General features: G+C 72.7%; 51 protein-coding genes (1 of these 51 only partly in view). 18 read left to right on the top strand and 33 right to left on the bottom strand.

Annotation, left to right across the window (positions count from 1 at the left end):
• From ACFW3D_RS10010 to ACFW3D_RS10000, 3 genes are all read right to left on the bottom strand, one after another.
• Nucleotides 1-699, bottom strand: the 5' portion of a protein-coding gene (locus ACFW3D_RS10010; protein ID WP_500503357.1) for a pirin family protein. The gene continues 255 nt to the left of window position 1, outside the view; 699 of the gene's 954 nt are visible here — the first part of the coding sequence; the start codon lies at nt 697-699; the stop codon falls past the left edge of the window.
• Nucleotides 700-803: 104 nt separating this feature from the next.
• On the bottom strand, nt 804-1,247 hold the full coding sequence (locus ACFW3D_RS10005; protein WP_018559133.1) for an SseB family protein: 444 nt from the start codon (nt 1,245-1,247) through the stop codon (nt 804-806).
• Between the two features lie 221 nt (nt 1,248-1,468).
• A complete protein-coding gene (locus ACFW3D_RS10000; RefSeq protein WP_500503355.1) occupies nt 1,469-3,574 on the bottom strand; it encodes an ATP-binding SpoIIE family protein phosphatase in 2,106 nt (701 codons plus the stop codon).
• Nucleotides 3,575-3,682: 108 nt separating this feature from the next.
• On the opposite strand from ACFW3D_RS10000, the gene aspS reads away from it, so the two are divergent.
• Nucleotides 3,683-5,452 carry an aspartate--tRNA ligase gene (gene aspS / locus ACFW3D_RS09995; RefSeq protein WP_500503354.1) on the top strand — a complete coding sequence of 590 codons (1,770 nt, stop codon included), beginning with the start codon at nt 3,683-3,685 and terminating at the stop codon, nt 5,450-5,452.
• 95 nt (nt 5,453-5,547) lie between these two features.
• On the opposite strand, the gene ACFW3D_RS09990 is transcribed toward aspS, so the two are convergent.
• The 4 genes from ACFW3D_RS09990 to metG all read right to left on the bottom strand — a co-directional run bounded on the left by ACFW3D_RS09990 (nt 5,548) and on the right by metG (nt 8,544).
• On the bottom strand, nt 5,548-5,943 hold the full coding sequence (locus tag ACFW3D_RS09990; RefSeq protein WP_500503352.1) for a type II toxin-antitoxin system VapC family toxin: 396 nt from the start codon (nt 5,941-5,943) through the stop codon (nt 5,548-5,550).
• Complete coding sequence (locus ACFW3D_RS09985) at nt 5,940-6,206, bottom strand: hypothetical protein (protein WP_500503350.1); 267 nt, start codon at nt 6,204-6,206, stop codon at nt 5,940-5,942. The genes ACFW3D_RS09990 and ACFW3D_RS09985 overlap by 4 nt, the downstream gene beginning before the upstream one ends.
• A gap of 65 nt (nt 6,207-6,271) precedes the next feature.
• Complete coding sequence (locus ACFW3D_RS09980) at nt 6,272-6,817, bottom strand: hypothetical protein (protein ID WP_500503349.1); 546 nt, start codon at nt 6,815-6,817, stop codon at nt 6,272-6,274.
• Nucleotides 6,817-8,544: a methionine--tRNA ligase gene (gene metG, locus ACFW3D_RS09975; RefSeq protein WP_500503347.1), complete on the bottom strand. Its 1,728-nt coding sequence runs from the start codon at nt 8,542-8,544 to the stop codon at nt 6,817-6,819. Before metG ends, ACFW3D_RS09980 begins: the two co-directional genes overlap by 1 nt.
• Before the next feature lie 136 nt (nt 8,545-8,680).
• On the opposite strand from metG, the gene ACFW3D_RS09970 reads away from it, so the two are divergent.
• The 4 genes from ACFW3D_RS09970 (at nt 8,681) to ACFW3D_RS09955 (ending at nt 13,435) form a co-directional block, all read left to right on the top strand.
• On the top strand, nt 8,681-9,757 hold the full coding sequence (locus ACFW3D_RS09970) for an AI-2E family transporter (protein ID WP_500503345.1): 1,077 nt from the start codon (nt 8,681-8,683) through the stop codon (nt 9,755-9,757).
• Nucleotides 9,758-9,866: 109 nt separating this feature from the next.
• The gene (locus tag ACFW3D_RS09965) at nt 9,867-11,696 is read left to right on the top strand and encodes an acyl-CoA dehydrogenase (RefSeq protein WP_500503343.1); all 1,830 of its coding nucleotides are present in this window, start codon (nt 9,867-9,869) and stop codon (nt 11,694-11,696) included.
• Nucleotides 11,697-11,791: 95 nt separating this feature from the next.
• Nucleotides 11,792-13,081, top strand: a complete 1,290-nt coding sequence (locus ACFW3D_RS09960) for a M18 family aminopeptidase (RefSeq protein WP_500503341.1) — start codon at nt 11,792-11,794, stop codon at nt 13,079-13,081.
• Between the two features lie 132 nt (nt 13,082-13,213).
• The gene (locus ACFW3D_RS09955; protein ID WP_018559143.1) at nt 13,214-13,435 is read left to right on the top strand and encodes a hypothetical protein; all 222 of its coding nucleotides are present in this window, start codon (nt 13,214-13,216) and stop codon (nt 13,433-13,435) included.
• 15 nt (nt 13,436-13,450) lie between these two features.
• Here the strand turns inward: ACFW3D_RS09955 and ACFW3D_RS09950 are convergent, their stop codons facing one another.
• From ACFW3D_RS09950 to pdhA (ACFW3D_RS09930), 5 genes are all read right to left on the bottom strand, one after another.
• On the bottom strand, nt 13,451-15,268 hold the full coding sequence (locus tag ACFW3D_RS09950) for an NHL domain-containing thioredoxin family protein (RefSeq protein WP_500503340.1): 1,818 nt from the start codon (nt 15,266-15,268) through the stop codon (nt 13,451-13,453).
• Nucleotides 15,269-15,318: 50 nt separating this feature from the next.
• Nucleotides 15,319-15,513 carry a hypothetical protein gene (locus tag ACFW3D_RS09945; protein ID WP_406266671.1) on the bottom strand — a complete coding sequence of 65 codons (195 nt, stop codon included), beginning with the start codon at nt 15,511-15,513 and terminating at the stop codon, nt 15,319-15,321.
• 104 nt (nt 15,514-15,617) lie between these two features.
• Nucleotides 15,618-17,018 (bottom strand): dihydrolipoamide acetyltransferase family protein, encoded by a 1,401-nt coding sequence (locus ACFW3D_RS09940; RefSeq protein ID WP_500503521.1) that lies wholly within the window; start codon nt 17,016-17,018, stop codon nt 15,618-15,620.
• 52 nt (nt 17,019-17,070) lie between these two features.
• Nucleotides 17,071-18,045 carry an alpha-ketoacid dehydrogenase subunit beta gene (locus tag ACFW3D_RS09935; RefSeq protein WP_500503339.1) on the bottom strand — a complete coding sequence of 325 codons (975 nt, stop codon included), beginning with the start codon at nt 18,043-18,045 and terminating at the stop codon, nt 17,071-17,073.
• A 2-nt stretch (nt 18,046-18,047) separates the two neighbouring features.
• Complete coding sequence (pdhA, locus tag ACFW3D_RS09930; protein WP_500503337.1) at nt 18,048-19,199, bottom strand: pyruvate dehydrogenase (acetyl-transferring) E1 component subunit alpha; 1,152 nt, start codon at nt 19,197-19,199, stop codon at nt 18,048-18,050.
• Between the two features lie 310 nt (nt 19,200-19,509).
• Here pdhA (ACFW3D_RS09930) and ACFW3D_RS09925 point away from each other — a divergent pair, with 310 nt between their 5' ends.
• The 3 genes from ACFW3D_RS09925 (at nt 19,510) to ACFW3D_RS09915 (ending at nt 22,286) form a co-directional block, all read left to right on the top strand.
• Nucleotides 19,510-20,208: a response regulator gene (locus ACFW3D_RS09925; RefSeq protein ID WP_500503335.1), complete on the top strand. Its 699-nt coding sequence runs from the start codon at nt 19,510-19,512 to the stop codon at nt 20,206-20,208.
• A 93-nt stretch (nt 20,209-20,301) separates the two neighbouring features.
• The gene (locus ACFW3D_RS09920; RefSeq protein ID WP_500503333.1) at nt 20,302-20,982 is read left to right on the top strand and encodes a GntR family transcriptional regulator; all 681 of its coding nucleotides are present in this window, start codon (nt 20,302-20,304) and stop codon (nt 20,980-20,982) included.
• Entirely contained in the window at nt 20,982-22,286 is a 1,305-nt protein-coding gene (locus ACFW3D_RS09915; protein WP_500503331.1) for an MFS transporter, read from the top strand. Before ACFW3D_RS09920 ends, ACFW3D_RS09915 begins: the two co-directional genes overlap by 1 nt.
• A 15-nt stretch (nt 22,287-22,301) precedes the next feature.
• Here ACFW3D_RS09915 and ACFW3D_RS09910 read toward each other — a convergent pair whose 3' ends face one another.
• Entirely contained in the window at nt 22,302-23,132 is an 831-nt protein-coding gene (locus ACFW3D_RS09910; RefSeq protein WP_500503329.1) for a maleylpyruvate isomerase family mycothiol-dependent enzyme, read from the bottom strand.
• 132 nt (nt 23,133-23,264) lie between these two features.
• On the opposite strand from ACFW3D_RS09910, the gene ACFW3D_RS09905 reads away from it, so the two are divergent.
• From ACFW3D_RS09905 to ACFW3D_RS09895, 3 genes are all read left to right on the top strand, one after another.
• Complete coding sequence (locus ACFW3D_RS09905; RefSeq protein WP_500503328.1) at nt 23,265-24,065, top strand: carbon-nitrogen family hydrolase; 801 nt, start codon at nt 23,265-23,267, stop codon at nt 24,063-24,065.
• A gap of 91 nt (nt 24,066-24,156) precedes the next feature.
• A complete protein-coding gene (locus ACFW3D_RS09900) occupies nt 24,157-24,525 on the top strand; it encodes a pyridoxamine 5'-phosphate oxidase family protein (protein ID WP_500503326.1) in 369 nt (122 codons plus the stop codon).
• Complete coding sequence (locus ACFW3D_RS09895; RefSeq protein ID WP_500503324.1) at nt 24,522-25,550, top strand: phosphotransferase; 1,029 nt, start codon at nt 24,522-24,524, stop codon at nt 25,548-25,550. The genes ACFW3D_RS09900 and ACFW3D_RS09895 overlap by 4 nt, the downstream gene beginning before the upstream one ends.
• An 8-nt stretch (nt 25,551-25,558) precedes the next feature.
• Here ACFW3D_RS09895 and ACFW3D_RS09890 read toward each other — a convergent pair whose 3' ends face one another.
• On the bottom strand, nt 25,559-27,124 hold the full coding sequence (locus tag ACFW3D_RS09890) for a protein kinase domain-containing protein (RefSeq protein ID WP_500503322.1): 1,566 nt from the start codon (nt 27,122-27,124) through the stop codon (nt 25,559-25,561).
• Between the two features lie 236 nt (nt 27,125-27,360).
• On the opposite strand from ACFW3D_RS09890, the gene ACFW3D_RS09885 reads away from it, so the two are divergent.
• Nucleotides 27,361-29,133: a Stk1 family PASTA domain-containing Ser/Thr kinase gene (locus tag ACFW3D_RS09885; protein ID WP_500503320.1), complete on the top strand. Its 1,773-nt coding sequence runs from the start codon at nt 27,361-27,363 to the stop codon at nt 29,131-29,133.
• 116 nt (nt 29,134-29,249) lie between these two features.
• On the opposite strand, the gene ACFW3D_RS09880 is transcribed toward ACFW3D_RS09885, so the two are convergent.
• The 9 genes from ACFW3D_RS09880 to pdhA (ACFW3D_RS09840) form a co-directional block, all read right to left on the bottom strand.
• On the bottom strand, nt 29,250-29,813 hold the full coding sequence (locus ACFW3D_RS09880; RefSeq protein WP_500503318.1) for a bacterial proteasome activator family protein: 564 nt from the start codon (nt 29,811-29,813) through the stop codon (nt 29,250-29,252).
• A gap of 117 nt (nt 29,814-29,930) precedes the next feature.
• The gene (locus ACFW3D_RS09875) at nt 29,931-30,287 is read right to left on the bottom strand and encodes a hypothetical protein (RefSeq protein ID WP_500503316.1); all 357 of its coding nucleotides are present in this window, start codon (nt 30,285-30,287) and stop codon (nt 29,931-29,933) included.
• Between the two features lie 74 nt (nt 30,288-30,361).
• Nucleotides 30,362-31,333 carry an NAD(P)H-quinone oxidoreductase gene (locus ACFW3D_RS09870; protein ID WP_500503314.1) on the bottom strand — a complete coding sequence of 324 codons (972 nt, stop codon included), beginning with the start codon at nt 31,331-31,333 and terminating at the stop codon, nt 30,362-30,364.
• A 10-nt stretch (nt 31,334-31,343) separates the two neighbouring features.
• Nucleotides 31,344-32,414, bottom strand: a complete 1,071-nt coding sequence (locus tag ACFW3D_RS09865; protein WP_500503312.1) for a potassium channel family protein — start codon at nt 32,412-32,414, stop codon at nt 31,344-31,346.
• Nucleotides 32,411-33,820, bottom strand: coding sequence for a molybdopterin molybdotransferase MoeA (locus tag ACFW3D_RS09860; RefSeq protein WP_500503310.1), 1,410 nt, complete (start codon nt 33,818-33,820; stop codon nt 32,411-32,413). The genes ACFW3D_RS09865 and ACFW3D_RS09860 overlap by 4 nt, the downstream gene beginning before the upstream one ends.
• Complete coding sequence (locus ACFW3D_RS09855) at nt 33,817-34,728, bottom strand: NTP transferase domain-containing protein (protein ID WP_500503308.1); 912 nt, start codon at nt 34,726-34,728, stop codon at nt 33,817-33,819. Before ACFW3D_RS09855 ends, ACFW3D_RS09860 begins: the two co-directional genes overlap by 4 nt.
• 28 nt (nt 34,729-34,756) lie before the next feature.
• Nucleotides 34,757-36,118: a dihydrolipoamide acetyltransferase family protein gene (locus ACFW3D_RS09850; protein WP_500503306.1), complete on the bottom strand. Its 1,362-nt coding sequence runs from the start codon at nt 36,116-36,118 to the stop codon at nt 34,757-34,759.
• Complete coding sequence (locus tag ACFW3D_RS09845; RefSeq protein WP_500503304.1) at nt 36,118-37,143, bottom strand: alpha-ketoacid dehydrogenase subunit beta; 1,026 nt, start codon at nt 37,141-37,143, stop codon at nt 36,118-36,120. Before ACFW3D_RS09845 ends, ACFW3D_RS09850 begins: the two co-directional genes overlap by 1 nt.
• Nucleotides 37,140-38,240, bottom strand: a complete 1,101-nt coding sequence (gene pdhA / locus ACFW3D_RS09840) for a pyruvate dehydrogenase (acetyl-transferring) E1 component subunit alpha (protein ID WP_500503302.1) — start codon at nt 38,238-38,240, stop codon at nt 37,140-37,142. The genes ACFW3D_RS09845 and pdhA (ACFW3D_RS09840) overlap by 4 nt, the downstream gene beginning before the upstream one ends.
• Nucleotides 38,241-38,389: 149 nt before the next feature.
• On the opposite strand from pdhA (ACFW3D_RS09840), the gene ACFW3D_RS09835 reads away from it, so the two are divergent.
• On the top strand, nt 38,390-38,932 hold the full coding sequence (locus ACFW3D_RS09835; RefSeq protein ID WP_078619887.1) for an Lrp/AsnC family transcriptional regulator: 543 nt from the start codon (nt 38,390-38,392) through the stop codon (nt 38,930-38,932).
• Between the two features lie 46 nt (nt 38,933-38,978).
• On the opposite strand, the gene ACFW3D_RS09830 is transcribed toward ACFW3D_RS09835, so the two are convergent.
• Genes ACFW3D_RS09830 through ACFW3D_RS09820 form a run of 3 tightly spaced genes read right to left on the bottom strand, consistent with a single transcriptional unit; the run spans nt 38,979 to nt 41,884 of the window.
• Nucleotides 38,979-39,710, bottom strand: coding sequence for an alpha/beta hydrolase family protein (locus ACFW3D_RS09830; protein WP_500503301.1), 732 nt, complete (start codon nt 39,708-39,710; stop codon nt 38,979-38,981).
• A gap of 33 nt (nt 39,711-39,743) precedes the next feature.
• Nucleotides 39,744-40,361 (bottom strand): TetR/AcrR family transcriptional regulator, encoded by a 618-nt coding sequence (locus ACFW3D_RS09825; RefSeq protein WP_500503299.1) that lies wholly within the window; start codon nt 40,359-40,361, stop codon nt 39,744-39,746.
• A gap of 2 nt (nt 40,362-40,363) precedes the next feature.
• Nucleotides 40,364-41,884, bottom strand: coding sequence for a 3-hydroxyacyl-CoA dehydrogenase (locus ACFW3D_RS09820; RefSeq protein WP_500503297.1), 1,521 nt, complete (start codon nt 41,882-41,884; stop codon nt 40,364-40,366).
• 132 nt (nt 41,885-42,016) lie between these two features.
• Between ACFW3D_RS09820 and paaN the strand changes: the two genes are divergently transcribed.
• A complete protein-coding gene (gene paaN / locus ACFW3D_RS09815) occupies nt 42,017-43,693 on the top strand; it encodes a phenylacetic acid degradation protein PaaN (protein ID WP_500503295.1) in 1,677 nt (558 codons plus the stop codon).
• Between the two features lie 45 nt (nt 43,694-43,738).
• Here paaN and ACFW3D_RS09810 read toward each other — a convergent pair whose 3' ends face one another.
• From ACFW3D_RS09810 to ACFW3D_RS09800, 3 genes are read right to left on the bottom strand one after another with little or no spacing between them, the layout of a single operon-like run.
• Entirely contained in the window at nt 43,739-44,419 is a 681-nt protein-coding gene (locus ACFW3D_RS09810) for a TrmH family RNA methyltransferase (RefSeq protein ID WP_500503293.1), read from the bottom strand.
• Complete coding sequence (locus tag ACFW3D_RS09805; RefSeq protein ID WP_500503519.1) at nt 44,416-45,804, bottom strand: HTTM domain-containing protein; 1,389 nt, start codon at nt 45,802-45,804, stop codon at nt 44,416-44,418. The genes ACFW3D_RS09810 and ACFW3D_RS09805 overlap by 4 nt, the downstream gene beginning before the upstream one ends.
• Nucleotides 45,805-45,860: 56 nt before the next feature.
• The gene (locus ACFW3D_RS09800) at nt 45,861-46,535 is read right to left on the bottom strand and encodes a DUF5819 family protein (protein ID WP_500503291.1); all 675 of its coding nucleotides are present in this window, start codon (nt 46,533-46,535) and stop codon (nt 45,861-45,863) included.
• 203 nt (nt 46,536-46,738) lie between these two features.
• Between ACFW3D_RS09800 and ACFW3D_RS09795 the strand changes: the two genes are divergently transcribed.
• Entirely contained in the window at nt 46,739-47,884 is a 1,146-nt protein-coding gene (locus ACFW3D_RS09795; RefSeq protein ID WP_500503289.1) for an acyl-CoA dehydrogenase family protein, read from the top strand.
• Between the two features lie 99 nt (nt 47,885-47,983).
• Here ACFW3D_RS09795 and ACFW3D_RS09790 read toward each other — a convergent pair whose 3' ends face one another.
• From ACFW3D_RS09790 to ACFW3D_RS09780, 3 genes are all read right to left on the bottom strand, one after another.
• Entirely contained in the window at nt 47,984-48,316 is a 333-nt protein-coding gene (locus tag ACFW3D_RS09790) for a rhodanese-like domain-containing protein (protein ID WP_500503287.1), read from the bottom strand.
• A gap of 49 nt (nt 48,317-48,365) precedes the next feature.
• Nucleotides 48,366-49,193, bottom strand: coding sequence for a hypothetical protein (locus ACFW3D_RS09785; protein WP_500503285.1), 828 nt, complete (start codon nt 49,191-49,193; stop codon nt 48,366-48,368).
• An 82-nt stretch (nt 49,194-49,275) separates the two neighbouring features.
• Nucleotides 49,276-50,670 (bottom strand): DUF2252 domain-containing protein, encoded by a 1,395-nt coding sequence (locus ACFW3D_RS09780; protein WP_500503283.1) that lies wholly within the window; start codon nt 50,668-50,670, stop codon nt 49,276-49,278.
• A gap of 177 nt (nt 50,671-50,847) precedes the next feature.
• Here ACFW3D_RS09780 and ACFW3D_RS09775 point away from each other — a divergent pair, with 177 nt between their 5' ends.
• Together ACFW3D_RS09775 and ACFW3D_RS09770 are read left to right on the top strand one after the other, a co-directional pair.
• On the top strand, nt 50,848-53,316 hold the full coding sequence (locus tag ACFW3D_RS09775; RefSeq protein WP_500503281.1) for an ATP-binding SpoIIE family protein phosphatase: 2,469 nt from the start codon (nt 50,848-50,850) through the stop codon (nt 53,314-53,316).
• A 54-nt stretch (nt 53,317-53,370) separates the two neighbouring features.
• Nucleotides 53,371-53,808 (top strand): MarR family winged helix-turn-helix transcriptional regulator, encoded by a 438-nt coding sequence (locus ACFW3D_RS09770; protein WP_500503279.1) that lies wholly within the window; start codon nt 53,371-53,373, stop codon nt 53,806-53,808.
• 27 nt (nt 53,809-53,835) lie between these two features.
• Here ACFW3D_RS09770 and ACFW3D_RS09765 read toward each other — a convergent pair whose 3' ends face one another.
• Nucleotides 53,836-54,225, bottom strand: coding sequence for a winged helix-turn-helix transcriptional regulator (locus ACFW3D_RS09765; protein WP_500503277.1), 390 nt, complete (start codon nt 54,223-54,225; stop codon nt 53,836-53,838).
• A 114-nt stretch (nt 54,226-54,339) separates the two neighbouring features.
• On the opposite strand from ACFW3D_RS09765, the gene ACFW3D_RS09760 reads away from it, so the two are divergent.
• Nucleotides 54,340-54,954 carry an FMN-dependent NADH-azoreductase gene (locus ACFW3D_RS09760; protein WP_500503275.1) on the top strand — a complete coding sequence of 205 codons (615 nt, stop codon included), beginning with the start codon at nt 54,340-54,342 and terminating at the stop codon, nt 54,952-54,954.
• Nucleotides 54,955-55,096 lie beyond the last annotated feature (142 nt).

Below are 55,096 nucleotides of genomic sequence, written 5' to 3'. Positions count from 1 at the left end.
CGCGGTGCCGCGGCCGGACAGGCCGTACGCCAGGGCGTTGAAGTCCGCGCGCCAGGGCAGCGTGAGCTGGGCGCCCGGGTTCACCGAGACGTGCAGCATGGTGATCGGGGTGTGCGTGGCGCCCGGGCCCTGGTGCCCGTCGATCTCGCCGGCGATGATCCGGATCAGCGCGCCGCCGTCCTCGGAGGCCAGCAGCCTGACGCTGCCGCCGCGGATGTCCTGGTACTTGGGCGCGATCATCTTGTCCTTGGCGGGCAGGTTGACCCACAGCTGCAGACCGTGGAACAGGCCGCCGCTCATGACCAGCGCCTCGGGCGGGGTCTCGATGTGGAGCAGGCCGCTGCCGGCCGTCATCCACTGCGTGTCACCGTCGGTGATGGTGCCGCCGCCGCCGTGCGAGTCCTGGTGGATGAAGGCGCCGTCCATGATGTAGGTGACGGTCTCGAAGCCGCGGTGCGGGTGCCAGGGCGTGCCCTTGGGCTCTCCGGGCGCGTACTCCACCTCACCCATCTGGTCCATCATGATGAACGGGTCGAGGTTCTTGTAGTCGATGCCCGCGAAGGCACGGCGGACGGGGAAGCCCTCCCCCTCGAAGCCGCTGGGGGCGGTGGTCACCTGCAGCGCACGCCGCTGGACCGCGTCGGCGGGGGCGTGGACGCGCGGCAGGGTCAGCGGGTTCTCGACGGTCACTGCGGGCATGGCCAGATCCTCCTCGGATTGTTCAATGTTCAACATAGTTGAACGCTGAACAATCCGCAACCGATCCCCGGCCTTTGTCCGGTTTCCGCGCGGTGAGGGCCGGATCAGCCGTACATGCGGCGCATGGTGAACTCCACCATCTGCTCGACCGCCTTCGCGTCGAACACCATCCGGTGCTCGCCCTCCATGTCCAGCACGAAGCCGTAGCCGGTCGGCAGCAGGTCCAGCACCTCGGCACCCGTGATCACGAAGTACTTGGACTCCTTGCCGGCGTAGCGGCGCAGCTGCTTCAGCGAGGAGAACATCGGGATCACCGGCTGCTGCGTGTCGTGCAGCGCGAGGAAGCCCGGGTTGTCACCGCGCGGGCAGTAGACCTTGGACGTGGCGAAGACGGCCTGGAAGTCCTCGGCCGACATGGAGCCCGTCGTGAAGGCGCGGACCGCGTCCGCCAGCGAGGGCGGCGACGGCTCGGGGTAGCTCGCACCCATCGGCGCCCCGCCCATCGGCGGCGCGGCCCCTGCCATCCCGTTCTGGTCGTAGCCGTACACGGCACACAGCGTATCGGGCCGCTGGGGCCGTGTCGTCAAAGTAGCTCCGGCCGCCCGGAGGGCGGGCCCCGCGGCTCCCCCGGCTTGCGCTGGGAGGTGCCCCCAGTGCGGTGCATCGCAAGGCGGAGAGTCGTCCTCGTAGTGGGCTACTCGGACCATTCGACAACGCAGCGTGGGGGCACCTCCCAGCGGAGCTGGGGGAGCGACGCGGGGCAGGAGGTCTAGCCCGCCACGGGAGCCTCGTGGAGTTCGAACCAGATCGCCTTGCCGTCGCCCAGCGGATTCACGCCCCAGGCGTCCGCCATCTCCTGCAGGAGCAGCAGTCCGCGTCCGGAGGCCGCCAGCTCCCCCGGGGTACGGCGGTGCGGCATGTCGTCGCTCCGGTCGGTCACGTCGACCCGCAGCCGCCGGACGCCGGGCACGCCGAGAAGCTGCGCGCCCAGCACCGCGTCGTCGTCGGTGTGCAGCAGCACGTTGGTGACCAGCTCCGACACCAGCAGCACGGCCGCGTCCACCTGTTCCCCGGAGGTCCAGTCGTGCAGCAGGGCGCGGACCTCCTCCCGGGCCGTCCGCAGCTGCCGGGCGTCGGTCTGGGCGACGGTGAGCACACTGCGCCGCACCGGGACCTCGTCGCGCGTCCCGACGGGGTCCCGGCGCACGAGCAGCAGCGCGACGTCGTCCTCGCGGCGGTCGGCGAGCGGGCCGGTCAGATGGTGCGAGGCCGGACCGTGCACCGCCTCGACCAGCGCGTCGGCGAGCGCCTCCAGCCCGTCGTCCTCCGCGTCCTCCAGCACCGAGCGCAGTCGGCCGAACCCGGTGTCCAGGTCGTGGCCGCCGGTCTCGATCAGGCCGTCCGTGCAGATCAGCATCGTCTCGCCGGGCTCCAGGCCGAGCCGCGTGGTCGGGTAGTCCGAGTCGGGGGCGATCCCCAGCGGTAGGCCGCCGGCCGTCCGCCGGACGATCGTCGTGCCGTCCGCCAGCCGGACGACCGGATCCAGGTGACCGGCCCGCACCACGTCCAGGGTGCCGTTCACCGGATCGACCTCCATGTAGAGGCAGGTGGCGAAGCGCGGGTCGTCGCTCTCGGCGGAGCACTCGGTGAGCCCGGCGAGGAACCGGGAGGTCCGGGACATCACCGCGTCCGGGCGGTGCCCCTCGGCGGCGTACGCGCGCAGCGCGATGCGCAGTTGCCCCATCACCCCCGCCGCGCGGACGTCGTGGCCCTGCACGTCGCCGACGACCAGCGCGGTGCGCCCCGACGGCAGGTCGATCACGTCGTACCAGTCGCCGCCCACCTGCAGCCCGCCACCGGTCGGCACGTACCGGGCGGTCAGCGTCATCCCCTCGACGTCCGGCCGCCGTCCCGGCAGCATCCCCCGCTGCAGCCCGTCGGAGAGCTCCCGCTCCGACTCGTGCAGATGCGCCCTGGACAACGCCTGGGCGAGCATCCGGGCGACCGTGGTCAGCACCGACCGCTCGTCCGCGGTGAACGCCACGCGTTCCCGGAAGGCCGCCATCCACGCGCCGATCGTGCGGCCCGCGACGACCAGCGGCAGGTACGCCCAGGACGACCGCCCGAAGTCCCGCACCAGCGGCCAGGTCGCCGGGAAGCGTTCCTCGTACGCCTGGGGGCTCTGCAGGTACACCGCCCGGCCGGTGCGCACCACGACCGCCGCCGGGTACTCCGTGCCGAGCGGCATGTCCAGGAACGGCGCCTCGTCGCCCGGCCGCTGCCCGTGGAAGCCGATGGCGCGGAGCCGGTCGCCCTGGACGCCGAAGACGGCGAGGCGGTCTGGGGAGAACCCCGGCATGGACAGGTGGGCGGCCACGCGGAGCACCTCCTCGGTGCTGTCCGCCTCCGCCAGCGCCCGGCCCGCGTCCAGCAGGAAGGCCTCGCGGGACCGACGCCAGTCCGCGGGAGCCGAGGGGACCGTGGCGGACCGGGTGCCGGTGCCCGCTCCGGCGATCCCGTGCACCGCGGGCGCCTCCTGCAGCGTGCCGACGATCTCCTCCGGCCGGCCGTTCGCGGAGGGGAGCCCGAAGGTCCGCATCAGCACCGTGCGGACGACCCGTCCGTCCTCCCGGACCACGCGCAGCAGCGACTCCGAGGAGGTGCCCTCGGCCACCGCGAGGGCGACCGCCGCCGACATGTCCACGTAGTCGGAAGCGTGGTAACAGGCCCGGGTCACCCCCGAGTGGACCTTCTGCGGCCGGGGCGGAAGCCCTATCAGCCCGGCGCTCACGGCGTCGAGCTCCACCAGGTCGGTGGCGCCGTCCCAGCGCCAGACGCCCGTGCCGAGCGAGGCCAGCACGTCCTCGATGCGCATTCGCATAGTTTATGGTTTTTCGCGTCTTTCATCCGAATGGGGTCGGGCGCGCGTCCCCCCGTAGACTGGGGAGGCCTCATCCCCGAAATCAGACGACTTGGATGAACGATGCATCGGTACCGGTCCCACACCTGCGGTGAGCTGCGCGCCACCGACGTAGACGCGGAAGTGCGCCTGAGTGGTTGGCTGCACAATCGCCGGGATCTGGGCGGCATCCTGTTCGTCGATCTCCGCGACCACTACGGGGTGGTCCAGCTCGTCGCCCGTCCGGGCTCGCCCGCGTACGAGGCCCTGAGCCACCAGTCCAAGGAGTCGGTGCTCCGCGTCGACGGCCGCGTCGTCGCCCGTTCGGAGGAGAACGTCAACCCCGACCTGCCCACCGGCGCCGTCGAGGTCGAGGTCACCGAACTGGAGGTGCTCGGCGCCGCCGACCAGCTGCCGTTCCCGGTCTTCCCGGAGGACAACGCGAACGAGGAGATGCGGCTCACCAACCGCTTCCTCGACCTGCGCCGTGCCCGCATGCACCGCAACATCATGCTGCGCACCCAGGTCATCAGCTTCCTGCGCCGCGAGATGACGGCGCTCGGCTTCAACGAGCTGGCCACCCCGATCCTGTCCGCCACCTCGCCCGAGGGCGCGCGTGACTTCCTGGTGCCCTCCCGCGTGCACCCCGGCACGTTCTACGCGCTCCCGCAGGCCCCGCAGCAGTTCAAGCAGCTGCTGATGATCGCGGGCTTCGACCGCTACTTCCAGATCGCGCCCTGCTTCCGCGACGAGGACAGCCGCGCCGACCGCTCGCCCGGCGAGTTCTACCAGCTCGACGTCGAGATGAGCTTCGTCGAGCAGGAGGACGTCTTCGGGGTCATCGAGAAGGTCATGACCGACCTCTTCGAGGAGTTCGGCGGCGGCCGCCACGTGACCTCGCCGTTCCCGCGGATCCCGTTCCGCGAGTCGATGGTCAGGTACGGCAACGACAAGCCCGACCTGCGCGCCCGCCTGGAGCTGGTGGACGTCTCGTCGGTCTTCGCCGACTCCGGCTTCAAGGCCTTCGCCGGCAAGCACGTCCGCGCCCTGCCGGTGCCGGACACCGCCGAGCAGCCGCGCAAGTTCTTCGACAACCTCGGCGACTACGCCGTCGAGCAGGGCGCCAAGGGCCTGGCCTGGGTCCGGGTCGGCGACGACCTCACCCTCACCGGCCCGATCGCCAAGTTCCTCACCGAGGACGACGTCAAGGCGCTGCTCTCCGCCGTCGACGCCAAGCCCGGCCACGCGATCTTCTTCGGCGCGGGCGAGTTCGACGAGGTCTCCAAGATCATGGGCGCCGTCCGGGTCGAGGCCGCGAAGCGGGCCGGGCAGTTCGAGGAGGACGTCTTCCGCTTCTGCTGGATCGTCGACTTCCCGATGTTCGAGAAGAACGAGGACACCGGACAGGTCGAGTTCTCCCACAACCCGTTCTCCATGCCGCAGGGCGGCCTGGAGGCGCTGGAGACCAAGGACCCGCTGGACATCCTCGCCTGGCAGTACGACATCGTCTGCAACGGCGTCGAGCTGTCCTCCGGCGCCATCCGGAACCACGAGCCCGCGATCATGTACAAGGCCTTCGAGATCGCCGGCTACGACCGGGACACCGTCGAGCACGAGTTCGGCGGCATGCTCCGCGCCTTCCACTTCGGCGCCCCGCCGCACGGCGGCATCGCCCCGGGTGTCGACCGCATGGTCATGCTCCTCGCGGACGAGCCCAACATCCGCGAGACCATCGCCTTCCCGCTCAACCAGAACGCCCAGGACCTCCTCATGGGCGCGCCGAGCACGGTCGACGAGGCGCGGCTGAAGGAGCTGCACCTCGCGCTGCGGCTCCCCCCGGAGAAGAAGGCCTGACGGCCCGCACCACACCGTGACGCCGAGGGGCCCGGAACCGCATGGTTCCGGGCCCCTCGGCGTCCGCCCGGGTCCCGAACCGTGCGATCCCGCCGTCAGCCGACGACCTCGACCGGGCAGCGAATGCCGCAAGCGCGGGCCATCCGTCCGTCGGTGGTGAGGAGCGGGCAGCCGTACGCCTCCGCGGCAGCCACGTACGCCGCGTCGTAGGCGGTGAGATTGCCCCGGAGTTCCCAGACACGGGGCAGCAGAACGCGGGTCATCGGGACTACGGGGTCGAGCTCGCGGAGCGCCTCCACCGCGTCCGCGGCATGGCCGGCAGTGATCTTGCCACCGAGCAGATTGCCACGGATCACGGACATGACCTCGATCGTCCAGTGCTGCGGCGCGATCCAGCGGTCGTCCGCGGCCAGGGCGCTTCGGCAACGCTCGCCGGTCGTGCCTTCGTCCAGGAGCGAGAAGGCGAAGACGGACGCGTCGACGACGATCACCGATCGCTTCCCGGCACACCGAGTTCCGCGTCCCGCTCGGCCCGCGCCGCACGCAGCGTGTCCGTGACGTCGCCTTCGGAGAGCCGGGTGCCGTACGCGGACTTCGAGAACCGTTCGATGACGGCCAGGTTGTCCCTGCGCCGCACCTCGTCGCTCACGAGGTCGAACAGATACGCCTGAAGCGACTGACCGCGTTCCTCGGCTATGGCCGCGAGGCGGTCGCGCAGTTCCTCGGGCACGTCGCGGATCTGGAGAGCAACCATACGGACAGTGTCGCACCCTGCATGCACATCTGCATGCAGGCGGGCGGAGGCGACGGGCCCGTCGCTCAGCCGTCCAGGGCGACGAGGGCGACCACCGGGCGCGCGGGGTCGCTGTCGTCGACGGCGACCCCGCGGCTGTAGGCGCCGTGGCCCGCGCCGGCGGGCACGTGGTCGCCGGCGTAGCGGGCGTGCGCGAGGCCGCCGGCGGCGCGGCGGCAGGGGTCGGCGGGGGGCTCGCCCACGCGCAGGGCCTGGACGTCGGGGCCGAGCGCACCGAAACCGGAGGCGGCGAGGAACTGCTTCAGGCCGGCGGCCGTGGTGCGGAAGCGCAGTTGGAGGTCGTGCTGACCCGACAGCCCGCCGCCCTGGGCGAGGTAGTGCACGTCCTGCGGGTCGTCCGGCAGCCGCAGGCCGAAGCGCCCGGCGGCCTTCTCCAGGGTGACGTTGCTGCCGCGGCAGGCGCCGTCCGCGCCCGGGGCGGCGCCGGAGCGGCGGTCGCCCGAGCCGGTCAGCGAGACCGCGAGGATCACCCCGGCCACCACCAGCACCAGGGTCAGGCCCACCGCCAGGATGAGCACCAGCGGGGACCTGTCCCTGGCCGTGGCAGGCATCAGGCGGCCTCCGGCTCCCCGCCGAAGCGCTCGCGGTAGGACTCCAGGTCCTCCTCGGTGATCTTCGCGAAGAGCACCGGCGGGACGGTGAAGGCCGTCCCGGCGGGGACGGCGGCCAGGGCGCGGGCCTCCTCGGGGGTGACCCAGACCGCGGTGTCGTCCGTCAGGGCGAAGGCGCCGCGCATGGCGGCGGCCGTGGCCGGGATGAAGGGCTCGGAGACGACCGCGTAGAGGTGGATCAGGTTCATGGCGGTGCGCAGGGTCAGGGCGGCGCCGTCGGCGTCCGTCTTGATCTCCAGCCAGGGGGCCTTCTCCTCCAGGTAGGAGTTGCCGGCGCTCCACAGGGCGCGCAGCGCCTGCGCGGCCTTGCGGAACTGCAGGTCCTCCATGTGCCGCTCGTACTCCGCGAGGAGCTCGGCGATCTGCTCGCCCAGGCGCCGCTCGGCCTCTCCGGCCTCCTTGCCCGCGGGCACCTCGTCGCCGAAGCGCTTGCGGGAGAAGGACAGCACGCGGTTGACGAAGTTGCCGAGGGTGTCGGCGAGGTCCTTGTTGACCGAGGCCGCGAAGTGCTCCCAGGTGAAGGAGGTGTCGTCGGACTCGGGCGCGTTGGCGATCAGGAAGTAGCGCCAGTAGTCGGCGGGCAGGATCTCCAGAGCGGCGTCGGTGAAGATGCCGCGCCGCTGCGAGGTGGAGAACTTGCCGCCGTAGTAGTTCAGCCAGTTGAAGGCCTTGACGAAGTCGACCTTCTTCCACTTGTCGCGGGTGCCCAGCAGGGTGGCCGGGAACATCACGGTGTGGAAGGGGACGTTGTCCTTGGCCATGAACTCGGTGTAGCGGACGTCGGTGTCGACGTCGTACCACCAGGAGCGCCAGTCGCGGGTCTCGCCCTCGGGCGCGGCGTCCGACCACTCCTTGGTGGCGCCGATGTACTCGATCGGCGCGTCGAACCAGACGTAGAAGACCTTGCCCTCGGCCGCCAGGTCCGGCCAGGTGTCGGCCGGCACCGGCACGCCCCAGTCGAGGTCGCGGGTGATGGCGCGGTCCTGCAGGCCCTCGGTCAGCCACTTGCGGGCGATGGAGGAGGCGAGCGTCGGCCAGTCCTTGCCGTGCTCGTCGACCCAGGCCTCGACCTCGTGGGAGAGCTTGGACTGGAGCAGGAAGAGGTGCTTGGTCTCGCGGACCTCGAGCCGGCTGCTGCCGCTGATCGCGGAGCGCGGGTCGATCAGGTCGGTCGGGTCCAGCACGCGGGTGCAGTTCTCGCACTGGTCGCCGCGGGCCTTGTCGTAGCCGCAGTGCGGGCAGGTGCCGACGATGTAGCGGTCGGGCAGGAAGCGCTCGTCGTCCAGGGAGTAGACCTGGCGGATGGCGCGCTCCTCGATGAAGCCGTTCTGCTTCAGCTCGCGCGCGATGGCCTGGGTGATCTCCACGTTCTGCGGCGAGGAGCTGCGGCCGAAGTAGTCGAAGGAGAGCGCGAAGCCGTCGTAGACCGCCTTCTGCGCGTCGTGCTGCTGGGCGCAGAACTCGGCGACCGGGAGCCCGGCCTCCTGGGCGGCGAGCTCGGCCGGGGTGCCGTGCTCGTCGGTGGCGCAGATGTAGAGGACCTCCTGGCCGCGCTGGCGCAGGTACCGGGAGTAGACGTCGGCCGGGAGCATGGACCCCACCATGTTGCCCAGGTGCTTGATCCCGTTGATGTACGGAAGGGCGCTGGTGATGAGGTGTCGAGCCATTGCCGGCTGCTCCCAAGTCGCTACTGTGGGTGAGGAATTCCTCTACGGACCGTCAATATCGTATCCGACGGTGAAGGGCCACCCGTTCGCCTTTTCCGGCATGCGGACAGCGGGGCTCCCGTGATCCGCTGGGCGGGTGGACGCGCCCCTTCTGCCGGCCTCCGCGCGACGGACGGCCGCGTGGTGCGCCGTCGTGCTGCTGGTGGCGGGCGTGGGCGCGCTGGGGGTCTGGCTCGTCGTCACCTTCGCAGCCGTGGTCACACCCGTCCTGCTGGCCCTGCTGGGCAGCGCCCTGCTCGGCCCCCTCTACCGGCGGATGCGGGCCGTCAAGGTGCAGCGGTCGGCGGCCGCGGCGCTGACCTGCGTGGCACTGGTGGTCTTCGTCGCGGGTGTGGGGTTCCTGGTCGTCCACAGCCTGCTGGAGACCGGGGACGAGATCGTGGCCTCGCTCAAGGAAGCGGCCCGGAAACTGCTGCCGCGCCTGGGCGCGTCGGGGACCTCGCTGAACGACACCATCGACAGCCTCAAGTCCTTCGCCACCAAGTACGGCGCCCGCGCCGCCTCCGGGGTGGTGTCCGGGATCAGCGTCGTGGGGCAGCTCATCGCCACCGCCGTGCTGGCGCTGCTGCTGACCTTCTTCTTCCTGCGCGACGGCGCCCGCTTCCCCGCGCTGCTGCGCGGGGCCGCCCCGAACGGCACCGGTCCCCTGCTGGAGCGGATCGCCCACCGCGCCTTCGCCGCCGTCCAGGGCTTCATGCGGGGCACGACCGTGATCGCGCTGATCGACGCCGTGCTGATCGGCATCGGCCTGCTGGTCCTGCGGGTGCCGGGGGCGGCGGGCCTTGCCGCGCTGGTCTTCATCGGCGCCTACGTCCCGTACCTCGGAGCGTTCATCTCCGGCGCGGTGGCGGTGCTCGTCGCACTCGCGGACCGGGGGTGGGTGATCGGCCTGTGGGCCCTGGGGGTGGTGCTGGCCGTGCAGGTGCTGGAGGGGCACGTGCTGCAGCCGATCGTGCAGAGCCGCACCGTGCACATGCACCCCGCGCTGGTGCTGCTGGCGATCACCGCGGGGGCGAGCCTGGCGGGCATCCTCGGGATGCTGCTGGCGGTGCCGATCGCGGCCGCCGCCTTCGGGGCCCTGGACGAACTGCGGCACCTGGAGCCGGAGGTTCCTCCAGAAGTCGAAGGTCCTCCGTCACATCCGGGCGGGTAGGGGTTGTTTTTATTACCGACGGGTAGCATCATTACCGATCGGTAAGTGATAAAGCTGCGAGGACTGGCACCCTTCCCGCCGTCCGACCGACCCCGACGGAGCCGTCGCCATGGGCCACTACAAGTCAAACCTTCGCGACATCGAGTTCAACCTCTTCGAGGTCCTCGGACGCGACAAGTCGTACGGGACCGGCCCGTTCGCCGAGATGGACGTCGAGACCGCCAAGGACATCCTGTCCGAGGTCGCACGCCTCGCGGAGAACGAGCTCGCCGAATCCTTCGCGGACGGCGACCGCAACCCGCCGGTCTTCGACCCGGCGACCAACACCGCCCCGGTGCCGGACTCCTTCAAGAAGAGCTACAAGGCCTTCATGGCCTCCGAGTACTGGCGCCTCGGCCTGCCCGAGGGCATCGGCGGCACCGTCGCCCCGCCGTCCCTGATCTGGTCGTACGCGGAACTGATCCTCGGCTCGAACCCCGCCCTGTGGATGTACTCCTCCGGCCCGGCCTTCGCCCGCATCCTCTTCGAGGAGGGCAACGAGGTCCAGCAGAAGATCGCCGCGATCGCGGTCGAGAAGACCTGGGGCTCCACCATGGTCCTCACCGAGCCGGACGCCGGCTCGGACGTGGGCGCCGGCCGCACCAAGGCCGTCGAGCAGGAGGACGGCTCCTGGCACATCGAGGGCGTGAAGCGCTTCATCACCTCCGGCGAGCACGACATGGAGGAGAACATCCTCCACTACGTCCTCGCCCGCCCCGAGGGTGCCGGCCCCGGCACCAAGGGCCTGTCGCTCTTCCTCGTCCCCAAGTACCTCTTCGACTTCGAGACCGGCGAGCTGGGCGAGCGCAACGGCGTCTACGCCACGAACGTCGAGCACAAGATGGGCCTGAAGGCCTCCAACACCTGCGAGATGACCTTCGGCGACAAGCACCCCGCCAAGGGCTGGCTCATCGGCGACAAGCACGACGGCATCCGCCAGATGTTCCGCATCATCGAGTTCGCCCGCATGATGGTCGGCACGAAGGCGATCTCCACCCTCTCGACCGGCTACCTCAACGCGCTGGAGTACGCCAAGGAGCGCGTGCAGGGCCCGGACCTCGCGCAGTTCATGGACAAGTCCGCGCCCAAGGTCACCATCACCCACCACCCGGACGTGCGCCGCTCCCTGCTGACGCAGAAGGCCTACGCCGAGGGCATGCGCGCCCTGGTCCTCTACACCGCCTCCGTCCAGGACGCGATCGCCGCCGCCGAGGCGGCCGGCGAGGAGGCCAAGGCCCTCGAGGCGCTCAACGACCTGCTCCTGCCGATCGTCAAGGGCTACGGCTCCGAGAAGGGCTACGAGCAGCTCGCCCAGTCCCTGCAGATCTTCGGCGGCTCCGGCTTCCTGCAGGAGTACCCGATCGAGCAGTACATCCGCGACGCCAAGATCGACACCCTCTACGAGGGCACCACCGCGATCCAGGGCCAGGACTACTTCTTCCGGAAGATCGTCCGCAACCAGGGCACCGCGCTCACCGCCCTCTCCGAGGAGATCAAGACGTTCCTCGCCGAGGCCACCGGCGGCGAGGAGCTCTCCGGCGCCCGCGAGCAGCTCGCCAAGGCCGCCGTGGACCTCGAGGCCATCGTCGGCAAGATGCTGACCGACCTCGCCGCCACCGAGCAGGACGTCAAGAACATCTACAAGGTGGGGCTGAACACCACCCGCCTGCTGCTCGCCTCCGGCGACGTCGTCGTCGGCTACCTGCTGCTCAAGGGTGCCGCCGTCGCCGCCGCGAAGCTGGCCGCCGGCGCCTCCGCGAAGGACACCGCCTTCTACACCGGCAAGATCGCCGCCGCGAAGCACTTCGCCGCCGAGGTCCTGCCCCAGGTCTCCGTCGCACGGTCCGTCGCCGACGGCGTCACGCTCGACGTCATGGACCTTCCGGAAGAGGCGTTCTGACCCGGTCCTGACCGGTTCCGGCCGGAACCGGTAGGGCAACGACGGCCCGCTCCTCCCGCGAGGAGCGGGCCGTCGCGCGTCCTTATCCTTGAAGCATGAACCCTCAGCCCCACTTCGGCCGCGGCCACACCGACGACCTCGCAGCCTTCATCACCGCCAGCCCCTCGCAGTACCACGCGGTCGCGAGCGCGGCCGAGCGCCTGGAGAAGGCGGGATTCCAGCAGGTGGCGGAGACCGAGGCGTGGGGCGCCGAGGCGGGCGGCAGGTACGTGCTGCGGGGCGGCGCGATCATCGCCTGGTACGTGCCCGAGGGTGCCGGACCCGCCACCCCCTTCCGGGTCGTCGGCGCGCACACCGACTCCACCAACCTGCGCGTCAAGCCGCGTCCCGACTCGGGCTCCTTCGGGTGGCGCCAGATCGCCGTCGAGATCTACGGCGGCGCCCTCCTCAACACCTGGCTCGACCGCGACCTGGGGCTGTCCGGCCGCCTGGTGCTGCGCGACGGCACGACGGCGCTGGTCCACGTCGACCGGCCGCTGCTGCGGGTGCCGCAGCTCGCCGTCCACCTCGACCGCGGCGTCAACGACAACGGCCTCAAGCTCGACAAGCAGCGCCACATGCAGCCCGTCTGGGGCCTCGGCGACGTCGAGGAGGGCGCCCTGATCGCGTTCCTCGCGGAGGAGAGCGGCGTGGCCGCCGCCGACGTCGTCGGCTGGGACCTGATGACCCACGACGTCCAGCCGCCCGCCTACCTCGGCCGCGACCGCGAGTTCCTCGCCGCGGGCCGGCTCGACAACCTGCTGTCCGTGCACGCCGGCACCGCCGCCCTGGCCGCCGTCGCCGGGGCCGACCTGCCGTACATCCCCGTACTGGCCGCGTTCGACCACGAGGAGACCGGCAGCGAGTCCGACACCGGCGCCCTCGGCCCGCTGCTCGGCAACGTCCTGGAGCGCTCCGTCTTCGCGCGCGGCGGCAGTTACGAGGACCGCGCCCGCGCCTTCGCCGGCACCGTGTGCGCCTCCGCCGACACCGGCCACGCCGTGCACCCCAACTACGCGGAGAAGCACGACCCGACGCACCGCCCGATGCCCAACGGCGGCCCGATCCTCAAGGTCAACGTCAGCCAGCGCTACGCCACCGACGGCACCGGCCGCGGCATCTTCGCCGCCGCCTGCGAGCGGGCCGGCGTGCCCTGGCAGTCCTTCGTCTCCAACAACGCCATGCCCTGCGGCACCACCATCGGCCCCATCACCGCCGCCCGGCACGGCATCACGACCGTGGACGTCGGCGTACCGATCCTCTCGATGCACTCCGCGCGCGAACTGTGCGGAGCCGACGACCCGTTCCTGCTGGCCAGTGCCCTGAAGGCGTTCCTGGAGGGCTGAACCGCGGGCCCGCCGGCGAAGTCCGCCCCCCGACAGCGGACTTCACCGGCATCCGACGGTCATGAGATGCCCGCCCCCGGGTACACGGGTTCTACGAGTCCGTAGACCCAACCCCGTTCGGAGGCGGACATCATGGGCATCGGCGGTTGCATCGGCCTGATCGCGGTGGGGGCCATCCTCACCTTCGCGACCGACTGGCACATGGCCGGGGTCAACCTCGACCTGGTCGGTCTGATCATGATGGCGGTCGGCGTCATCGGCCTGGCCGCGTACATCAGCATCTTCAAGAAGCGCCGGGTCGTGGAGCCGATGCCGGTGATGGACGAACGCGCGCGCAACTACCCGCACGTGTGACGGACCACGGGGGCGTCAGGCGTCCATCCCGGCGAGCACCAGGGCCAGCCGGGTGTCCCCCTCGGCCGTCAGCCGTACGGGGACACCCCAGTCCTGCTGGTGCACATGGCAGGCCGGGAACTCGTTGTCCGGGTCGTCGTCGCACGACGCGGCCATCGCCGACACGTGGAGCACCCCCTCACCGACGTCCCCGTTCAGGACGACGTCGCGGAAGAGGTCCGTGCCCTTGCCGGCCCCCTCCAGCAGCAGTTCCGGCGGCGTCGCACCGACCAGCAGCCGCGTCGACGGGCCGTAGCGCTCGTCGAGCTTCTGGCCGGCCGGGGCGGAGAACACCACGTCCAGCCGCAGCGGCCCCGGCGCCACGTCCGTCGCGGGCCGCTGCGTACGATGCGCCGCACCCTCGACCCGCACCGCCTCCTCCGGCAGGCGCAGCCGCGTCAGCCGGTGAGCGGCGGACTCCACCACCACGATCTCCCCGCCGTCCAGCACCGCGCCCGACGGCTCCCGCAGGTCGGTGGCGAGCGTGCCGACCTCACCCGTCGCCGGGTCGAAGCGGCGCAGCGCGTGGTTGTACGTGTCGCTGACCGCGACCGACCCGTCCGGCAGCCCGGTCACCCCCAGCGGATGCTGCAGCAGCGCCTGATCCGCGGCACCGTCGCGGTGGCCGAAGTCGAACAGCCCCGTGCCGACGGCGGTGCGCACCACGTACCCCCGGCCGTCCGCGGCCCGCTCCACCCAGCGCAGCGCGCTGGTCTCGGAGTCCGCGACCCACAGCCGGTCGCCCGCCGCCGCCAGGCCCGACGGCTGGGCGAACCACGCCTCCTCCGCCGGCCCGTCGACCAGCCCCTCGTTCGTCGTCCCGGCCGCCACGGCGACCGTCCCGTCCGCCGGGTCGTACGTCCACAACTGGTGGACGCCCGCCATGGCGATCCACACCCTGCCGTCCCACCACGCCACGTCCCACGGCGACGACAGGTCGGTCCCGAGCGCCGGGCCCGATGTCGCCGACCCCTGCCACCACTGCTTCCCGGTGCCGGCCACCGTCTCCAGGGCCCCGCTCGCCGGGTCGAACGTCCGCAGCCGGTGGTGCACGGTGTCCGCGACGACCACGGTGCCGTCCGGCAGCAGCGCCAGCCCCTGCGGCTCGTTGAAGTCCCCCGGACCGCCGATCCGCCGCACGACGGTCTCCCCGTCCGGCTCCATCTCCACCAGCTGGTGCCGGGTCGAGTCCGAGACCAGCAGGTTCCCCGACGGCAGCCGCAGCGCCTTGCCCGGGAACCGCAGGTCCGTCGCCACCGGCTCCGGCGGCACGTACGGCCCGTCCCCGCGGCGCAGCGTCCCCTTCGCCGCGTGCTCCGCCTCCAGCTCGGTGACCAGCGCCTCCAGCGCGTGCGCGTGCCCCTCCCCGGAGTGCTGGGCCACGACGTAGCCCTCCGGGTCGATCACGGTCAGCGTCGGCCACGCCCGCACGGCGTACTGCTTCCAGGTGGCCAGCTCCGGATCGTCCAGCACCGGGTGGTGCACCCCGTAGCGCTCCACGGCGTCCACGACCGATTGGTGCTCGGCCTCGTGCACGAACTTCGGCGAGTGGACGCCGACGATCACCACGGTGTCGCGGTGCTTCTCCTCCAGCTCGCGCAGCTCGTCGAGGACGTGCAGGCAGTTGATGCAGCAGAAGGTCCAGAAATCGAGGATCACGATGGATCCGCGCAGGTCGGAGAGGTCCAGCTGCGTGCCGCCGGTGTTGATCCACCCGCCCTTGCCGACCAGCTCGGGGGCGCGGACACGGGCACGGCGGGGCTTGGGGGAGGACGCGGCGGCGGAATCGTTCATGCTTCAAGGGTGCCATCCGCGCGCCGCGCCCGATCACGGCGAGGACGGGCTCAGGGGCGCAGGTCGCTCACGGCGTCAGTGGTGGCGACCAGGCCGGAGTGGATGGTGGGGGCGAGGCTGGAACTGGCGAGGCAGAAGCCGAGGAGGACGCACAGGATCGCGTGGGAGACCTTCAGCGACTTCGCCCGGAGCAGGATGAGCGTGATCACGATCAGGAGCAGGACCACGGAGATGGATACCGCCATGGCCGTATGACGTCACAGATCGCCGCCCGGGTGGGGGCGACACGCGCGGGAAGGGCCCGGACGCACAAATGTCCGGACCCTTCCCGTTGTCGTGCGCGGGCGGCTCAGGCCCAGGTGATCAGGCGCTTGGGGTACTCCAGGACCGCCGCGACGTCGGCGAGGAACTTGGAGCCGAGCTCGCCGTCGACCAGGCGGTGGTCGAAGGAGAGCGCGAGCGTGGTGACCTGGCGGGGCTTGACCTTGCCCTTGTGGACCCAGGGGAGGTCCTTGACCGCGCCGAAGGCGAGGATCGCGGACTCCCCGGGGTTGAGGATGGGCGTGCCGGTGTCGACGCCGAAGACGCCGACGTTGGTGATGGTGATCGTGCCGCCCTGCATGTCGGCCGGCGAGGTCTTGCCCTCACGGGCCGTGGCGACCAGCTCACCGAGGGCGGACGCCAGTTCGGGCAGGGTCTTGGCCTGGGCGTCCTTGATGTTCGGGACGATCAGGCCGCGCGGAGTCGCGGCCGCGATGCCCAGGTTGACGTAGCCCTTGTGGACGATCTCCTGGTTGGCCTCGTCCCAGGCGGCGTTGATCTCCGGGTTGCGGCGGATCGCGACCAGCAGGGCCTTGGCGACCAGCAGCAGCGGACTGACCTTGAGCCCGGCGAAGGCCGGGTCGGTCTTCAGCTCCTGGACGAGCCGCATGGTCCGGGTGATGTCGAAGGTGACGAACTCGGTCACGTGCGGCGCGGTGAAGGCGCTGGCGACCATGGCCGCGGCCGTGGCCTTGCGGACGCCCTTGATCGGGACGCGGGTCTCCAGCGCACCGGCGGGGACCGTGGTGGTCGGAGCCGGTACCGCCTGCGCGGCGGCCGGCACCTGCGCGGGGGCGGCCGGCGCGGCGGCGGGTGCCGCCGCCTTCTGGACGTCCTCGCGGGTGATCGTGCCCTGCGGCCCGGTCGGGGTGACCACGGCCAGGTCCACGCCCAGGTCCTTGGCGAGCTTGCGCACCGGCGGCTTGGCCAGCGGTCGCACCTCGGCGGGCGCGAACCCGGCGGGGGCCACCGGAGCCGGGGCGGCGGCCGGCGCCGGGGCGCGGCCGTTCAGCTCGCCCTGGACGGCCTGCTGCGCGCCGGACTGGGCCGGGACGGCGGGCGTCTTGCGTGCGCGGCGCTTGGTCGACGAGACGGCGACGCCGTAGCCGACCAGCACGGGCTGCCGCTTCTGCTCCGGTTCCGCGGCGGGGGCCGGCGCGGCGGCCGGCTCCGGGGCGGCCGCGGCGGCCGCCTCGCCCACGTCGCCCGCACCGGTGTCGACGGCGATGATCACGGTGCCGACGTCCACGGTCTCGCCCTCGGGGAAGCGCAGTTCGTGCACCACCCCGTCGAACGGGATCGGGAGCTCGACCGCGGCCTTGGCGGTCTCCACCTCGCAGACGACCTGGCCGTCGGTGACGGTGTCGCCCGGCTTGACGTACCACTTGAGGATCTCGGCCTCGGTGAGTCCCTCGCCGACGTCCGGCATCTTGAACTCACGGAAGCGCTGCGGTGCTGCCACTGTCGTCACAACCCTCTCCTCAGAACGCCAGCGAGCGGTCGACGGCGTCCAGTACCCGGTCCAGGCCGGGCAGGTACTCCTCCTCCACCCGGGCCGGCGGGTACGGGGCGTGGAAACCGCCGACCCGCAGCACCGGGGCCTCGAGGTGGTAGAAGCAGCGCTCGGTGATGCGGGCCGCGATCTCCGCGCCCATGCCCAGCTGCACCGGCGCCTCGTGCACGACGACCAGGCGGCGGGTCTTCTCCACCGAGGCCTGGACGGCGTCGAAGTCCAGCGGGGACAGCGACCGCAGGTCCACGACCTCCAGGCTACGGCCCTCCTCGGCGGCCGCGGCGGCCGCCTCCAGGCAGACCTTCACCATCGGGCCGTACGCGGCCAGGGTGAGGTCGGTGCCCTCGAGGAGCGTACGGGCCTTGTGCAGCGGGGCGGGGATGCCGTCGGTGTCGACCTCGCCCTTGTCCCAGTAGCGGCGCTTGGGCTCGAAGAAGATCACCGGGTCGTCGGAGTCGATCGCCTGCTGCAGCATCCAGTAGGCGTCCTGCGGGGTCGACGGGGAGACGACCTTGAGTCCGGCGGTGTGCGCGAAGTACGCCTCGGGCGACTCGCTGTGGTGCTCCACCGCGCCGATGCCGCCGCCGTAGGGGATGCGGATGACGACCGGGAGCTTGATCTTGCCCAGGGCGCGCGCGTGCATCTTGGCGAGCTGGGTGACGATCTGGTCGTACGCGGGGAAGACGAAGCCGTCGAACTGGATCTCCACCACGGGGCGGTAGCCGCGCAGGGCCAGGCCGATCGCGGTGCCGACGATGCCGGACTCCGCGAGCGGGGTGTCGATCACGCGCTGCTCGCCGAAGTCCTTCTGCAGGCCGTCGGTGATCCGGAAGACGCCGCCGAGCTTGCCGATGTCCTCACCCATGAGGACGACCTTGGGGTCGGTCTCCAGGGACCTGCGCAGCGCCTCGTTGAGGGCCTTGGCGATGGTCATCGTTGCCATGGTCAGTGACCCTCCGTGCTGTCCGCGAACGACGCCTGGTACTCGGCGAACTGGGCGCGCTCCTCGTCGACGAGGGCGTGCCCGTCGGCGTAGATGTTCTCGAAGATCGACATGGGGTCGGGGTCGGGCATGGCGCGCACGGCCTCGCGGACCCGCTTGCCGAGCGCCTCGCTCTCCGCCTCGACGCCGGCGAAGAAGGCCTCGTCGGCGATGCCGTCCTTCTCCAGGTAGCTGCGCAGCCGCAGGATCGGGTCCTTGTGCTCCCACTGCTCGCGCTCCTCGTCGAGGCGGTAGCGGGTGGGGTCGTCGGAGGTGGTGTGGGCGCCCATCCGGTAGGTGAAGGCCTCGACGAGCATCGGGCCCTGGCCGGAGCGGGCGTGCTCCAGGGCGGCGCGGGTGACCGCGAGGACCGCGAGGACGTCGTTGCCGTCGACCCGTACGCCGGGGAAGCCGAAGCCGGCGGCACGCTGGTAGATCGGGACGCGGCTCTGCTTCTCGGTGGGCTCGGAGATGGCCCACTGGTTGTTCTGGCAGAAGAAGACCACGGGAGCGTTGTAGACGGCGGCGAAGGTGAAGGCCTCCGCGACGTCGCCCTGGCTGGAGGCACCGTCGCCGAAGTAGGCGATGACGGCGGAGTCGGCGCCGTCCTTGGTGATGCCCATCGCGTAGCCGGTCGCGTGCAGCGTCTGGGAGCCGATCACGATCGTGTACAGCTGGAAGTTGTTCTCGTTCGGGTCCCAGCCGCCGTGGTTCACCCCGCGGAACATGCCCAGCAGGTTGACCGGGTCCACCCCGCGGCACCAGGCGACGCCGTGCTCGCGGTAGGTGGGGAAGACGTAGTCGTCCGCCCTGGTGGCCCGTCCCGAGCCGATCTGTGCGGCCTCCTGGCCCAGCAGCGACGCCCACAGACCCAGCTCGCCCTGCCGCTGCAGGGAGGTGGCCTCCGCGTCGAACCGGCGGGTCAGGACCATGTCCCGGTACAGACCGCGCAGCTCTTCGGGGCTCAGGTCGATGGAGTACTCACTGTGCTGGACGCGCTCGCCCTCGGGGGTCAGGAGCTGTACCAGCTCCGGCTCGCCCTCACGGCGCTTCGCTCCACCGCGCGTGCCCGTACGGGGCGTACGGGGCTTCGCGGCAGTGCTTTTCACGCTCACGCTTGCTCCTCCGTCTGTCCGGCCCCCGGGATCCGCCGGCGGCCAGTGCGGCTCCTGCCCGACTCGTCGCGGCGCACGGGGTGTGTGCGGCACGGCCGAGCCGGGAGTGTTGGTCGACCCGGCAGGAGGCCCTGCGAAGTGAACGTTACCCACACCTTCCGCTTTCGCGCGAAGGGTGTTCTACCTGCGGTTTTGTTTGGATTTCCTAGTAAATGGGCGTTCTCGCAGGCCACCGGGACAACGGCACGGTATCCCGAGGATCGATTCTTCGTAAGAGGTCGGCGCGGGTCGCGTGTGCAACGCTGAACTTGTGACCGAAAAGTCGGGTATCACGGTTTTCCTACTGGACGACCACGAAGTCGTCCGGCGGGGGGTGCACGAGCTCCTCGCCGCCGAGGACGGGATCGAGGTCGTCGGCGAGGCCGGTACGGCCGCCGAGGCACTGGCCCGGATCCCGGCCGTGCGTCCCGACGTGGCGGTGCTGGACGTACGGCTGCCGGACGGCAGCGGGGTCGAGGTGTGCCGGGAGATCCGTTCCTCCCAGCCCGGGATCGCGTGCCTGATGCTCACCTCCTACGCGGACGACGAGGCCCTCTTCGACGCGATCATGGCGGGCGCGTCGGGCTACGTGCTGAAGGACATCCGGGCCAGCGACCTGGTCGGCGCCGTCCGGGACGTCGCCAGGGGCCGGTCGCTGCTGGACCCGGTCGCCACCGCGCGCGTCCTGGAGCGGCTGCGCGGCGGCGGGGGCCGCCAGGAGGACCGCCTCGCCGACCTGACCGACCAGGAGAAGCGGATCCTCGACCTGATCGGCGAGGGCCTCACCAACCGGCAGATCGGCGACCGGCTCCACCTGGCGGAGAAGACGGTCAAGAACTACGTCTCCTCCCTGCTCGCCAAGCTCGGGATGCAGCGGCGCACCCAGGCCGCCGCCTACGTCGCGCGGCTGCGCAGCGGCGGCTCCGCCGGCACGGACCCGGGGGCGGGCTCCGGACCGCCCGGTTCCTGACCGTCCACGGCCCGCACCGGCGACCCACGTACCAGTCCGTATGCCGGACGCGGACTGCCGGCGCATACGTCTTGTATCTATGCTGTGCTCATCATGACCCGAAGCCCCGTCGCGACCGCCGGCAGCACCGCCGGGCCGGCCGTCAAGCAGCCGCCCGCCGCAGAGCGGGTCTACACGCACGTCAAACAGGCGGTCCTCGACCGCCGCTACGAGGGCGGCACCCTGCTCAGCGAGGGCGAACTGGCGGAGGCGGTGGGCGTCTCCCGCACCCCCGTCCGCGAGGCCCTGCTGCGCCTGGAGGCCGAGGGCCTGCTGAAGCTCTACCCGAAGAAGGGCGCCCTGGTGCTGCCGGTCTCCGCCCAGGAGATCGCGGACGTCGTGGAGACCCGGCTGCTCGTGGAGCGCCACGCGGTGAGGAAGGTGGTGCCCGCCCCGGAGCGGCTGCTGACCCGCCTGGAGGAGCTGCTGGACGAGCAGCGCGGCCACGCCGCCACGGGCGACCTGACCGCCTTCGCGGCGGCCGACCGCTGCTTCCACGCCGAGATCGTGCGCGCCGCGGGCAACCGCATCCTGTCCCAGCTGTACGACCAGCTGAGGGACCGTCAACTGCGGATGGGTGTGGCCACGATGCACGCCGAGCCGGGCCGCATCGCCAAGAACGTCGCCGAACACACCGAGATCCTCACGGCGTTGCGCGCGGGAGACGCACCCTTGGCGGCCGCGCTGGTCGAGCGGCACGTCAGCTGGGTGAGCCACCTGGCCCGGGGGGAGTGATGGGGACGAGCGGCACCACCACCGGTGAACCGCCCGGCGGCACAAGGGCGGTCGCCGTCTGGAGCATCGGCACCCTCGTCTACACGGTCGCGGTCGTGCACCGCACCAGCCTCGGCGTCGCCGGCATCGACGCCGCGGAACGCTTCCACATCGGCGCCTCGGCGCTGTCCACCTTCTCGATCCTCCAGGTGCTGGTCTACGCGGGCATGCAGATACCCGTGGGCCTGATGGTCGACCGCCTCGGCACCAAGAAGGTGCTGACCATCGGCATCGTCCTGTTCACCGCCGGCCAGCTCGGCTTCGCCCTCTCGCACGGGTACGGCCCGGCCCTCGCCGCCCGCGCGGTGCTGGGCTGCGGCGACGCCATGACCTTCGTGAGCGTGCTGCGGCTCGGCTCGCGCTGGTTCCCGGCCCGCCGCGGGCCGGTGATCGCGCAGGGTGCCGCGCTGTTCGGCGTCGCGGGCAACCTGCTGAGCACGGTGCTGCTGGCGCGGCTGCTGCACTCCGCGGGCTGGACCGCCACCTTCGTCGGAACGGCGCTGGGCGGCGCGCTCGTCCTCGTCCTGGTGCTGGTCTTCATGAAGGACCACCCCGAGGGCTTCGAGCCGGCGCCCGCCGAGCACCCCGGGCGCGGTTACGTGAAACGGCAGATCGCCGCCGCCTGGCGGGAGCCCGGCACCCGGCTGGGGATGTGGACGCACTTCACCACCCAGTTCTCCGGGATGGTCTTCCTGCTGCTGTGGGGGCTGCCGTACCTGGTCGAGGACCAGGGGCTGTCCCGCGAGACCGCGGGCACCCTGCTGACGGTCGTGGTCATCGCCAACATGGTCTTCGGGATGCTCTTCGGGCAGATCATCGGCCGCCACCACGGCGCCCGGATGCCGCTCACCCTGGGCGTCGTCGGGGCGACCGCGGTGATGTGGGCGGTGGTCCTGGTCTGGCCCGCGGACCACGCCCCGCTGTGGCTGCTCGTGCTGCTCTGCGTCGTACTGGGCACCTGCGGCCCGGCGTCGATGATCGGTTTCGACTTCGCCCGCCCGGCCAACCCGCCCGAGCGTTTCGGCACCGCCTCCGGCATCGTCAACATCGGCGGCTTCACCGCCTCGATGGCCGCACTGCTGGCCATCGGCGTCCTGCTGGACGTCGGCGGCGGTGACTACCGGCTGGCCTGGAGCAGCGTCTTCGTCCTCCAGGCACTGGGCCTGGTGCAGATCCTGCGGCTGCGCGGCCGGGCCGCACGGCTGGAGCGGCAGCGCATCGCCGTCAGCCGCGTCGAGAGCGTCCACGTCCCCGCCGGGACATGAACGCTCCCCCCGGCGTCACTGCGTGACGGCGATGTTCGCCAGGATCGCGTCGGCCAGCGCCTGGTCGCCCTCGGTCTTCAGCCGGTCCTCCACCACGTGTGCGCGCGTGCGGCCGCAGGTCAGCCGGACGAAGGTCTCCCAGTCCAGGGTCAGCGTGACCGCGGGACCGAGCGAGACGCTGCCGTCGATCGAGCCGTGGCCCTCGGTGTCGACCCGGACCGTCCGCATGAACTCCAGCTCGCCGTGGACGTCGAACACCACGGCCGAGCCCGCCGGGGCGCCCGCGCGCTCGGCGACCACCTTCGGCAGCTCGGCGAGGATGTGGTCCCGGGCGACGACCGCGCCCGGCGAGTCGAGGTTGCCGGGCTCGCCCAGTGCCCGGCGCAGGTCCTGCTCGTGCACCCACACGTCGAAGACCCGCCACTTGAGCAGCTCCTCGAGGGTCATCTCCCTGCCCATGGGGCCGCGGACGGTGTCCTGCGCGCCACGGGTCTCGTTCCGCAGCTGACGGGAGCGGCGGATGATGGTGTAGTCGAGCTCGCCGACCACCTCGGGCGCGGTGTGGTGCCGCCGCTTGTCGACCGGCACCTCCACGTAACGGGCGTGCTCCGTGGTCATGTGCCGCAGGTCGCTGGGGAGCGTGTGGATCGGCCGGGGATCGCCCAGCAGCTCGCACTCGAAGCCGATCACGTGCGACACGACGTCGCGCACGGACCAGTACGGGCAATCGGTCGGCCGGTTCCAGGCGCCCGCAGGAACGGGGCGGACCAACTCGGCTATGGATTCTATGGAGTGGGTCCAGGCGTCGATGTACGGCTGGATCTGGCTGTGGACGGTGCCGGTCACGGGACCCCTCGACGGTCGGTGCGCGGTCGTGGTGTGCGCCTTAAATTACGCTGCGCAGTGACACCACGGGAGTGCTTTCGTGTGACGATCGTAGGCCCGCAAGAACGTGCCGAACTCATGGGCGGTGGTACTGTGCGCGTTTCCCTGCTCCAGATCGACGTCGACCCCGGCGAAGCGGTGGACGCCCGGCGCGAACGGGTGGCGTCGCTCGTGCGCGGACAAGCCGGGTCGGACCTGGTCGTCCTGCCCGAACTGTGGCCCGTCGGGGCCTTCGCCGCCGATCTTTTCCAGCCAGAGGCCGAGCCGCTGCAGGGTCCCACCGCCGAGGTCATGAGCGCCGCCGCGCTCGACGCGGGCGTCTGGCTGCACGCCGGGTCGATCGTCGAGCGCGCCGCCGACGGCGCGCTGTACAACACCTCGCTGCTCTTCTCCCCCGACGGCGAACTGCGGGCGACCTACCGCAAGGTCCACCGCTTCGGCTTCGACCGGGGCGAGGCCGTGCTCATGAGCGCCGGCGACCGCATCGTCACCACCGACGTCCAGGGCGTCCCCATGGGCCTGGCCACCTGCTACGACCTGCGCTTCCCCGAGCAGTTCCGGTTGCTCGTCGACGCCGGCGCCACCGTCCTGGTCGTCCCGGCCGGCTGGCCCGCGCGACGTCGCGAGCACTGGACGCTGCTGGCCAGGGCCCGTGCCATCGAGTCCCAGGCCTACGTGGTGGCCTGCGGCACCGCCGGGACCCACGCCGGGGTGGAGCTGGCCGGGCACAGCGTCGTCGTCGACCCCTGGGGCGCCGTCGTCGCCGAGGCCGGAGCGGGGGAGGAGGTCCTCACCGCCGACCTCGACCCGGACCTGGTGGCGAAGACCCGGGCGGACTTCCCGGTGCTGCGCGACCGGGTGCTGGGCCTGCCGGTGCCGGATTCGGCCGGTTGAGGCGGTATGGCCCCATCAGGGACCATCGGCCCCGGAGGTGGGGGCGGAGTGCTCTGCGCCTCCGGGGGCCCGGCCCGGCAAGGTGGTTCCCATGGAATTCGAGGGGCGCGCTGCGCTGGCGCTGCTGGGAAGGGTTCGGTACGGGCGGCTGGCGCTGACGCGGGGGGCCCTGCCGTACATCGCCGTGGCACGGCACGTCGTCGCCGACGACTCCGTGCTGATCCGCACCGACCGCACGTGGGGCGTCGACGGTACGGTCGTGGCCTACCAGGCGGACGACCTCGAAGCCGGCTGGGCGGTGCAGTTCCTCGGAACGGCGCGCGCCTTCCACCCGTCGACGGCACAACAGGCGCTCTTCGGCACAGATCGTCAAAACGATACAAGCCGGGAGCCGGGCCATGTGTACGTACGGCTCGACCCGCGAGTCCACCACCGGAATGATCTAGCATCTGCCTGGTGATCGGGAGTTCGGCGACGGCGCCGCCCTCCGCCGGGACACTGGACACCCTGCTGCGCCGATACACGGACGCCGGCGCCCCGCTGTCCTGCGAACCCGTTGCCCAGGGCTTACTGAACCGGGGATTCCGGCTGGCCACCACCCGCGGCCGCTACTTCCTCAAGCTGTACGTCGACAGCGCCACCGCCGACTCCGCCGTCATCGCCCGCCAGCACCGGGCGACCCAGCGGCTGGACGAGGTGGGCCTGCCCGTCGCCCCGCCGGTACCGGACGCCGACGGCCGCACCGTGGCCGTGGTCGGCGGCCGCTGCTTCGCGCTCTACCCGTGGGTGGAGGGACGGCACCGCGAGGGCGGCGAACTCACCGCCGCCGACTCCCGCCGCCTGGGCGCGCTGCTCGGACTCGTCCACACCACCCTGGCCCGGGTGCAGCCCGCCCCCGAGCCGGGCCGGCACGCCAGCGCCGACCCCGAACTGACCTACGCGCTGATCACCGCCCTGCTGCGCCGGGTGCGCGCCAGCGCCCCGCGCGAGACCTTCGACGAACTGGCCGAGCACCGGCTGCTGGAGCGCCGCACCCTGCTGGAACGTCACGCCCACCGCCGCCCGCCCGACGCCGCCGGCCCGGTGTCCGGCTGGGTGCACGGCGACTTCCACCCGCTCAACCTGCTCTACCGCGAGGACGAACCCGTCGCCATCGTCGACTGGGACCGGCTCGGCGTGCAGCCGCGCGCCGAGGAGGCGGTACGGGCCGCCGTGATCTTCTTCGTGCACCCCGGCGGCGCCCTGGACCTCGACAAGATCCGCGCGTACGCCCGGGCCTACCGCGGCGCCGCGCGCGTGGCGGAGGACGAACTGGCCGCGGCCGTGCACCGGGTGTGGTGGGAGCGGCTCAACGACTTCTGGATGCTGCGCTGGCGCTACGTCCTCGAGGACCGCAGGACCGACCCCCTCTTCCCGGCCTCGTCCGCCCTGGTCGTCTGGTGGACCGCGGCGTACGAGGCCGTGCTGGAGGCCTTCACGGGCTGACCCGCAGGTCAGCCGCCGACCGCACCGGCGTCGGCGCCCTCGGTGCCGGCGCTTCCGCCCGAGGTCTCTCCCGTGGTGCCCTGGGTCTCGGACGGGGTCGCGGACTGCGTCGGCGTGGGCGGCGCGGAGCTGGCCGGGGCGCTCGGCTCCTTGGTCGGCGCCTGCGAGGTCGCCGGAGCCTCCGAGGTCGGCCGCGTGTAGGAGGGGCTCGGGGTGTACGACGGCTTCTGGGTGATGCCGCCGGTGCCCTCTTCCTGCGTACCGCCCGTGGAGTCGTCCTGGGTCGGCTGCGAGGTCGGCTTCTCCGGCTGCGACTGCGTCGGCGTCACCTTCTCCGCCGGGGGCTCCTTGTCACCGGTCTTGGCGACGGCGAAGTAGATGCCGAGCGCGACGGCGAGCACCGCCGCGACCACGAACAGCACCGGCTTGACCCAGCGCCCGCCGCCGCGCGGGGGTTGTCCGTGGCCGTAGCCGTGGTCGCCGCCGTCACCGCCGGGCGGGCCGAGCAGCAGCGGCGGCTGCAACTCCGCGGTGTTGTGCGGGTTCTGCTGCCCGTACTGCGGGGGGACGCCCATCGGCGTGGTCGGGGCGGCGTTCGGCGCGGGCACGTAACCGGTGTTCCAGGTGCCGGTGTGGCCGCCGCGCTCGTTCAGCATGCTCAGCGCGTACTGGACGACGCCGCGCATCTCCTCGGCGGTCTGGAAGCGGTCGTCCGGGCTCTTGGCGAGCGCGTGCAGCACCAGCCCGTCCAGCTCCGGGGGCACCCGGGAGCTGAGCTCGGAGGGCGGCCGCGGCTCGTCCTGCACGTGCTGGTAGACCACCGACAGCGGGGTCTCGCCGGTGAAGGGCGGCCGCAGCGCGAGGAGTTCGTAGAGCAGGCAGCCCGTCGCGTACAGGTCGGAGCGGGTGTCGACGGTCTTGCCGAGCGCCTGCTCCGGCGACAGGTACTGGGGGGTGCCCATGACCATGCCGGTCTGCGTCATCGTGGTCGAGGCGCCGTGCAGCGCCCGCGCGATGCCGAAGTCCATCACCTTCACCGCGCCGGTGTTGGTGATGATCACGTTCGCCGGCTTGATGTCCCGGTGGACGATGCCGTGCGCGTGGCTGTAGGCCAGCGCCTCCAGCACGCCCGAGACGATGATGAGCGCCTGGTCGACCGGCGGCGGCTGGTCGGAACCCAGCAGCAGGTCGCGGATCGTTCGGCCCTCGACGAGCTCCATCACGATGTACGGCACGGTGCCGCCCGGCGTGACGTCCTCGCCCGAGTCGTACACCGCCACCACCGCATGGTGGTTGAGGCCGGCGACGGACTGCGCCTCGCGCGTGAAACGGGCCTTGGAGACCGGGTCCTCGGCGAGGTCGGAGCGGAGCAGCTTGACGGCCACCGTCCGCCCCAGGCGGACGTCCTCGGCGGCGAAGACCTCGGCCATGCCGCCGCGTCCGAGACGCCGGGTCAGCCGGTAGCGGCCGTCGCCGACCAGGCCTCCGGCGCCCCACTGCTCGGGCGAGTCGGGCACGCCCCGGCCGTCGGCAGAGGGCTCGTCAGGGCCCCCGGCGGCTGTCGTCTGTGCCATCAGTCCTCGCCGTCGATCGTCGCCGTACAGGGTCCTCCAGCGCACCACGCTACCGCGTTCCGCGACGTACGCGCTCCGGAGCCACCCGTGAAGGGATTCATACGCATCCGGTGACGAACGGGTCAACGAACTTGACCTGTCCAGGCCGTCGGGCAGACTGGGCGGGCAGGATCGGGACAACTGTCTTGTGCGTACGCGCCGTGCGCCCAGGGGGAACGTCAAGGGGACGGGTACGGATGAGCGGGGACGGCACGCGGGGCACTCATTCGGGTCGCTCGGTCGGCAACGGTCGCTACGTACTCCGCGACCTGCTGGGACAGGGTGGCATGGCCGCCGTGCACCTGGCACACGACACAGTGCTGGACCGTCCGGTGGCCGTCAAGACACTGCACACGGACCTCGGCCGGGAACAGTCCTTCCGCGAGCGGTTCCGGCGCGAGGCGCAGGCCGTCGCCAGGCTCAACCACACCAACATCGTCTCGGTCTTCGACTCCGGCGAGGACACCGTCGACGGCGCGCTCGTGCCGTACATCGTCATGGAGTACGTCGAGGGCAAGCCGCTGCGCGAACTGCTCGACGAGGACATCGCGCGGTTCGGCGCGATGCCCACCGAGAAGGCCCTGAAGATAACCGCGGACGTGCTCGCGGCGCTCTCCGAGAGCCACAGCATGGGCCTGGTCCACCGGGACATCAAGCCGGGCAACGTGATGCTCACCAAGCGCGGCGTGGTCAAGGTGATGGACTTCGGCATCGCCCGCGCGATGCAGTCCGGCGTCTCGTCGATGACGCAGACCGGCATGGTGGTCGGCACCCCGCAGTACCTCTCGCCGGAGCAGGCGCTGGGACGGGGCGTGGACGAGCGCTCCGACCTGTACTCGGTGGGCTGCCTGCTCTTCGAGCTGCTCACCGGCCGGCTGCCGTTCGACGGCGACTCCCCGCTGGCCATCGCCTACCAGCACGTCCAGGAGGTACCGCCGCCCCCCTCGGCGCTCAACCGGGCGGTGCAGCCGGGCGTCGACGCGCTCGTCGCGCGGGCCCTGAAGAAGAACCCCGCCGAGCGCTTCCCCACCGCCGACGCCATGCGCGACGAGGCGGAGCGGGTGGCCTCACCGGGCCACGGCGGCGGCACCGCACCCCTGATCATCGGTGGCGGGCCGCGCCCGCGCGGCCGCGGCGAGGACGTCTCCTCGGCGGTCTTCCCGCCGGTGCAGGGGGACCTGCGCACCCCGCCGCCGCACGTGCAGACCCCGTACCAGGCCCCGGCCCAGGCTCCCTACCCGCAGCCCCAGCCCCAGCCCCGGCAGCAGTGGGGCACCGGCGGCCACGGCGGCGCCCACACCCCGCCACCCGGCCCCGCCTACGGCTACCCGCAGAACGCCCCGCACGGGCCCCACCAGTCGCACCAGCCCCACTCCCCCCACCCGCAGGCCGCGCAGCAGCACGCCACCCCGCCCTACACGATGCGCCCCGGCACCCCTTCGGGCGGCGGCCGCAGGGGCGGCGGCGCCTCGACGGCGGTCGTCGCCATCGGCGCCACGGTCGCCGTGATCGCGGTGGTCGTGGTCGTCGTCATCGCGATGTCGATGGGCGGAAAGGGCGACGAGGGCGACACCGGCGGCACTCCCACCTACGACTCGCGGCCCGGCAACTCCGCCACCGCCACCGACCGCCAGGAGACCCCTTCGGAGCCGGCGGAGGACGAACCCGCACCCGGCGTCAGCCAGGCGGACCAGACCCGCACCATCGACGCCTCGCGCTGCACCGAGGCCACCAAGAGCTACCTGGGCGACGACCCGGACTCCGTGGTGATGCCGGACTTCTTCACCAAGTACGTCGACTCCGTCAAGTCCTGCATGGACGCGGCCGGTTGGGACTACGAGGTCAAGTACCGCAACGAGCAGATCTACGGGAAGGGCGCGGTCGTCGACCAGAAGCCCAAGACCTACGGCGCGTTCAAGCCGGAGAAGGACAAGATCACCATCTGGGTCTCCACCGGCCAGGGCGGCTGACAAGCCCCGCGCGCCGCCCCCGCGGCGACCGCGGACGGACAACGACGGACGGCGGGTGACCCCATGGGTCCCCGCCGTCTGTACCTACGCGTACGTACCGTCCTGGCGCCGCCGGTTCACAGGTACGGGCCGGTGCGCGCCCCGCCCGGGGCGTGCCCCTCCTCGTCGCCCTCGTGACCCACACCGGGCGGCAGCGCGCGGCGCATCTGCTCCAGCTGGGCGCGGGCGGCCATCTGCTGGGCGAACAGGGCCGTCTGGATGCCGTGGAAGAGGCCCTCCAGCCAACCCACCAGCTGCGCCTGGGCGATCCGCAGCTCGGCGTCGCTCGGCACGCCGTCCTCGGCGAAGGGCAGCGAGAGCCGCTCCAACTCCTCGACCAGCTCGGGGGCGAGCCCCGCCTCCAGCTCCTTCACGGAGCTGTGGTGGATCTCCTTCAGGCGCACCCGGCTCGCCTCGTCCAGGGGTGCCGCCTTGACCTCTTCCAGGAGCTGCTTGATCATGCTGCCGATCCGCATGACCTTCGCGGGCTGTTCGACCATCTCCGTCACGGGGACCTCGCGCTGCTCGTCGCCTTCTCCGGCGCGGCCGGCGTGTCCGCCGCCGCCGAGGGCCATCCCGTCCGGGCCGACGACCAGGACCTGCGGGCTCTCCTGCGACCGTTCGTTCATCGGCATCTCCATGCCGCCATTGTCGCGCACCGGCGCCTCTCCGGGATTTGTGCCCCCCGCCGTCCCGCTCTACCCCTCCGGGCGGCCCCCGTTCGCGGCCGGACCGGCCCGGTGCGCGGCGCCGGGAGGTCAGCGGCCACGGCGCAACCGCAGACCGAGGAAGCCCAGGCCCAGTCCGATCAGCACCAGCCCCGCGCCGAGCGGCAGCACCTCCAGCACCCGCCCCACGGGCGCCCGGACGGCGGCCGGGCCCTGGTCCTGCGGCTCCTCGACGCGGACGGGGACGGTCGCCGGGGGCGGGCCGCTGCCGTCGCCCGGGATCTGCGGCGGCTCCGCCCGGCCGGGGTGCCTGCGTCCCTCACCCGGCTCGCTGCCGGCCAGCCCGGAGGACGCCGCCGGGTGGGGAGGGGGCGGCGTGGCCACGCCGGTGACCAGGAGGGCGACTCCGGTCACCGTCGCCGCCACGACCACCTTCCGCAACTCCATGCTTCCAGCGTCACACGGAGCGTCATGGGCGGCCAGTCGTGCCCGTGCGGGCCGTACCGGCCGTCCGGCGGCGGTCAGAGCGTGAGCAGCACCTTGCCGACATGGCTGCTGGCCTCGACCAGCCGATGCGCCTCCGGGGCCTCGCGCATGGGGAGCGTACGGTCCACGACCGGGCGCACCACCCCGGACTCCAGCAGCGGCCAGACGTGCTCGCGCACCGCGGCCACGATGGCCGCCTTCTCCTCCAGCGGCCGTCCGCGCAGCGAGGTCGCGGTGATCGCGGCCCGCTTGGCCAGCATCCGGCCGAGGTCGAGCTCGCCCTTGACGCCGCCCTGGAGCCCGATCACGGCCAGCCTGCCGTTGACCGCGAGGGCCTCGACGTTCCGGCCCAGGTACTTCGCGCCCATGATGTCGAGGATGACGTCGGCACCGCCGAAAGCCTCCCGGACCTCCGCCGTGAAGTCCTGCTCCCGGTAGTTGATCCCGAGGTCCGCGCCCAGCTCACGGCACTTCGCGAGCTTGTCCTCGCTGCCCGCGGTGACCGCGACCTTGGCGCCGACCGCCTTGGCCAGCTGGATCGCCATCGTGCCGATGCCGCTGGAACCGCCGTGGACCAGCAGCGTCTCACCGGGACGCAGGTGGGCGATCATGAAGACGTTGGACCAGACGGTGCAGACCACCTCGGGCAGGGCGGCCGCCTCGACCAGCCCCACGCCCTTGGGCACCGGCAGCAGCTGCCCCGCCGGGACGGCGACCTTCCCGGCGTAGCCGCCGCCCGCGAGCAGCGCGCACACCTCGTCGCCCACGGACCAGCCGCTCACCCCCGGCCCCACGGCGGCGACGCGGCCCGAGCACTCCAGGCCGGGATAGGGGGACGCGCCGGGTGGCGGGTCGTAGAAGCCCTGCCGCTGCAGCAGGTCGGCACGGTTGACGGCGGTCGCGGCGACCTCGACCAGTACCTCGCCCTCGGCGGGTACGGGATCGGGGACCTCGGCCCAGACGAGCGCGTCCGGGCCGCCGGGTTCGGGGATGGTGATCGCATGCATGCTGCCGACGCTACCCCTGCGGGAGGTGCGACGGGTCGTCCTGACTCGTCCTGTGGATGACGATGAGCCGATCGGTCAACTGCAGCGGACTCGCCTCGGGGTTGTCGTGGTCGAGCAGCCGGTGGCCGCGCTTGACGACCACCACCAGGTCGCCGACCCCGCGCGGGTCCAGCCCGGCCTCCGCCTTGGTGACCGGGCGCTCGATCAGGTCCAGCCCGCTGCCGTAGCTGATCAGTTCCTCCATCACCTCGCCGGCGCTCGGACTGAGCATCGACATCCCGAGCAACCGGCCCGCCGCACCGGAGCTGGTGACGACGGCGTTGGCGCCGGACTGGCGGAGCAGCGGGGCGTTCTCCTCCTCGCGCACGGACGCGACGATGTTGATCCGCTTGTTCAGCTGGCGGGCCGTGAGCGCCACCAGGACGGCGGTGTCGTCCCGTTGTGCGGCGATGATCAGCTCCTTGGCCCGCTGGATCTCCGCCCGCAGCAGGACGTCGTTGCGGGTCGCGTCGCCGGTGACGCCCGCGAACCCCGCGGCGACCGCGGACTCCACGGCCTTGGGGTCGGGGTCGACCACCACGATCCGCTGGGCCGGTACCCCGTGCCCGGTCAGCGTCCTGGCCGCCGAACGGCCCTTGGTGCCGTATCCGACGATGACGGTGTGGTCGCGCACGGTGGACCTCCAGCGCTGCTGCCGGTACTGCTCGCGGGTGCGCTCGGTGAGCACTTCGAGCGTGGTGCCGACGAGGATGATCAGGAAGAGCACGCGCAGGGGCGTCACCAGGAGCACATTGGTCAGCCGGGCGCTCGCGCTGTAGGGGACGACGTCGCCGTAGCCCGTGGTGGAGAGGGTGACGGTCGCGTAGTAGACGCAGTCCAGCAGCGACATCGTTCCGCCGGCGTTGTCGTGGTAGCCGCCGCGGTCGACGTACACGATCAGCACGGTCAGCACCAGGACCAGCAGGGCCAGCAGAAGCCGCCGGGCCACCTGGACCAGGGGCCCGACGGCGTTCTTGTGGGGCAGGTGGACGATGTCGGCGCCCGTCCGTGCGGCGGCACGGCCGCGGGCCGCGTCCCTCACTGACGCCCCCAGCCCGTCTCCAAAACGGCCGTGCGGTCGCCCTTCACGGCCCCGCCGGGCGGGACGACGGCCATGCCGTCGGCCGCCGCGATGCCGCGCAGCATCGCCGGACCGCTGAAGTGCAGCGGGGCCGCCTGCGACTCCTCGTCGAGGACCACCGGCACCAGGCGGGTGTCGGTGGGGTGGCCGTGCACGTCACCGGTGAGCCGCGCCTCGTACGCCACCGGGGCCGGACGGCCCGCGAGCGCGCGCAGCAGGGGGACGGCGAGGGTCAGCACCCCCGATACCGCCGCCAGCGGGTTCCCCGGCAGGCCCACCAGCCGCCCGCCGCCCGGCAGTTCGGCCAGCAGCATGGGGTGGCCGGGGCGGACCGCGACGCCGTCGACGAGCAACCGCGCGCCGATGCGCTCCAGTACGGGGTGGACGAAGTCCACCGGGCCCCCCGCCGTGCCGCCGGTGGTGACGACGAGATCGGCGGTGGACGCGGTGACGGCGTCCTGCAGCAGGCCGGCGTCGTCCTTCAGCCGCCGCGCGCGGACCGTGCCGGCCCCGAGCGCGGTGAGCCAGGCGGGCAGCAGCGGGCCGAGCGCGTCGCGCACCCGGCCGCCGCCGGGCGCCCCGGCGTCCAGCAACTCGTCGCCCAGGACGAGGACTTCCACCGTGGGCCGCGCGGTGACGGTCAGTTCGTCGTAGCCCGCGGCCGCGGCCAGACCGAGCACCGCGGGCGTGACCAGCGCGCCGGACGCCAGCAACTCGTCGCCGCCGCGGCACTCCTGGCCGCGGGGCCGCACGTCCTGACCGGGCCCGGGGCCGCCCCGCGTGGCGTGCAGCAGGCCGTCGTCCGTGAGCCGCCCGTGCTCCCGGCGCAGCACCGCCGTCGTCCCGGGGGGCAGCGCGGCCCCGGTGGCGATGACGGTGGCGTGGCCGTCGAGCAGCGGGGTCGTGGACCGCTGCCCGGCCAGGACACTGCCTTCGGTGCGCCACGGGCCGGGGCCGGCGACGGCCCAGCCGTCCATCGCGGAGGTGTCGAAGGAGGGCAGGTCGGTGAGCGCGGTCAGCGGCTCGGCCAGCGCGTGCCCGAGCGCCGCGTCGAGCGGCAGGGTCAGCCGTCCCAGCGGTCCTGCGGCGGAGCCGGCGATGCGCCGGGCCCGCGGCCACGGCAGGTCGTGGTGACCGCCGTGCGTTCCGCCGTGAGTCCCGTGAGTCCCGTGAGTCCCGTGAGTCCCGTGAGAACGGGGGAGGGGGGACCGGGCACCGTCGGGGCCGTCGCCGGAAGGCGGCTGCACGGGGCCGTACCGGCCGGCGGCCCGCCCGTTGGCCAGGGCGAGCGCCGCGTCCAGCTCGTCGTCGGCGGCGTCCCCGGGACCGGTGTCGCGGGCACCGCCCGCCGCACCCGGCAGGTTCATGCGTCCGGGTCCCCGCTCTCCGCTTCCTTCGCCCACCGCTCGGCCAGCGCGGAGGCGCGCCTGACGGCCTCCGCGACGGCCTGCTCGCCGCCGCCCGCCGTGGCCGCCGCGTAGCCCACCAGGAAGGTGGTCAGCGGCGCTGCGGGGCGGTCGACGCCGTGCGCGGCGTCCCGGGCGAGATCGAGGAGCATACGGATGTCGACGTCGAGGTCGATGCCGAGTTCGGCCTTGGCTGCGGCGATCCATTCATCCAACACGCCCCCATGCTCCCTGATACGGGCCCGGGCTGTGGAGAGGTCGTCCCAGGTGTCGCAGTCGAAGGAGGCCTCCCCGGTGGGGTCGGGCAGCCGTCGCAGGGCGAGTTCACCGGTGAGCAGGCGCAACGGCAGCCCGGTGAGGGTCCCGTGCTCGGCTGCGATCAGCGCCAGGTGCTGACGCAGTGCCTCGGTCCGGTAGGCGGCCGCCAGCGTCTGGTCGCGGCCGTCGGGGTCGGTGAGCACGACCCCGTCCTCGCCCTCCGCGCCGCGCAGGGCGGTGAGCAGGGCGTCCACCGTCGTACGGGAGAGGAACGGCAGGTCGGCGGCGAGCACCAGCACCACGTCCGCGGTGACCTGCTGCAGCCCGGCGGAGAGCGCGGGCAGCGGGCCGCCGCCCGGCGGTTCCTCCCGGGCCCAGGCCACCGGGCGGACCGTGGGGCGGCGCGGGCCGACGACCACCGTGGTGGCCGCGCCCGCGCACGCGTCCAGGACGCGGTCGATCAGCGCCCGCCCGGCGACCGGCAGTCCCGGCTTGTCGGCCCCGCCGAGGCGCCTGGCGGCGCCGCCGGCGAGGACGACCGCGTCGTGGGGCTGCTCGTACGGCGGACGCGGCGATGGGTGGTCACGCGGCTCACGCGGCTCCGGAGTCATGCCCGGAGTATCGCCCACCGTGACGTGTTCACACCGCCCGGAGCAGCACCGCCGGTTGTTCCACGCAGTCCGCGACGAAGCGGAGGAAGCCGCCGGCCGTACCGCCGTCGCACACCCGGTGGTCGAAGGTGAACGACAGCTGGACGACCTGACGCACCGCCAGTTCGCCCTGGTGCACCCACGGCTTGGGGGTGATCCGGCCGACACCGAGCATCGCCGCCTCGGGGTGGTTGATGATCGGCGTGGAGCCGTCGACACCGAACACGCCGTAGTTGTTGAGCGTGAAGGTGCCGCCGGTCAGCTGGGCCGGGGTCAGTCCGCCGGAGCGGGCCGCCTCGGTGAGCCGGCCGATCTCCGCCGACAGCTCCTCCGTGCTGCGCCGGTGGGCGTCCCGGACGACCGGCACGACCAGGCCGCGATCGGTCTGCGCCGCGAAGCCGATGTGCACCTGCGGCAGCACCACGATCTCGCCGCGCTCGGTGTCCACCGTGGAGTTGAGCTCCGGGTAGCGGGCGAGGGCCGCCGCGCAGATCCGCGCGAACAGCGCGAGGACGGAGACCTTCGGACCGCCCGCCGCGTTCATCGCGGCCCGTGCCGCGAGCAGCTCCGTCGCGTCCGCGTCCACCCAGCAGGTGGCGTCGGGGATCTCCCGCCGGCTGCGGCCGAGCTTCTCGGCCACGGCACCGCGGATGCCGCGCAGTGGGATGCGGGTGCCCTCGGCGGCCGGTACGGCGGCCGCCGCCGGGGTGACCGCGGCGATCGGCGCGGTGGACCCGGCCGTGATGGCCCGTTCCACGTCGGAGCGCAGGATCAGCCCGTCGGGGCCGGATCCCGTCAGAGCGCGCAGGTCGAGGCCGTGCTCCCGGGCCCTGCGCCGCACCAGCGGGGAGATGACGGCGACGGGACCCTCGTGCCGGACCGGTACGGCGACCGCGGCCACAGGAGCCGGAGCGGGGGCCGGCGCGGGGGCGACCGCGACGGGAGCCGGCGCCGGACGGACCCGGCGGCGCCGGGCCGCGGGACCGCTGGTGCCGTAGCCGACCAGGACGTTGCCGGACCCGGACCCGGACCCGGACCCGGAGTCGCCGTCGGCGGAGGCTGCCGGGGCGGCGGGCGCGGGGGCACCTGCCGCCTGCCCGTCGGCGGAGCCGACCGCGACGGTCAGCAGCGGCCGCCCGACGTCGAGGGTCTGGCCCTCCTCGCCGAAGCGCGCGGTGACCACGCCGCCGTAGGGGCAGGGCACCTCGACCACGGCCTTGGCCGTCTCGACCTCGACGACCGGCTGGTCGATGGCGACGACGTCGCCGACCTGCACCATCCACCGCACGATCTCGGCCTCGGTCAGCCCCTCACCCAGGTCGGGCAGGGCGAACTCGCGGACGACGGCCATCACGCCTCCTCCCACTGCAGGCGCCCGACCGCGTCCAGGATGCGGTCGACACCGGGCAGGTGGTGCCGCTCCAGCATCGGCGGCGGGTAGGGGATGTCGAAGCCGGCGACCCGCAGGACCGGGGCCTCCAGGTGGTGGAAGCAGCGCTCGGTGACCCGGGCGGCGATCTCGGCGCCCACACCACCGAAGCCGGTGGACTCGTGGACGACGACCGCGCGGCCGGTCCGGCGCACCGAGGCGGTGACCGTCTCGTCGTCGAAGGGCACCAGGCTGCGCAGGTCGACGACCTCCAGGTCCCAGCCCTCCTGCACCGCGGCCTCGGCCGCCTCCAGGCAGACCGGGAGCGACGGGCCGTAGGTGATGAGGGTGGCGGAGCGGCCGCTGCGGCGGACGACGGCCCGCCCTATGGGGGCCACCTCCTCCGGGGCGTCCGCCGACCAGTCGGCCTTGGACCAGTAGAGCCGCTTCGGCTCGAGGAAGATCACCGGGTCGTCGGAGGCGATCGAGGCCCTCAGCAGCCCGTAGGCGTCCGCCACCGTGGCGGGGGTGACGACGTGCAGACCGGGGGTGTGCGCGTAGTACGCCTCGGACGCGTCGCTGTGGTGCTCGACGCCGCCGATGCCGCCGCCGTAGGGCACGCGGATGGTGATGGGCAGCGGCATGGCACCGCGCGTGCGGTTGCGCATCTTGGCGACGTGGCTGACGAGCTGCTCGAACGCCGGGTAGGCGAAGGCGTCGAACTGCATCTCGACCACGGGGCGCATGCCGTACATCGCCATGCCCACGGCCGTGCCGAGGATGCCGGCCTCGGCGAGCGGGGTGTCGGTGCACCGGCTGTCGCCGAACTCCTTGGCGAGGCCGTCGGTGATCCGGAAGACGCCGCCGAGGGTGCCGATGTCCTCGCCGAAGAGGTGGACCGACGGGTCCTCGGCGAGGGAGTCGCGCAGCGCGCGGTTGAGCGCCTGGGCCATGGTGGCCGGCTTGCGTCCGGCGGCCACGGGGGTCGCGGTGGTGGCGGTGCTCATGACTGTGCCTCGGCCTCCAGCTCGGCCCTCAGCATCGCGGCCTGCTCGCGCAGCTGCGGGGTGGGCTCGGCATAGACGTGTGCGAACAGGTCCATCGGGTCGAGGACCGCGTCCTCGTTCATCCGCTCGCGCAGCGCGGCGGCCATCCGCTCCGCGTCCTCCGCGGTGTCGCGGACCATCGCCTCGTCGAGCAGGTCCCGCTCGCGCATCGCGCGCTCGAGCACGGCGACCGGGTCGTGCTCGCGCCAGGCCTCGACCTCGGAGTCCTCCCGGTAGCGGGTGGCGTCGTCGGCGTTGGTGTGGGCGTCCATGCGGTAGGTGATCGCCTCCACCAGGGTCGGGCCTCCGCCCTCGCGGGCGCGGGCCACGGCCTCGGTGAGCACGGCGTGGACGGCCGCGATGTCGTTGCCGTCGACGAGCCGGCCGGGGATCCCGTAGCCCACGGCCTTGTGGGCCAGCGACGGGGCGGCGGTCTGCTTGGCGAGCGGCACCGAGATGGCGAAGCCGTTGTTCTGCACGAGGAAGACCACGGGGGAGCGCCACACGGCGGCGAAGTTCAGCGCCTCGTGGAAGTCGCCCTCGCTGGTGCCTCCGTCGCCGACCATGGCGAGCGCCACGACGTCGTCGCCCTTGAGCCTGGCGGCGTGCGCCAGGCCCACGGCGTGCGGCAGCTGGGTGGCCAGCGGCGTGCTGAGCGGGGCGACCCGGTGCTCGCGCGGGTCGTAGCCGGTGTGCCAGTCGCCGCGCAGCAGCGTCAGCGCCTCGACGGGGTCGACGCCGCGGGCGACGGCGGCGAGGGTGTCGCGATAGCTGGGGAACAGCCAGTCCTGGGGCTCCAGGGCCAGTGCCGCGGCGATCTCGCACGCCTCCTGGCCGGTGCTGGAGGGGTAGACGGCGAGCCTGCCCTGCTTGGTGAGCGCTGTGGCCTGCCGGTTGTAGCGGCGGCCGCACACCAGCTGCCCGTACATCGTGGTCAGCAGTCCCGCGTCGAGGGCGCCTGCCTCGGGGGTGCCGAGCAGTCGGTACGGCTCAGGGTCGGGCAGCAGCGGCGCCGGGTCGGTGCGGGGTTGCCAGACGTGCTGGTCCAGGACGGTCATCGCGAGCACCTCCTCGTGGGCGTGTTCGATCGGGGGAGCGGGTATCGCTCCCCTACCGATTGTTCGGTCGCCGGAGGCATTTTGGCTACAGGTGTGTCCTGCCTGTGGACAAACGGTTCTCCACACCCTGAGATGGAGCCAGTACGTCCATGCTAGGGAGGCTCGGGGGCGTGACGGATTCCCAAATTTCTCGGGGCGGCGCCCCGGGACCGCAGGCAGCGGCACCGGACACCGGTCCGGCGGCGGTGCGTCCGCTGGACGCCATCGACCGCGCGATCCTGCGCTATCTGCAGGAGGACGGGCGGGCGTCCATACGATCGGTGGCGGAGCACGTCCATGTGTCCCGTGCCAACGCCTACGCCCGGATCAACCGGCTCATCGAGGACGGGGTCATCCGCGGCTTCACGGCCCGGGTGGACCACGAACGCGCAGGTCACGGCGCTTCCGCGTACATCACCCTGAAGATCGTGCAGAACTCCTGGCGCACCGTGCGGGAGAAGCTGCTGGAGCTGCCCGGGGTGGCCCACATCGCCCTGGTGAGCGGGGACTTCGACGTACTGCTGCTCGTCCACACACCCGACAACCGCAGCCTGCGGGAGCTGGTGCTGACCCGCATCCAGGCGGTGCCGGAGGTGCTCAGCAGCCGCACGCTGCTGGTGTTCGAGGAGACCGACCGGGTGCTGACCGACTGACCCGCAGGCCCCGCCCACGGGCCCCGTCCGCGCGCTCCCCCGTCCGCTAACCCGCGGCGTACTTCTTCAGGAAGGCCGTCACGGTGGCCCAATTGGGGTCGTAGCCGAGCATGCCCACGCCGTGCTGGGGTCCGGCGACGATCTCGAGCCGGTTCTCGGGCGCCTTCTTCGTGGCCCTGCTCAGTGCCTCGGTCGACTCCGCGAACCCGGTGTCGCCCGCCGCCGCCATGTAGAGCACGGGCACGGTCAGCCGGGGCACCGCGGAGCCCGCGTCCATGGTCCCGTAGGTCTCGGGTGCGGAGAGCGAGACCACGGCGTCGACCGGTGGGTCCACCGACGCGGCGCCCTCCAGCACGGCCGTGCCGCCCTTGGAGGCGCCCATCAGCAGGACGTGCCGTACGCCTTTGGCGCGCAGGAACGCCACGCCTCCCACGACCTCGGGCACCTCGCTGCCGTTGGAGTCGACGACCAGGACCCGGTAGCCGTCCTTCACCAGGAGATCGGCCTGCGGCATCCATTGGCACATGTCGCCGTCCGCCTGGTGCATCAGCAGGACGGCCGTGTCGCCCTTGCCGGCGAACCAGGCGTCCACGGGGTTGGCGTCGGTGTCGTCGTAACCGACGGATCCGGCCTTCGCCTGCGCGGCCGTCAGACAGCCGAAGTCCTCCGGCGGTGCGGCGTCGGCGGCCTGTCCGCCGCCGTCACCCCCTCCGCACCCGGCGAGCAGCAGGACGGCGACCGAGGCGGCGCACAGGCGGGCACGCGAGGTGAGTGACATGACCCTGATCGTGGAGCTTGGTCTGGACCATCGTCAAGAGACGCGCAACCCGTCGAAGGCCAGCCGCACGACGGCGTCCACGACGGCGGCGTCGTCGTGCTCCCGGGTACCGGCCGCGTGCGGCTGGTACCACTCGACTATGGAATTGATCATTCCGAAGAGCAGCCTGGTGGCCAGCCTGGGCTCCACGTCACCCCGCAGGTCCCCCTCCGCGACGGCCGACTTCAGCAGGTCGGCGACCCGGTGGTCGAACTCCCTGCGGCGCTCCATGGCCGCGCGCTCGGTCGTGGTGTTCCCGCGCACCCGCAGCAGCAGCGTGACGTAGGGCAGCTCCGCCATCAGCACCTCGGTGGTGCGGCGCGTGACGTACTCCAGCCGCTCCACGGCGCGCCCGCCGCTCGCCCCGGGCTCCTCCAGGATGCCGAAGAGGCCGTCGAGGGCACGGCCGACGGCGCGCTCCAGGAGTTCCTCCTTGCCCCGCACATGGTGGTAGATCGAGGACTTCGAGATGCCGGCGGCCCGCGACAGGTGCTCCATGGACGTGCCGTCGTAACCGCGCTCGATGAAGACCGCCACGGCCACGGCCAGCAGCGAGTCCGGGGTGTACGTGTCCCTCTTGGGGGCGGAGGTGCCGCGCTGTGCCATGGTCATGATTAGAGCAGTCTCCCCTCGGCCGCCGCGCGGCGGTTCAACGGGCGGGACGGCGCGTAGCGCCCGCCGGGGTACGCCTGGTGCAGGTTGCGCAGCACCTCGCGGACCCACTCGGGGCCCAGTTCGTCACCCCAGGCCAGCGGACCCCGCGGGTAGTTCACGCCCAGCCGCATCGCGGCGTCGACGTCCTCCGGCGAGGCCACCCCGCGGGCGACGGCGTCGGTGGCGAAGTCCACCAGCATCGCCACGGTACGGGCGACGATCATGCCGGGGACGTCCTCGATGACGCTGACCTTCTTGCCCAGCGCCTGGAACAGCCCGATCGCCGCCTGCACCGTCTCCGGACGGGCGGAGTCGGACGGGGCGACGGCGATCCGGGTGGCCGCCCGGTAGTCCAGCGCGAGGTCGAACTGGACGTAGTCGACCGCCGGGCCCGTGGTGGCCGGTCCGCCGTCCGCCAGGTAGAGCCGACCGCCGCCGGGCAGCTCGATGTAGCCGTCGTCCGGGTCGGCGATCTCTCCGTCCAGCACCTCGATGCCCGCCTCGGCGATCATCCTGGGCAGCACCGCGGCCGGGCCGCGGCCGCCCATGCACACGGTGACCTCGGCGGGCGGCTTCTCCGGCCCCGCGGTGCTGGGCGCCGGAGCGGCCGCGCCCCGGGAGTGGTCGTACCAGCCGTGCCCGCTCTTGCGGCCGAGCCTGCCGGACTCCACCAGCCGCCGCTGGGCGAGCGAAGGGGTGAACTTGGGGTCCTGGAAGAAGGAGTCCCATACGGAGCGGGTGACGGCCTCGTTGACGTCCTGGCCGATGAGGTCGGTGAGCTCGAACGGGCCCATCCGGAAGCCGCCGCTCTCCCGCAGCACCGCGTCGATGGTGGCCGGGTCGGCCACCCGCTCCTCGTGGAGCCGGAAGGCCTCGGCGTAGAAGGGTCGCGCGACCCGGTTGACGATGAAGCCGGGGGTGTCGGTGCAGCGCACCGGCGTCTTGCCCCAGGCGGCGGCGGTGTCGTACGCGGTGCCGGCGGCCGCCTCGTCGGTCGCGGCGCCGGAGACCACCTCGACCAGCGGCAGCAGCGGGGCGGGGTTGAAGAAGTGCAGGCCCACGAAGCGGCCCGGCAGGCGCAGCGCGCCGCCCACGGCGGTCACCGACAGCGAGGAGGTGTTGGTGGCCAGCAGGCAGTCCTCGGGGACCACCGACTCCAGCGCCGTGAAGAGCTGCTGCTTGGCGCCGAGGTCCTCCAGGATCGCCTCGACGACGAGCGACACGCCCGCCAGTTCCTCGATCTCCCGGACGGCCGAGAGCCGCCCGCGGGCCGCGTCGCGCTCTTCGGCGGACAGCCGGCCCTTCTCCACCAGGCGGTCCAGCCGTTCCCCTATGGCCCGCTCGGCCTGCTCGGCCCGGCCCGGCCCCGCGTCGCAGAGGCGCACGGGATGCCCCGCCACCAGTGCGACCTGGGCGATCCCCTGGCCCATCGTCCCCGTGCCCACCACCGCGACCGTGCTGGATCGGTCAAGAGCGCTCATCGCCGCCACTGCTCCTCGCCGGTTGTCCACAGCTTGGGTCGGCCCCCCTTGTCCCGACCGAACATTCGGTTAATCTAGCGGTGAAGCCAGCACCCTGCCCACCCCAATCCAGCTCGACGAGGAGTTGGCCCCATGGCTGCCGATCTCACCGCTGTCCCGTCGGTCGAAGCGCACCGCGAGACGCTCGACAAGGCGCTCGAGGCGATCCGTACCCGCGAGTACTGGTCCCCGTACCCCGAGCACCCCAAGGCATACGCGGACGGCGAGACCGCCCAGGCCGCGTTCGACGCCCTGCGCGGCACCCGCTTCGACCTGGACCAGCCCGGCACCGACGGCTGGACCGCCGGCGAGGTGTCCCCGTACGGCATCGAGCTGGGCGTGGAGTACCCGCACCCGGACGTCGACGTGCTCCTGCCCGCGATGAAGGCCGCGATGCCCGCCTGGCGCGAGGCCGGCCCGGAGAACCGCGCCCTGGTCTGCCTGGAGATCCTGGCCCGGATCAACGCGCGCACCACGGAGATGGCCCACGCGGTCATGCACACCTCCGGCCAGGCTTTCATGATGGCCTTCCAGGCCGGCGGCCCCCACGCGCAGGACCGCGGCCTCGAGGCCGTCGCGTACGCCTACGTGGAGCAGGTGCGCACCCCCGGCACGGCCGAGTGGGTCAAGCCGCAGGGCAAGCGCGACCCGCTGACCCTGCGCAAGGACTTCACGGCGGTGCCGCGCGGCGTCGCGCTCGTGATCGGCTGCAACACCTTCCCCACCTGGAACGGTTACCCGGGCCTCTTCGCCTCGCTCGCCACCGGCAACGCGGTCGTGGTCAAGCCGCACCCGCGCGCGGTTCTCCCGCTGGCGCTGACGGTCAGGATCGCCCGCGAGGTGCTCGCCGAGACCGGCTTCGACCCGAACCTGGTCTGCCTGGCCGCCGAGCGGCCCGGCGAGGGCCTGGCCAAGACCCTGGCACTGCGCCCCGAGGTCCGCATCATCGACTACACGGGCTCCACCGCCTTCGGCGACTGGCTGGAGGAGAACGCCCGCCAGGCCCAGGTCTTCACCGAGAAGGCCGGCGTCAACACCGTCGTCGTCGACTCCACGGACGACTACAAGGGCATGCTGTCCAACCTGGCCTTCTCCCTGTCCCTGTACAGCGGCCAGATGTGCACCACCCCGCAGAACCTGCTGATCCCGCGCGACGGAATCGCCACCGACGACGGCCACAAGGGCTTCGACGAGGTGGTGGGCGACCTGTCGGCCGCCGTCGGCGGGCTGCTCGGCGACGACGCCCGGGCCAACGCCCTGCTGGGCGCCCTGGTCAACCCCGACGTGAAGGCCCGCCTGGAGGCGGCCGCCTCCCTCGGCGAGGTCGCCCTCGCCTCCCGCGCGGTCCCCAACCCCGACTTCCCGGACGCCGTGGTCCGCACCCCGGTGATCGTGAAGCTGGACGGCGCCAAGCCGGACGACGAGGCGGCCTACATGTCGGAGTGCTTCGGCCCGGTCGCCTTCGCGGTCGCCATGGACTCCACCGACGACGCGGTCGACCTGCTGCGCCGCACCGTGCGGGAGAAGGGCGCCATGACGGTCGGCGCCTACACCAGCTCCGACGAGGTGGAGCGGCAGCTCGAGGAGGTCTGCCTGGAGGAGGCCGCCCAGCTCTCCCTCAACCTGACCGGCGGGGTGTACGTCAACCAGACGGCCGCCTTCTCCGACTTCCACGGCTCCGGCGGCAACCCGGCCGCCAACGCGGCCCTGTGCGACGGCGCCTTCGTCGCGAGCCGCTTCCGGGTCATCGAGGTCCGCCGCCAGGCCTGATCCGGCCCGCCCGCACCACCGACAGCCCCGTCCGGAGCAGCCCTGTCACTCCGGACGGGGCTGCTCCGTACCCACCTGCGCGTAGCGCTGGATCCAGGCGTGCATGGCGATGGCCGCCGCCGCGCCCGCGTTGATCGAGCGCGTGGAGCCGAACTGGGCGATCGAGCAGACCGCCGCGGAGTGCTTCCACGCCTCGTCGGTCAGCCCGGGCCCCTCCTGGCCGAAGAGCAGCACGCAGCGCCGGGGCAGCTCGGTGGTCTCCAGCGGCACGGCGCCGGGGAGGTTGTCGATCCCGATGATCGGCAGGTCCTCCGCGGCCGCCCACGCGGCCAGCGCCGCGACGTCCAAGTGGTGGCGCACGTGCTGGTAGCGGTCGGTCACCATGGCGCCCCGCCGGTTCCAGCGGCGCCGCCCCACGATGTGCACCTCTTTGGCCAGGAAGGCGTTGGCGGTGCGCACCACGGAACCGATGTTGAAGTCGTGCTGCCAGTTCTCGACGGCGACGTGGAAGTCGTGGCGCCGGGTGTCGAGGTCGGCGACGATCGCCTCCCGCGTCCAGTAGCGGTACTCGTCCACCACGTTGCGGCGGTCGCCGTGCGCGAGCAGTTCGGGGTCGTAGCGCGTGTCCTCCGGCCAGGGCCGCGGGTGCGGCCCGACGCCCACCTCGGGGCCGAAGCCGTCGTCGTACTGCAGCGGCTCGGCCGCGTCGTCCTGGCTGGTGCTCACACCACGAGGTTAGAGGGGGCGGGCTCGCCGGCCGGTCCCGGCCCTCGCTGCCCCGCGATCGCCCCGGCCCGCGCCTCCTCCGCGTCCCCCGCCTCCCCCGCCTCCTCCGCGTCCTCCGCGTCCTCGGCGTTCTCGGCGTTCTCCGCGTCCCGCGGCCCGGCGTCCTCCGGTCCCCCTGGGCCGCCCGCTCCCCCGCCGCGCCGCACCAGCCGCCCCACCCGGTCGCCCGCCCAGCGCAGGAAGCCGGTGGGCAGGAAGACCGCGTCGGCGGCGATCATCGCCAGCGAGAAGAACGGCAGTCCGAGGACGACCGCGATCGAGGCGTGCTCGACCATCATCAGCGCGAGCAGCACGTTCTTCACCCGGCGGTTGAAGAGCGTGAAGGGGAACGCGACCTGGACGATCACCGTGCCGTAGGTGATCACCATGACCATCAGGCCGCTGGCGGCCATCGCGTGGGACAGCTCGGGCCAGGGGCTGAAGTCGTCCAGGTGCAGCGGGTAGTACAGCGCGGTGCCGTCCTGCCAGCGCGAGCCCTGGACCTTGTACCAGCCCGCCGTGGAGTAGATCAGGCACACCTCGACGACGATCACCAGCAGACCGGCGGCGTGCAGGACGTTGGCGAGGATGTCGAGCACCGTGCGCGGCTCACCCGGCGCGTACCGCCGCACGGCCCACCACCCGGCCTGCAGCAGCAGGAACCCCCACAGGAACGGCGTCCAGCCGAGCCAGGGCAGCAGGCCGTCGGTCCAGGTCAGCCCGGTACGGCCGAGCAGCTGCGCCACGGCCAGCACGAGCCCGAGGACGATCCACAGCGCGATCCCCGCGCCGTCGCCGTCCCGTCCCCTGGCCCGGCGGCGGGCGTCGAGCGACCAGACCCGCCCGCACCGGGTGAGCACGAGGTAGATCGCCAGCAGGTGGATCACGTTGTCGCCGCCGTCGCCGACGAACACGCTGCGGTTCTGCAGGGAGAGCACGCCGATCATGAACAGCAGCGAGGCCGTGCGGGTGCGCCAGCCGAGCAGCAGCATCAAGCTCGCCGCGATGGCGCCCGTGTAGACGACCTCGAACCAGGCGTCGGCCCTGCCCCACAGCAGCAGGGTGAAGGCGTGGTTGTCGGCGACGAGCCGGTTCGCCAGGTCCCAGCTCCAGACCCCGTCCGGCCCGTAGAGCTCGTGGCGGTGCGGCCACTCGCGCAGCAGGAACAGCAGCCAGGTCAGCGAGACGCCGATCCGTACGACGGCGGTCTGGTAGCGGCCGATGGTGCCGCCGGTGATCCGGGCCAGGCCGCGCGAAAGACCGTCCGCGGCGGAGCGGGTCAGTCCGGCGAAGGGGGACGGTACCGGGGCCGCCGGGCGGCCTGCGGCGGGCACCGGCTCGTGCACGCCCCGGCCCGCGGACTCCTCGACGGCCCTGTGCGCGGCCTCGTTCACTGCTTCGCTCACGACGCGTCCTCCCCGCCCTCGTCCTCGTCCGCCACGTCCGAGCTCCACCAGGGCAGCACCCGGAAGCTCGTGCGCGTGTCGATCTTCTCGGGGCTCCAGGTGGGCGCCGCGACCGCCGTGCTGCCGGTCCGCACCTGCAGGCGGACGACGTCGCCGCCGTTGAGCCGGGGCCCGAAGCGGTCCTCCACGATGCGCTGCAGGTACTGCCTGCTCAGCTCGCCGCGCATGCCCAGGGGCTTGTCGTCCTCACCGTGGGAGGCGGCGTAGAAGGTCCACGCCCGGCGCAGCTCGTTCTGCTCGGTGTGACTGGGCGCGACGTTGTGCCTGATGGCCGCGATGTCCATGGCCGTGAGGTCGACCCAGCCGGTCACCTGGCTGCCGCCGTCGTCCTTGCGCACCTCGGCGCGCGCCCACACGTGGATGTTCTGCTGGAGCGGATTGGGCGCGAAGAGCTTCCAGTTCTGCTCGAACTCGGGGTAGATGTAGCTGCCGACCAGGTCACCGTGCTTCTTGGTGGCGGTGTTCGCCGGCGCGACGTGCAGGAAGACCATGAGCAGGTGCACGGCGACACCGACCGCGGCCGCCGCCAGGGCCAGCGCGACCACGATCCGCGCGGGCTGTGACAGCGTGGCTATCCCGGGCGGTGCCCCGGACTCCTCGGGTGGCTCCATCGTGGTCTCCGCTCCTGTTCCCCGTGTTCCGCTCAGCACGGAACGGTACTCATGCCCCACGCGTGCGGTACAGCCGTCCCGGTCAGCACGGGCCACGGGTCCCACGGGAAGGGCAGGGGGACGGTGACGGGGCTGTGGACTTCCCCGCCCGGCCCCCCTAATCTGACACATCGTCAGAATCGATGCGTCCGGGAGGTCGGGCCATGGACTTCAGCTTCAGCGAGGAGCAGCTGGCGGCCGTCGAGGCGGCACGGGCGGTGTTCTCCGGTGTCGCTCCCGACTCCGTGCCGAGCCCCGCGCTGACCGCCGGAGCGGTCGCCGAGGACTTCGACCGCTCGCTGTGGCGCCGTCTGGCCTCGGCCGACCTCCTCGGCCTGGTGCTGGACGAGACCTACGGCGGCGCCGGCCTCGACCCGGTCGCGCTCTGCCTGGTGCTGCGCGAGGCCGGGGCGGTACTGGCCCGGGTGCCGCTGCTGGAGACCTGCGCGGGCGCGCTCGCCGTGCAGGCCGACGGCCCCGAGGAGCTGCGCGCCCGGCTGCTGCCCGCGATCGGCCGCGGCGACCTCGTGCTGACCGTCGCCTCGGCGGGCCGCACCGGCCACGACGGCGCGGAGCTCGCCGTCACCGCGCGGCCCGCGGACGGCGGCGGAAGCGACAACGGGAACGGGGACGGGGACGGGGACGGCGCCCCTCGCGACTGGTTGCTCGACGGCGTCCAGACAGCAGTCCCCTGGGCCCCGCACGCCGACCACGTCCTGGTCCCGGCCTCCGCCCCCGGGGGCCGCACCGTCATCGCCGTCGTCCCGCGCGAGGCGGTCACCGCGGCCGAGCAGATCTCGACCAGCGGGGAGCGTCACGCCGAGCTCCGGCTGGACGCCGTCCGCGTCCCCGCGGGCGACGTGATCACCGCGGACGGCGCCTGGGACCGGCTGCGCCGGCTGCTGACCACCGGCACCTGCGCCCTGGCCCTCGGGCTCGGCACCGCCGTGCTGCGCATGACCGGCGCCTACATCTCCGAGCGCAGGCAGTTCGGGCACCCGCTGGCCACCTTCCAGGCGGTGGCCGTGCAGTCCGCCGACCGCTACATCGACCTGCGGGCGATGGAGGTCACCTGCTGGCAGGCCGCCTGGCGGCTGGACCCCGCCGACGTCGCGGTCGCCAAGATCTGGGCCTCGGAGGGCGTACGACGGGTGGTGCAGACCGCGCAGCACCTGCACGGCGGCTTCGGCGCCGACACCGACTACCCGCTGCACCGCTACCACGCCTGGGCCAAGCAGCTGGAGCTGTCCCTCGGCCCCGCCGCGGCCCACGAGGAGGAACTGGGCGACCTGCTGGCCGCCGGGGCCTGAGCGCCCGGCCGGACGCCTCCACGGCCCCATGGTGCCGCAACCCCGGCCCGGGACCCCGGCCCCCGTGGTCCCGGCCCGAGCGGCGCACCGCCGGGCGCCTCAGAGCACGTGCGCCGGGCCCGTGCCGTCCGTCACCAGCGGGCGGCCCGCGGCCTCCCAGCCGAGCATGCCGCCGTCGACGTTCACCACGTCGAGGCCCTGCGCGATCAGGTACTGGGCGACCTGCGCCGAGCGGCCGCCGACCCGGCACACGACGTGCACCCGGCGGTCCGCCGGGACCTCCCCGAGACGGGCGACGACCTCGCCCATCGGGATGTGCACCGCGCCCTCGGCGTGCCCGGCGTCCCACTCGTCATGCTCCCGCACGTCGAGCAGGTAGCCGTCGGCGGGGACCTGCGCGGCGTCCACCGCGGGCAGCTGGGCGTAGAACATGGAACGGACTCCTTCGGTCAGGGCGTGCACGTCGAACGTACCCGACCCGCTAGTCGGACCCCTTCGAGGAGCGCACCAGCTCCGCCAGCCGGGCCTCGCGGTTGGCGACCTGGTTGAGGAGGTTCTCCGCGATCTCGTTGAGCAGCCCGTCCGGGTCGTCCGGGGACAGCTTCATCATCTGCGCGATCGCGCTGTTCTCCAGCTCGGCGGCGAGCACGGCCAGCTGCTCCTTGCGCTGCGCCAGCCACTCCAGCCGTGCGTACAGCACCTCGGCCTCGCTGGGCCGCGCCTCCTCCGGGACCGGCCCGGCCTCCCACTCCGCCGCCAGCTCGCGCAGCCGCTGCTCGTCCGCGTAGGTGTACGCCTCGTTGACCCGGGCGATGAACGCGCTGCGGCGCTCGACCTCGGCCTCGTCCTGCGCCAGGTCCGGGTGGGCCTTGCGGACCAGCTCGCGGTAGAGCCGCTGCGCCTCCTTGCCCGGCCGCACGCGGCGCGGCGGGTTCGGGTCCTCCTGGGGCCGGACCCCGTCCGAGCCGAGCAGCCCCTCGAAGAGCTCCTCCACCCCCGGCATCGGCATCACGAGGGCCCGCGCCTCCCAGGCGCGCTCGATGTCCTCGCGGGCGCCGCTCCGCGCCGCTACCGCCTCGGCGATCAGCGCGTCGAGCTCGTCGAGCCGGGCGTACATCGGGCCGAGCTTCTGGTGGTGCAGCCGGGAGAAGTTCTCGACCTCCACCCTGAAGGTCTCCACCGCGATCTCGAACTCGATCAGGGCCCGCTCGGCGGCACGCACCGCCTGGGCCAGCCGGTCCTGGGGTTCGGAGGATGCGGCGGCCGACTCGGTGCCGGGGGCCGACTCGGTGCCGGGGGAATTCGTCACCGGTCCAGCCTACGAGGAGTGGGGGGCGCCGGTCACAGGCTACGGCCTGGTAGCTGCCTCCGGCACACCGGCGCCCGCGCCCTCACACACCCTCTTCGGCCGCGATCCGCCCGGCCCGCACCTCCGCCACCAGCTCGGCGTGGTCCGCCTCGGTCCGGTCGGCGTACGCGATCGCGAACGCCGCGACCGCCTCGTCCAGTTGCCCGCCCTTGCCGCAGTAGCCCGCGATCAGCCGCGGGTCCGCGGAGTGCGCGTGCGCCCTGGCCAGCAGCGCGCCCGTCATCCGCGCGTAGTCGTCTATCAGGCCGGCCTCCAGCTCCGCGGGGTCCACACTGCCCTTGCGGTTGCGGAACTGCCGCACCTGGTACGGCCGGCCGGCCACGTCCGCCCAGCCCAGCAGGCTGTCGCTGACGACCTGCATGCGCTTCTGGCCCAGCACCACGCGCCGCCCCTCGTGCTCCGCCGCAGGCGCGTCGAACCCGGCCTTGCCCAGGTACGGCAGCAGCGCGGAGGGCCGGGCCTCCTTCACCTGCAGCACCAGCGGGTGCCCGAGGTGGTCCAGGAGCAGCACCACGTACGAGCGGGTGCCCACGCTGCCCGTCCCGACCACCCGGAACGCCACGTCGTGCACCGCGTAGCGGGCCAGCAGCGGCCGCCGGTCCTCGCCGATCGTCGCCAGGTAGCCGGCCTCCGACAGGGCTCCGGCGACCGCCGCCGCCTCCTCGTCCGGCACCCGGCGCAGCACCGGGGGCGCGTCGACGAAGCGGCGGCCGCCGCCCTCGACCTCCTCCGTGGCCCGCGCCGCGAACTTGGCGCTGGTGTTGCGGCGTGCCTTCCCGGCCACCAGGCGCAGCGTGCCCGCCAGGTCGCGGGCGTCGGCGTGCGCGACCAGTTCCTCGTCGGCGATGGCGTGCCAGGCGTCCAGCACCGGCATCCCGGCCAGCAGCCGCATGGTGCGCCGGTACGCGCCCACCGCGTCGAAGGCGGCGCCCCGGCAGGCGTCCTCGTCCGCCCCGGCCTCCCGCCCGGCCAGCACCAGGGAGGTGGCGAGGCGCTTGACGTCCCACTCCCAGGGGCCGTGGACGGTCTCGTCGAAGTCGTTGATGTCCATGACGAGCCGGCCCAGGTGGTCCCCGTACAGGCCGAAGTTGGCGGCGTGCGCGTCACCGCAGATCTGGGCGCCGATCCCGGTGACCGGGCCGCCCGCGAGGTCGGCGGCCATCAGCCCGGCCGAGCCGCGCAGGAAGGCGAAGGGGCTCGCCGCCATCCTCCCCACCCGCAGCGGGACGAGTCCCGGGATGCGCCCGAGGCCGGACTCCCGCACCGCCTCCACCGCGCCCGGCCGGTCGGGGCCCGGCGCGAAGGCCGCGTGCGCCTCGCGCGGCACGGTCTCCCGCAGCGCCTTGCCCTCCTGCTTGGGCGCGCCGTCGTGCGGCCATCTCCGGAACCCCGCGACGTGCGGGAGCCTGCGCTCCATGTGCTCTCCCTCCCCGTGGGCCATGCCCGGTTGGTCACTCCTGGGGGCAATCTAGCCATTTACCGGACCGCGTCGGATGTTTCATGCTTGCCTGGACGGTGAAGACCCGACCCTGATGCTCTTTCAGCCTTCCGCGCCGAACCGCAGCCGAACCTCAGGTGCCCGACGTTGGACGAGATGACCAGGCTTCCCACGACCACGACCCCGCTCACGGCCACCGGCGTGTCCGCGCTCGTACGCCTCGCCGTGCTCTGCGTCGGCCCCGACGGCGACATCTCGTACTGGAACCGCGGCGCCGAGGAGCTCTTCGGCCACCGCTGGGAGGGCGTGTTCGGCCGCCCCGCGGCCGGACTGCTGCCGCACACCGCGGGCCGGCACCCCGGCGAGCAGGACGCCCTGGAGGTGCTGGACGACCTCACCCGCTCCGCCTGGGCCGGCGCGCTGCCCACCACCGACCGCGACGGCGGCGTCAAGGACGTGGTGTGGTGGTCCTACCGCATCATGGAACCGGCCGGCCGGAGCCTGCTGGTGATCGCCGCCAACGCCCGCCCGCTGCGCGACACCGGGCCGCGCCTCGCGCTCGGCGACCACCTGCTGCCGTACACCGCCGACGGCACCACCGCCCGCGGCACCGTCCGCATCACCCCGCGCCTCGCCCCGGTCGCCGACCCCGCGCACGCCGAGCACCTGGCCGGCCGGCTGGGCTCGGTGCTGCCCAGGGTCAGCGCGGGCCGGCTGGACCGGATCGTCCGTCAGATCGTTCCGCTGGGCTACCCGGCGGTGGAGGTCGACGGCACCGTGCTGCTCCCCGTGCTCCCCGAGGAGTACGGCACGACCGTGGCCCCGCCCCCCGTGAACCCCGCCACCGGCCGCACCGCCCGGCCCACCCGGCCCGCCCCGCACCCTGAGCTGCTGCCGGGTCCGCGCGCCGACGTCACCGAGCCGGCGCCGGTCCCGGTGGCCGCCCCCAGCCCCTCGCTCGCCCCGGGGCACGTGCTGGACGAGCAACTGGCCCTGCTGCGGGAGACCGGGGCCAAGGTGGGCACGACCCTCGACCTGGCGACGACCGCCCGCGAGCTGTGCGCCGTCACGGTGCCGCGCTTCGCCGACTTCGCCGCCGTCCTCGTCGTCGACCAGCTGTTCTCCGACGCGGAGCCGCCCAAGGACGACCTGTCCGGGGACACGATCATGGCCCGCCGGGTCGCCGTGGCCCACACGGACACCACCCCGGGCCCGTGGGCGGCCACCCTGCCCGAGGGCGAGCTGATCCCGCTGCCGGCCGACTCCACCCCGCGGCTGGGCGAGCCGCTGCTCGTGCCGGTCATAGATCCCGCGCTCGCCCAGGACATCGCGCTCGACCTGGGAGTCCCCGGGCTCGGCCCGTTACTTCCCGAGCGGTCGATGGTCGTCGTACCGCTCACCGCGCGCGGCACGGTGCTGGGGCGGATGTGCTTCCTGCGCCACCCCGGCCGCCGTCCCTTCGACGCCAAGGACGCCGCGACCGCCGCGGAGGTCGCCGCCCGGGGCGCCGTGCACCTGGACAACGCCCGGCTGCACCGGCTGGAGTCGCGCGCCGCCGCGACCCTGCAGCGCAGCATGATGCCGACCCGCCCGCCCCGCATCCCCGGGGTGCGGATCGCCCACCGCTACATGCCCGGTGACCGCCAGGCCCAGGTCGGCGGCGACTGGTTCGACGCCATCCAGCTGCCCGGCGGGCGCGTGGCGCTGATCGTCGGCGACGTCATGGGCCACGGTCTGCTGTCGGCTGCCGTGATGGGCCAGTTCCGCACCTCCGTGATCACGATGGCCGCGCTCGACCTGCCGCCCGCGCAGTTGCTGCGGCACCTGGACAACCTCGCCCACCGCCTCGGCGCCGAGCACCTGGCGACGTGCGTGTACGCGGTCTACGACCCGATCCACCGCACCCTGACCCTCGCCAACGCCGGCCACATCCCCCCCGTGCTGGCCCGGCACGACGGCCGCAGCGAGCTGCTGCAGATCCCCAAGGGCGCCCCGATCGGCGTCGGCGGCGTGCCCTTCGAGACGGTGGAGATCCCGGTCCCGGACGGCAGTTGGCTGGTGCTGTGCACCGACGGCCTGGTGGAGGTGCGCGGCCAGGGGATAGACGCCGGACTGGCGGCGCTGTGCTCCAACGTCATCGAGCCGCAGCAGACCCCCGAGGACGTCTGCGAGCAGATCCTCAGCCGTGTCCACTCCGACGACCGCCGCGACGACGTGGCGCTGCTGGTCGCCAACTTCCAGGGCATCCCGCCCGAGGACGTCGCCGAGTGGCGGCTGACGATGGACGTCTCCGACGTCCGGCGGGCCCGCGCGCTCACCCGCGAACAACTGGCGCGATGGGGGCTGCAGGGGCTCAGCGACCTGACCGAGCTGCTCGTCAGCGAGCTGGTGACCAACGCGCTGCGGGTCGCCTCGCACGAGGTGTCGCTGCGGCTGATGCGGGTCGGCAAGCTGATGGTCGAGGTCAGCGACGACGACCACAATCTGCCGCAGCTGCGCCGCGCGGACGCCGACGACGAGGAGGGCCGGGGCCTGGCGCTGGTCAGCAACCTCTCCCGGCGGTGGGGCACCAGCCGCAAGGCGGTCGGCAAGGTCGTCTGGTTCGAGCTGCCGCTACCCGTCTGACCTGGGGCGAATCAGCCTAAACCGCTCCTATCCGCCCAGATGTAACCTACAAGTATGCAGGCCGGGAAAAACGCCTCCGTGGAGACGATCCACCGCGAGATGACCGCGTTCGCCCGCCGCGCACGCGCCGCGGCGGCCCGCATGCACCCGCAGCTGTCCCTGGTCGCGTACACCTTGCTGGCCCACATGAGCGATCGCCGGGACTGCCGGGCCACGGACCTGGCGCAGGCGTTCCTGCTCGACAAGTCGACGGTCAGCCGCCAGGTCGCCACCCTGGAGCGGCTGGGCCTCGTCGAGCGGCGTCCCGACCCCGCCGACCACCGCGTCCAGGTGCTCCTGCCGACCACGGCGGGCGCGGCCGTCCTCGCGGAGGCGACCAATGCGGCACGGCGCAGCGTGTGCGGGAGACTCGCGGACTGGGACGACACGGACCTGGCCCGGTTCGCCGCGTACCTGACCCGCTACAACGACGCCGCGGAGCGCCAGGACTGACGGGTCGGCAGTTGTTCACGACCGCCCTCAGCGGCAGGCTTCCGCGCCTTCCGCGCAGGCCGCGGCACCGTCCGCGAGGTACTTCTCGGCCCACGACCCCAGCTCCCCCAGGGCCGGCCCGAGCGCCTCGCCCGCCTCGGTGAGCCGGTAGCTCACCCGCAGCGGGGGACCGGGGTCCACCTCGCGGACGACGATGCCCGCCTCGGCCAGCTCCGTGAGCCGGTCGGAGAGCATCCGTTCGCTGATCTTGGGGATGGCCCGGCGCAGCTCGACGAAGTACGCCGGCCGCTGCGTGAGGACGGCCACGATCAGGCCGCTCCAGCGCTTGCCGAGGATCCCGAAGACGCGGGTCAGCCCGACGTCGACCTTGGCGCACGGCTCCGCGTCGTGCGCGGCCGGCTCAGTCCCCTGTCCCATGGCCACAAGGGTACCCGGCTTGTCATCACGTGCTGCAGAAAAGTAAGGTCCTGTGGTACCAATAGCCGCGAACGAATTTTTCACTCCGAACTTTACGGAAGTGGAGGCACCCCCATGCCCACGCTGCTGCACATCGACTCGTCCATCTGGCCCTCCGAGACCTCCGCGTCCCGTGACGTGGCCGCCTCCTTCCGCAAGGAGTGGGAGGCCCAGCACCCGGGCGGCACCGTGATCTACCGCGACCTGAACGCCGAGCCCGTGCCGCACCTCGACGCGACCCATTACGTGGCCGGCGCCGAGCACCCGCTGCGCGGCGAGCTGGCCGACGAACTCGAGCGGGCCGACGCCCTGCTCATCAGCGCGCCGATGTACAACTTCTCGATCCCCAGCACCCTCAAGGCCTGGCTCGACCAGGTGATCATCCTGGGCCGCACCGCGGGCGAGCAGCCCTCCGCCGCGGACACCCCGGTCGTCGTGGTGGCCAGCCGCGGCGGCGGCTACGGCCCCGGCACCCCGCGCGAGGACTTCGAGTTCGTGACCAACTACCTGGAGAAGGTCCTGCAGGGCTGCCTGGGCATCACGAACGTCGAGTTCATCGTCCCCGAGCTGACCCTGGCCCGCGCCGTCCCGGCGATGTCCGGCCTGATCGAGGCCTCGGACCTCTCCCGCACCAAGGCGCACGAACAGGCCGCCGCCAAGGCCAAGGAGCTCGCGGCGCGCGTCGCCTGACCCCCGTCCCGGCACGGACGCCCCGGAACGCCGAGGGGCCGGGGGGGGGGGGGCCCCCCGGCCCCCCCACCGGAGGGCCCGCAACCCCGGCGCGGATAAAAAAAACAACCGCCGCCCCCCAAAAAGTTTTTGTGTATGACGG

Source organism: Streptomyces sp. NPDC058864 (assembly GCF_042742985.1).
GTDB lineage: Bacteria > Actinomycetota > Actinomycetes > Streptomycetales > Streptomycetaceae > Actinacidiphila.
Note: the sequence above shows the minus strand (reverse complement) of the source record. Positions and strands in the feature narration are given on the sequence as shown.

Coding starts and splice junctions, on each gene's coding strand:
- ACFW3D_RS10000 (WP_500503355.1), bottom strand. CDS start 3,574: ATGCGCATCGAGGACGTGCTGGCCTCGCTCGGCACGGGCGTCTGGCGC.
- aspS (WP_500503354.1), top strand. CDS start 3,683: ATGCATCGGTACCGGTCCCACACCTGCGGTGAGCTGCGCGCCACCGAC.
- ACFW3D_RS09985 (WP_500503350.1), bottom strand. CDS start 6,206: ATGGTTGCTCTCCAGATCCGCGACGTGCCCGAGGAACTGCGCGACCGC.
- ACFW3D_RS09980 (WP_500503349.1), bottom strand. CDS start 6,817: ATGCCTGCCACGGCCAGGGACAGGTCCCCGCTGGTGCTCATCCTGGCG.
- metG (WP_500503347.1), bottom strand. CDS start 8,544: ATGGCTCGACACCTCATCACCAGCGCCCTTCCGTACATCAACGGGATC.
- ACFW3D_RS09965 (WP_500503343.1), top strand. CDS start 9,867: ATGGGCCACTACAAGTCAAACCTTCGCGACATCGAGTTCAACCTCTTC.
- ACFW3D_RS09960 (WP_500503341.1), top strand. CDS start 11,792: ATGAACCCTCAGCCCCACTTCGGCCGCGGCCACACCGACGACCTCGCA.
- ACFW3D_RS09955 (WP_018559143.1), top strand. CDS start 13,214: ATGGGCATCGGCGGTTGCATCGGCCTGATCGCGGTGGGGGCCATCCTC.
- ACFW3D_RS09950 (WP_500503340.1), bottom strand. CDS start 15,268: ATGAACGATTCCGCCGCCGCGTCCTCCCCCAAGCCCCGCCGTGCCCGT.
- ACFW3D_RS09945 (WP_406266671.1), bottom strand. CDS start 15,513: ATGGCGGTATCCATCTCCGTGGTCCTGCTCCTGATCGTGATCACGCTC.
- ACFW3D_RS09940 (WP_500503521.1), bottom strand. CDS start 17,018: ATGCCGGACGTCGGCGAGGGACTCACCGAGGCCGAGATCCTCAAGTGG.
- ACFW3D_RS09935 (WP_500503339.1), bottom strand. CDS start 18,045: ATGGCAACGATGACCATCGCCAAGGCCCTCAACGAGGCGCTGCGCAGG.
- ACFW3D_RS09920 (WP_500503333.1), top strand. CDS start 20,302: ATGACCCGAAGCCCCGTCGCGACCGCCGGCAGCACCGCCGGGCCGGCC.
- ACFW3D_RS09915 (WP_500503331.1), top strand. CDS start 20,982: ATGGGGACGAGCGGCACCACCACCGGTGAACCGCCCGGCGGCACAAGG.
- ACFW3D_RS09900 (WP_500503326.1), top strand. CDS start 24,157: ATGGAATTCGAGGGGCGCGCTGCGCTGGCGCTGCTGGGAAGGGTTCGG.
- ACFW3D_RS09890 (WP_500503322.1), bottom strand. CDS start 27,124: ATGGCACAGACGACAGCCGCCGGGGGCCCTGACGAGCCCTCTGCCGAC.
- ACFW3D_RS09885 (WP_500503320.1), top strand. CDS start 27,361: ATGAGCGGGGACGGCACGCGGGGCACTCATTCGGGTCGCTCGGTCGGC.
- ACFW3D_RS09880 (WP_500503318.1), bottom strand. CDS start 29,813: ATGGAGATGCCGATGAACGAACGGTCGCAGGAGAGCCCGCAGGTCCTG.
- ACFW3D_RS09875 (WP_500503316.1), bottom strand. CDS start 30,287: ATGGAGTTGCGGAAGGTGGTCGTGGCGGCGACGGTGACCGGAGTCGCC.
- ACFW3D_RS09870 (WP_500503314.1), bottom strand. CDS start 31,333: ATGCATGCGATCACCATCCCCGAACCCGGCGGCCCGGACGCGCTCGTC.
- ACFW3D_RS09860 (WP_500503310.1), bottom strand. CDS start 33,820: ATGAACCTGCCGGGTGCGGCGGGCGGTGCCCGCGACACCGGTCCCGGG.
- ACFW3D_RS09855 (WP_500503308.1), bottom strand. CDS start 34,728: ATGACTCCGGAGCCGCGTGAGCCGCGTGACCACCCATCGCCGCGTCCG.
- ACFW3D_RS09850 (WP_500503306.1), bottom strand. CDS start 36,118: ATGGCCGTCGTCCGCGAGTTCGCCCTGCCCGACCTGGGTGAGGGGCTG.
- ACFW3D_RS09845 (WP_500503304.1), bottom strand. CDS start 37,143: ATGAGCACCGCCACCACCGCGACCCCCGTGGCCGCCGGACGCAAGCCG.
- pdhA (WP_500503302.1), bottom strand. CDS start 38,240: ATGACCGTCCTGGACCAGCACGTCTGGCAACCCCGCACCGACCCGGCG.
- ACFW3D_RS09835 (WP_078619887.1), top strand. CDS start 38,390: ATGCTAGGGAGGCTCGGGGGCGTGACGGATTCCCAAATTTCTCGGGGC.
- ACFW3D_RS09830 (WP_500503301.1), bottom strand. CDS start 39,710: ATGTCACTCACCTCGCGTGCCCGCCTGTGCGCCGCCTCGGTCGCCGTC.
- ACFW3D_RS09825 (WP_500503299.1), bottom strand. CDS start 40,361: ATGACCATGGCACAGCGCGGCACCTCCGCCCCCAAGAGGGACACGTAC.
- ACFW3D_RS09820 (WP_500503297.1), bottom strand. CDS start 41,884: ATGAGCGCTCTTGACCGATCCAGCACGGTCGCGGTGGTGGGCACGGGG.
- paaN (WP_500503295.1), top strand. CDS start 42,017: ATGGCTGCCGATCTCACCGCTGTCCCGTCGGTCGAAGCGCACCGCGAG.
- ACFW3D_RS09800 (WP_500503291.1), bottom strand. CDS start 46,535: ATGGAGCCACCCGAGGAGTCCGGGGCACCGCCCGGGATAGCCACGCTG.
- ACFW3D_RS09795 (WP_500503289.1), top strand. CDS start 46,739: ATGGACTTCAGCTTCAGCGAGGAGCAGCTGGCGGCCGTCGAGGCGGCA.
- ACFW3D_RS09790 (WP_500503287.1), bottom strand. CDS start 48,316: ATGTTCTACGCCCAGCTGCCCGCGGTGGACGCCGCGCAGGTCCCCGCC.
- ACFW3D_RS09780 (WP_500503283.1), bottom strand. CDS start 50,670: ATGGAGCGCAGGCTCCCGCACGTCGCGGGGTTCCGGAGATGGCCGCAC.
- ACFW3D_RS09775 (WP_500503281.1), top strand. CDS start 50,848: ATGACCAGGCTTCCCACGACCACGACCCCGCTCACGGCCACCGGCGTG.
- ACFW3D_RS09770 (WP_500503279.1), top strand. CDS start 53,371: ATGCAGGCCGGGAAAAACGCCTCCGTGGAGACGATCCACCGCGAGATG.
- ACFW3D_RS09765 (WP_500503277.1), bottom strand. CDS start 54,225: ATGGGACAGGGGACTGAGCCGGCCGCGCACGACGCGGAGCCGTGCGCC.
- ACFW3D_RS09760 (WP_500503275.1), top strand. CDS start 54,340: ATGCCCACGCTGCTGCACATCGACTCGTCCATCTGGCCCTCCGAGACC.